Annotated in this window: 43 protein-coding genes and 2 pseudogenes (1 of these 45 running past the window's edge); 16 read left to right on the top strand and 29 right to left on the bottom strand. The window is 70.8% G+C overall.

Features of this window, described 5'->3' with window-relative positions:
* The 8 genes and pseudogenes from OO70_RS07230 to OO70_RS07195 all read right to left on the bottom strand — a co-directional run.
* Positions 1-880, bottom strand: the 5' portion of a protein-coding gene (locus tag OO70_RS07230) for a hypothetical protein (protein ID WP_043666752.1). Its footprint begins 143 nt before the window's first position; 880 of the gene's 1,023 nt are visible here — the first part of the coding sequence; its start codon is at positions 878-880; its stop codon lies off the left edge, out of view.
* A gap of 115 nt (positions 881-995) precedes the next feature.
* Entirely contained in the window at positions 996-2,639 is a 1,644-nt protein-coding gene (locus tag OO70_RS07225) for a serine/threonine protein kinase (RefSeq protein ID WP_043665764.1), read from the bottom strand.
* A 401-nt stretch (positions 2,640-3,040) separates the two neighbouring features.
* Complete coding sequence (locus OO70_RS07220; RefSeq protein ID WP_043665763.1) at positions 3,041-4,249, bottom strand: metallophosphoesterase; 1,209 nt, start codon at positions 4,247-4,249, stop codon at positions 3,041-3,043.
* A gap of 278 nt (positions 4,250-4,527) precedes the next feature.
* Positions 4,528-5,127: pseudogene (locus tag OO70_RS55845) on the bottom strand (carbohydrate binding domain-containing protein); the annotation flags it as partial.
* 596 nt (positions 5,128-5,723) lie between these two features.
* Positions 5,724-6,683: a pyridoxal-phosphate dependent enzyme gene (locus OO70_RS07210; protein ID WP_043665760.1), complete on the bottom strand. Its 960-nt coding sequence runs from the start codon at positions 6,681-6,683 to the stop codon at positions 5,724-5,726.
* Positions 6,684-6,790: 107 nt separating this feature from the next.
* A complete protein-coding gene (locus tag OO70_RS07205) occupies positions 6,791-7,468 on the bottom strand; it encodes an AIM24 family protein (protein ID WP_043665759.1) in 678 nt (225 codons plus the stop codon).
* Positions 7,469-7,534: 66 nt separating this feature from the next.
* Entirely contained in the window at positions 7,535-8,875 is a 1,341-nt protein-coding gene (locus OO70_RS07200; protein WP_043665757.1) for a CAP domain-containing protein, read from the bottom strand.
* 157 nt (positions 8,876-9,032) lie between these two features.
* Positions 9,033-10,298: a serine hydrolase domain-containing protein gene (locus OO70_RS07195; RefSeq protein ID WP_051740840.1), complete on the bottom strand. Its 1,266-nt coding sequence runs from the start codon at positions 10,296-10,298 to the stop codon at positions 9,033-9,035.
* A 302-nt stretch (positions 10,299-10,600) separates the two neighbouring features.
* Here OO70_RS07195 and OO70_RS07190 point away from each other — a divergent pair, with 302 nt between their 5' ends.
* On the top strand, positions 10,601-12,400 hold the full coding sequence (locus OO70_RS07190; RefSeq protein ID WP_043665756.1) for a M4 family metallopeptidase: 1,800 nt from the start codon (positions 10,601-10,603) through the stop codon (positions 12,398-12,400).
* Positions 12,401-12,448: 48 nt separating this feature from the next.
* Here OO70_RS07190 and OO70_RS07185 read toward each other — a convergent pair whose 3' ends face one another.
* Complete coding sequence (locus OO70_RS07185; protein WP_043665754.1) at positions 12,449-13,192, bottom strand: hypothetical protein; 744 nt, start codon at positions 13,190-13,192, stop codon at positions 12,449-12,451.
* A gap of 135 nt (positions 13,193-13,327) precedes the next feature.
* On the opposite strand from OO70_RS07185, the gene OO70_RS07180 reads away from it, so the two are divergent.
* From OO70_RS07180 to OO70_RS07165, 4 genes are all read left to right on the top strand, one after another.
* Positions 13,328-14,500 (top strand): ROK family transcriptional regulator, encoded by a 1,173-nt coding sequence (locus OO70_RS07180; RefSeq protein WP_043665752.1) that lies wholly within the window; start codon positions 13,328-13,330, stop codon positions 14,498-14,500.
* Positions 14,501-14,568: 68 nt separating this feature from the next.
* Positions 14,569-16,368: an alpha-galactosidase D gene (locus OO70_RS07175; protein ID WP_043665750.1), complete on the top strand. Its 1,800-nt coding sequence runs from the start codon at positions 14,569-14,571 to the stop codon at positions 16,366-16,368.
* A 22-nt stretch (positions 16,369-16,390) separates the two neighbouring features.
* Positions 16,391-18,748, top strand: a complete 2,358-nt coding sequence (locus OO70_RS07170) for a glycosyl hydrolase family 95 catalytic domain-containing protein (RefSeq protein ID WP_043665749.1) — start codon at positions 16,391-16,393, stop codon at positions 18,746-18,748.
* A complete protein-coding gene (locus OO70_RS07165) occupies positions 18,745-19,965 on the top strand; it encodes an SGNH/GDSL hydrolase family protein (RefSeq protein ID WP_043665747.1) in 1,221 nt (406 codons plus the stop codon). Before OO70_RS07170 ends, OO70_RS07165 begins: the two co-directional genes overlap by 4 nt.
* Before the next feature lie 18 nt (positions 19,966-19,983).
* On the opposite strand, the gene OO70_RS07160 is transcribed toward OO70_RS07165, so the two are convergent.
* The 5 genes from OO70_RS07160 to OO70_RS07140 all read right to left on the bottom strand — a co-directional run bounded on the left by OO70_RS07160 (position 19,984) and on the right by OO70_RS07140 (position 26,975).
* Entirely contained in the window at positions 19,984-22,947 is a 2,964-nt protein-coding gene (locus tag OO70_RS07160; RefSeq protein WP_043665745.1) for a helix-turn-helix transcriptional regulator, read from the bottom strand.
* A 76-nt stretch (positions 22,948-23,023) separates the two neighbouring features.
* Entirely contained in the window at positions 23,024-23,374 is a 351-nt protein-coding gene (locus tag OO70_RS07155) for a UBP-type zinc finger domain-containing protein (protein WP_043665743.1), read from the bottom strand.
* Positions 23,371-24,828 carry an ATP-binding protein gene (locus OO70_RS07150; RefSeq protein ID WP_043665740.1) on the bottom strand — a complete coding sequence of 486 codons (1,458 nt, stop codon included), beginning with the start codon at positions 24,826-24,828 and terminating at the stop codon, positions 23,371-23,373. The genes OO70_RS07155 and OO70_RS07150 overlap by 4 nt, the downstream gene beginning before the upstream one ends.
* Positions 24,825-26,501 (bottom strand): FAD-dependent oxidoreductase, encoded by a 1,677-nt coding sequence (locus OO70_RS07145; protein ID WP_043665738.1) that lies wholly within the window; start codon positions 26,499-26,501, stop codon positions 24,825-24,827. Before OO70_RS07145 ends, OO70_RS07150 begins: the two co-directional genes overlap by 4 nt.
* Before the next feature lie 120 nt (positions 26,502-26,621).
* Complete coding sequence (locus OO70_RS07140; RefSeq protein WP_043665736.1) at positions 26,622-26,975, bottom strand: VOC family protein; 354 nt, start codon at positions 26,973-26,975, stop codon at positions 26,622-26,624.
* Positions 26,976-27,036: 61 nt separating this feature from the next.
* Between OO70_RS07140 and OO70_RS07135 the strand changes: the two genes are divergently transcribed.
* Entirely contained in the window at positions 27,037-27,918 is an 882-nt protein-coding gene (locus OO70_RS07135; protein WP_043665733.1) for a universal stress protein, read from the top strand.
* Between the two features lies 1 nt (position 27,919).
* Here OO70_RS07135 and OO70_RS07130 read toward each other — a convergent pair whose 3' ends face one another.
* Together OO70_RS07130 and OO70_RS07125 are read right to left on the bottom strand one after the other, a co-directional pair.
* Positions 27,920-28,936, bottom strand: coding sequence for a Gfo/Idh/MocA family oxidoreductase (locus tag OO70_RS07130; RefSeq protein WP_043665729.1), 1,017 nt, complete (start codon positions 28,934-28,936; stop codon positions 27,920-27,922).
* Positions 28,937-28,992: 56 nt separating this feature from the next.
* Complete coding sequence (locus tag OO70_RS07125; protein WP_043665727.1) at positions 28,993-29,778, bottom strand: TIM barrel protein; 786 nt, start codon at positions 29,776-29,778, stop codon at positions 28,993-28,995.
* 182 nt (positions 29,779-29,960) lie between these two features.
* Here OO70_RS07125 and OO70_RS07120 point away from each other — a divergent pair, with 182 nt between their 5' ends.
* Positions 29,961-30,992: a LacI family DNA-binding transcriptional regulator gene (locus OO70_RS07120; RefSeq protein ID WP_043665724.1), complete on the top strand. Its 1,032-nt coding sequence runs from the start codon at positions 29,961-29,963 to the stop codon at positions 30,990-30,992.
* A gap of 39 nt (positions 30,993-31,031) precedes the next feature.
* Here the strand turns inward: OO70_RS07120 and OO70_RS07115 are convergent, their stop codons facing one another.
* The 3 genes from OO70_RS07115 to OO70_RS07105 form a co-directional block, all read right to left on the bottom strand.
* The gene (locus tag OO70_RS07115; protein ID WP_043665721.1) at positions 31,032-32,267 is read right to left on the bottom strand and encodes a DUF4032 domain-containing protein; all 1,236 of its coding nucleotides are present in this window, start codon (positions 32,265-32,267) and stop codon (positions 31,032-31,034) included.
* Positions 32,268-32,276: 9 nt separating this feature from the next.
* On the bottom strand, positions 32,277-33,023 hold the full coding sequence (locus OO70_RS07110) for an MBL fold metallo-hydrolase (RefSeq protein ID WP_043665717.1): 747 nt from the start codon (positions 33,021-33,023) through the stop codon (positions 32,277-32,279).
* Positions 33,024-33,163: 140 nt separating this feature from the next.
* A complete protein-coding gene (locus OO70_RS07105; protein WP_043665714.1) occupies positions 33,164-33,793 on the bottom strand; it encodes an alpha-ketoglutarate-dependent dioxygenase AlkB in 630 nt (209 codons plus the stop codon).
* Between the two features lie 104 nt (positions 33,794-33,897).
* Between OO70_RS07105 and OO70_RS07100 the strand changes: the two genes are divergently transcribed.
* Complete coding sequence (locus OO70_RS07100; RefSeq protein ID WP_043665711.1) at positions 33,898-34,536, top strand: TetR/AcrR family transcriptional regulator; 639 nt, start codon at positions 33,898-33,900, stop codon at positions 34,534-34,536.
* Positions 34,537-34,562: 26 nt separating this feature from the next.
* Complete coding sequence (locus OO70_RS07095) at positions 34,563-36,236, top strand: FAD-binding dehydrogenase (RefSeq protein ID WP_043665708.1); 1,674 nt, start codon at positions 34,563-34,565, stop codon at positions 36,234-36,236.
* A gap of 32 nt (positions 36,237-36,268) precedes the next feature.
* Here OO70_RS07095 and OO70_RS07090 read toward each other — a convergent pair whose 3' ends face one another.
* On the bottom strand, positions 36,269-36,619 hold the full coding sequence (locus tag OO70_RS07090) for a DUF488 domain-containing protein (RefSeq protein ID WP_043665706.1): 351 nt from the start codon (positions 36,617-36,619) through the stop codon (positions 36,269-36,271).
* Between the two features lie 210 nt (positions 36,620-36,829).
* On the opposite strand from OO70_RS07090, the gene OO70_RS07085 reads away from it, so the two are divergent.
* From OO70_RS07085 to OO70_RS07070, 4 genes are read left to right on the top strand one after another with little or no spacing between them, the layout of a single operon-like run.
* Positions 36,830-38,254 carry a M1 family metallopeptidase gene (locus OO70_RS07085; protein ID WP_043665703.1) on the top strand — a complete coding sequence of 475 codons (1,425 nt, stop codon included), beginning with the start codon at positions 36,830-36,832 and terminating at the stop codon, positions 38,252-38,254.
* Positions 38,255-38,295: 41 nt separating this feature from the next.
* Entirely contained in the window at positions 38,296-39,048 is a 753-nt protein-coding gene (locus OO70_RS07080) for a L,D-transpeptidase family protein (protein ID WP_043665700.1), read from the top strand.
* An 18-nt stretch (positions 39,049-39,066) separates the two neighbouring features.
* Complete coding sequence (locus OO70_RS07075; RefSeq protein WP_051740838.1) at positions 39,067-39,762, top strand: response regulator transcription factor; 696 nt, start codon at positions 39,067-39,069, stop codon at positions 39,760-39,762.
* Positions 39,759-41,588 (top strand): sensor histidine kinase, encoded by a 1,830-nt coding sequence (locus tag OO70_RS07070; RefSeq protein ID WP_043665695.1) that lies wholly within the window; start codon positions 39,759-39,761, stop codon positions 41,586-41,588. The genes OO70_RS07075 and OO70_RS07070 overlap by 4 nt, the downstream gene beginning before the upstream one ends.
* A 6-nt stretch (positions 41,589-41,594) precedes the next feature.
* Here OO70_RS07070 and OO70_RS07065 read toward each other — a convergent pair whose 3' ends face one another.
* Complete coding sequence (locus tag OO70_RS07065) at positions 41,595-42,815, bottom strand: saccharopine dehydrogenase family protein (protein ID WP_043665692.1); 1,221 nt, start codon at positions 42,813-42,815, stop codon at positions 41,595-41,597.
* Positions 42,816-42,930: 115 nt separating this feature from the next.
* Between OO70_RS07065 and OO70_RS07060 the strand changes: the two genes are divergently transcribed.
* Positions 42,931-43,638 carry a TetR/AcrR family transcriptional regulator gene (locus OO70_RS07060; RefSeq protein WP_043665691.1) on the top strand — a complete coding sequence of 236 codons (708 nt, stop codon included), beginning with the start codon at positions 42,931-42,933 and terminating at the stop codon, positions 43,636-43,638.
* A 138-nt stretch (positions 43,639-43,776) separates the two neighbouring features.
* A complete protein-coding gene (locus tag OO70_RS07055; protein WP_043665690.1) occupies positions 43,777-45,087 on the top strand; it encodes an MFS transporter in 1,311 nt (436 codons plus the stop codon).
* Between the two features lie 8 nt (positions 45,088-45,095).
* On the opposite strand, the gene OO70_RS07050 is transcribed toward OO70_RS07055, so the two are convergent.
* The 4 genes from OO70_RS07050 to OO70_RS07035 form a co-directional block, all read right to left on the bottom strand.
* The gene (locus OO70_RS07050; protein WP_043665689.1) at positions 45,096-45,545 is read right to left on the bottom strand and encodes a cyclic nucleotide-binding domain-containing protein; all 450 of its coding nucleotides are present in this window, start codon (positions 45,543-45,545) and stop codon (positions 45,096-45,098) included.
* 251 nt (positions 45,546-45,796) lie between these two features.
* A complete protein-coding gene (locus tag OO70_RS07045; RefSeq protein ID WP_043665688.1) occupies positions 45,797-45,976 on the bottom strand; it encodes a hypothetical protein in 180 nt (59 codons plus the stop codon).
* A 28-nt stretch (positions 45,977-46,004) separates the two neighbouring features.
* On the bottom strand, positions 46,005-48,254 hold the full coding sequence (locus tag OO70_RS07040) for an FUSC family protein (RefSeq protein ID WP_234336774.1): 2,250 nt from the start codon (positions 48,252-48,254) through the stop codon (positions 46,005-46,007).
* A gap of 47 nt (positions 48,255-48,301) precedes the next feature.
* Complete coding sequence (locus OO70_RS07035) at positions 48,302-49,678, bottom strand: NAD(P)/FAD-dependent oxidoreductase (RefSeq protein ID WP_043665686.1); 1,377 nt, start codon at positions 49,676-49,678, stop codon at positions 48,302-48,304.
* Between the two features lie 250 nt (positions 49,679-49,928).
* Between OO70_RS07035 and OO70_RS07030 the strand changes: the two genes are divergently transcribed.
* Entirely contained in the window at positions 49,929-50,753 is an 825-nt protein-coding gene (locus OO70_RS07030) for a methyltransferase domain-containing protein (RefSeq protein WP_043666746.1), read from the top strand.
* Positions 50,754-50,768: 15 nt separating this feature from the next.
* Here the strand turns inward: OO70_RS07030 and OO70_RS07025 are convergent, their stop codons facing one another.
* The 4 genes and pseudogenes from OO70_RS07025 to OO70_RS55840 all read right to left on the bottom strand — a co-directional run.
* Positions 50,769-52,676: an AMP-dependent synthetase/ligase gene (locus OO70_RS07025; RefSeq protein ID WP_043665685.1), complete on the bottom strand. Its 1,908-nt coding sequence runs from the start codon at positions 52,674-52,676 to the stop codon at positions 50,769-50,771.
* Positions 52,677-52,814: 138 nt separating this feature from the next.
* Complete coding sequence (glgB, locus tag OO70_RS07020; RefSeq protein ID WP_043665684.1) at positions 52,815-55,010, bottom strand: 1,4-alpha-glucan branching enzyme; 2,196 nt, start codon at positions 55,008-55,010, stop codon at positions 52,815-52,817.
* Between the two features lie 5 nt (positions 55,011-55,015).
* Entirely contained in the window at positions 55,016-56,377 is a 1,362-nt protein-coding gene (locus tag OO70_RS07015) for a maltokinase N-terminal cap-like domain-containing protein (protein WP_043665682.1), read from the bottom strand.
* A 28-nt stretch (positions 56,378-56,405) separates the two neighbouring features.
* Positions 56,406-57,671 (bottom strand): annotated as a pseudogene (locus OO70_RS55840) (alpha-amylase family glycosyl hydrolase); the annotation flags it as partial.

The following is a 57,671-nucleotide window of genomic DNA, read 5'->3' as shown; positions in this document are numbered from 1 at the left end:
CCTTCTGGAGACTGCTGTAGAACTTCGTCCGCCGTTCCTGGACGCGCAGTTCGGGGTCGGCCTCCACCGTCTCGACGACCAGGTTCTTCATGGTGTCGTAGGCCTCGGTGGCCCACCCGCCGGTGTCCTCGCCGTCCTCCAGCTCGTCGAGCAGCGACAGATGCCGCTCGGCCTCCTGGCGTACGTCGAGGGGCGCGTCGACGGTCTGTCCGGCGGGGGTCTTGATCTGGCCCGACTCGGCGATCTGTCGGACGTAGCCGATCCGGTCCGCCGAGCGGCTCTCCGTCGCGACGGCCTTCTTCAGGTCGTCGGTGCGGACGACGTCGCGGGCCAACTCGGCCTGCAGTTCGGGGTCTTCACGCACTCGGTCCAGCAGTGCCTGCCGGGCCGCCCGGGCGGTGGACGGGTCGGCGAGGATCGCGGCGCGCAGCGCGGTCGGGTTCTCCGCGACCTCAAGTGCCTTGGTGGGGCGGATGCCTTCCGCCTCGGCGGCCTCGGAGATGGCGGTGCCGCGTTCCGAGGTGGCGCTGGAACGGGAGACGTAGTAGTTCAACCACACGTCGGCGTCCGGGAGTTCGACCTCCTGGCCGGGGGCCAGCGCCTCGAAGTGCGGGACGAGACCGTCGTCCGCGGCCCGGTCCCACGCCTTGTAGTAGCGCATGACGCGCTCGGGGGAGCAGTCGGCGAGTTCGGCGAACTCCTTCGCGGAGACCTTCGGCGTCTCGTCCGCGCTCTGCCCGCCGGGCCGCACGCTGCGCGCCACCTTGAGGCCGAAGGCCCAGCCGCCGGTGCGGGCGTAGGCTCCGAACTCGTGCGCGTCCCGGGCGACGAGGCCGGCGTCGTCGAGGGCGGTGAAGGACGTCTCGGCCTGGTCGATCACTACGGTCAAGGCGGACTCTCCTGGGCTTGTGATGAGGCATGGTGCGAACAGGCAGCCTATATCCACCCATTGCCGCTGGTTTGAGTGCCCGGCCCTCGCGTCGCCGTCAGTGCCGTCAGTTCGATTCCCGCCGGAAGGTCTTCAGGAAGGTCTGCAGCGCCTGGCGGTTGGCCGCGTCGTTCCACTCGTCGGCGGGCGTCGTCCACCGTAGCGAGAAACTGCGTCCGCCGCCGATCAGGAAACCACGCCCGAAGGTGTGCTGCCGGTCGCTGCCGGTGCCGAAGAGCCACTCCAGGTCGGCGGCCTTGTCGCCCTGGTACGTCGTGGCCTTGATGTCGCCGATCTGCTGGAAGCCGTCGATCTGCTTCAGCCCCGGCAGCACGTCGTCGCGCCACACGGCGACCGGGTCCGGGCCCGCCTGAGTGCTGTACGTCACGGCCAGCGTGCGCGGGTCGCCCGAGGCGCCGAAGGTGACGCGGTACGCGTCATCGGACGCGTGCTGGGTCTCCAGCACCTTCCAGCCCTTGGGGAGCGCGACCGAGAAGCCCTCCGGTGCCTTGAACTCACGGAATCCGGCCGGCAGCACCGAGCCGGTGGCGGAGGGCGACGCGCTGACGGAGGGCGAGGTCGAGGGCGTGGTGGAGGTGGAGGTGGAGGGCGAAGGCGTGGCGGAGGGGCTGTAGGCGTGGCCGTCGACATTCTCGCCGGGTGTGGTGACCGACGCGGAGGCGGTCGGGAGGGGCGAGGGGGTGGCCGCCGCCGAGGACTGGGTGCCGGGGAGATGGTGAGTGGCGGCGAGGACGGCGACCGTGACGGTGCCGACGGCGAGGGCGGTCCCGGCGGCCATGCCACGGCCGCTCCAGGTGGTCCCCGCCCCGCGGAAGGCGTCGTAGGCCCGTCGTAGCCGGGGCACCGGATCCACCAGCCGGTCGGCGTACGGGTCGTCGTTGAGGATGCGGGTGAGGGACTCGCGGACCAGCGGGCGGGTCAGCCGTTCCCGGGAGTCCTTGCGCAGCAGCCCCAGCACGACCTGCGCCAGCGGTCCGGCGCGCGACGGGGCGCGCATCGGGAGCCGGTCCACGCCCTTCAGGGTCGCCTCGGGGCGGCCCCGGTCGCGGAACGGCGGGTGTCCCTCGACCAGTGTGTAGAGGATCGCGCCCAGCGCCCACAGGTCGGCGGCCGGCCCGATGCGCTCGTCGCGGGCCTGTTCGGGGGAGGCGTACGACGGCGCGGTGATCCGCGGGGCGAGGGTGGCGCCCGCGAGTCCGAAGCCGGTGAGGACGACGGTGCCCCGGTCCCGTACGAAGACCTGGCCGGGGCTGAGTTCGCCGTGGGTGATGCCCTCGCTGTGCGCCGCCTCCAGGATGTCGAGCAGCTCGAGTCCGATGCGGGCCGCCCGCACATAGTGGAACGTGCCCTGCTGGGCGAGGAGTTCGCCGAGCGGCGTGCCGTCGATCCAGTCGGTGACCGTCCACAGCGTGCCGCCCTCCTCGACGGCGTCGACGACCGGGGCGACCCGGGTGGGACTGAGCAGCACCATGATCTCGGACGTGCGCCGGATCGCGGCGGTCGTCCGGCGGGCGCTCTCCTCGTCCAGCGCGGCGGGAAGCGTCACCTGCGTGAGAAGGCAGGGGCGTTCGGCGGCCATGTCCTCGCCGTACCAGGACACACGGTTCGTCTCGCGATGCGCGACCTCCATGAGCCGGTATCTGCCGGCGACCAACTCCTGTGCGGAGACGTGCGTCTCGACCATGGCCATCCCTCGCTGAACCCCGGGCTCTCACCTTTCCCAGAAGTACGGCGACTGTGATGGGGTGGTTCAAAGGAAACCCAATTCCCCACTGGTTCTTGCCTTTTATTCAATCGCGGCGAGCGCGTGTGCGAGGAAATACGGTCGCGGGGAGGTACCAGGTCGCGGCTCGTGTCGAGGGGTCACGAATTCGCTCCGGGGACTCCGGTGGTGAAATATTGTTGCCCTACCTGGTGGTAACCAGCGGTAACGTGAAACTTTCCTGCCGTTGGTTCTCTGACCAGTTCCTCTTGCCTGGTCGGGGCCGGTCCCTGTGCGTGGCGACTTCCCGCGTCCACCTGGCGGTTCCCGGAAGTTCCCGCGGAAGTGCGCACCCTGACGTTGGATTCGTCGACGGTTTCCCCGCAGTGCTACGGAGAGGGAGAGCGGAGCACGAGCAGGGTGATCTCGCTGGGGGCGAAGACGCGGAACGGCGGGCCCCAGAAGCCGGTGCCGCGGCTGGTGTAGAGGAGGGTGCGGATGCCGTGCCGGCTGAGGCCGGCGAGGGCGGGCTGGTCGAGGCGGACCAGGTGGTGGAAGGGCCAGATCTGTCCGCCGTGGGTGTGGCCGGAGAGCTGGAGGTCGATGCCGGCGGCTGCCGCCCGGTCGATGAACTTGGGCTGGTGAGCCAGGAGCAGGACGGGCAGGTCGGGGTCGGCGCCGTTCAGGGCACCGGTGAGGTGGGCGCGGTGGCCCGGCAGGCCGGAGGACTCGGCGGTGACGTCGTCCACGCCGGCGACCACGAGGGTGTCGCCTCCGCGTTCGAGCAGCAGATGGCGGTTGCGCAGCGGCTCCCAGCCCAGCTCGCCCATCAGGTCGACCCAGCCCTGCGCTTCGCTGTAGTACTCGTGGTTGCCGGTGACGTAGACCCGGGCGTGGGTGGCTCGCACGGTGCCGAGGGGGAGGGCCTGGGCGCGGCGGCGTTGGGCCGTGCCGTCCGCGATGTCGCCGGTGTGGCAGACCAGGTCGGCCTCCAGCGTGTTCACCGTCTCGCACACCCGCTCCGACCAGCGGGCGCGGTCGAGCGGGCCGTAGTGGGTGTCGGTGATGAGGACGACTCGGGTGCCGTCCAACCCGGCGCCCAGACGCGGGAGTTGCACGTCGAGGCTGCGTACGCGGGGCACGCGGCGGGCTTCGGCGTATCCCCAGGCGAGCAGCACGGCGGTGGTGCCGAGGACGGCCCACGCGACGATGCGGGCCCGGTCCTGGCTCTCGCCGACGCCGGCCACGGTCAGGGCGAGCCGCAGCAGGACGCCGAGCAGGATCGACCAGGTGAACAGGACCCAGCTGGCGCCCAGCAGGGTGTCACCGACGATCGCCGCCCGGTCCTGCTGGCGCCGGCCGTGGCCGCGCCCCATCGCGAGCGGCATGCCGACGAGGCCGAGGACGAACAGGGCGGTGCCGGTCAGTGTGACGGGCAGCGGCCAGTGCTGGCCGGTGTACAGGAGCACCCCGCAGGGCACGGCCCACAGAAGGACGGGGGCGATCAGGGGGAGATAGCGCATCACGCGGTGCAGTCGGCTCCGCCGCGGAGCCTGTATTTCACCGTCGGCGGGTCGGGTGTCGCTGGTGTCGGTCACGCTTCCCCTCTCTGACCGGGCTGCCGTCTCGCGCACTGTATCCGGTCGGTCTCGGGGTGGCCGGACGGGCGTTCGTGGGGGCGGTCCCGTGGGGCGAGGGGTTCTCTGGGGGATGGCAGGACTCCGCCGTGGACACCTTTGGGTGGCTGGTGCCGGGCTGCTCTGGTTTCAGGATGTGGCGCCGGTCTGTCGGGCAGGGAGGGCGCCCTCGCCACGTGCGGCTGCACCGTACTGCCCGTGAACGGCCCTGCACCCGCCGCATCGTCTCAGGTACGACTGCCGCCACCGGGCCCGGTCAGGGTGATGTCGTCGGCGTAGTAGCTGCCCTGTGCGTACCAGCCGTGCACGTAGATGGTCGCGCTGGTTTGGGATGCGTCCGTGGTGAAGGAGATGGTCAGTCGGCTGTAGTGGGAGGGAGATGTGGTCCAGGTGGAGGTGCCGTCGTTCACGCCCAGGTAGACGTAGGAGCCGCGGACCCAACCGCTGAGTGAGTAGGTGGTGTCGGGCCGTACCGCGACGGTCTGGTCGCACTGCGCGGTGTCGCGCGAACTCACCGTCCCCTGGAGGGCTTTGGAGCCCGAGTGGACGGGGGAGGTGACGATCGAGCCCGAGGTGCCGGAGCAGTTCCACGGCGAGACGGTGCCCGATTCGAAGCCGGGGTTGGTCAGGGTGTCGGTGGCGCCGGGTGCGCTCGGGCCGGCTGAGGTGGGGGCGGCCGACGTCGGGGCGGCTGACGCGCTCGCCGAGGGTGCGGCCGGGGCGGCCTCGGTGGGGCCGGGGAGCAGGAGGGAACAGCCGAAGCCGGCGACGGCCGCCGCCGCGAGCCCGATCACCACGGCCGCCCGGCGCTGTCCGGGCCCCAGGTGTGGGCGGTCCACGGAGCGCGGCGGGCGGGCGTTGCCGTCGGGTACGGGGAGCTTCTCCGTCCTGCTGCCGGGGACGGGCGGGAGTTCCTCTGTCTCGCCGTCGGTCGGGGTGTGGGGGAGGGGTGCGGTCAGGGGTGTGTGGCTGCGGTAGTCCTTGTCCTGGCGTATGTCGTCGAGCAGTTGGGCCAGCGCGTCGGTGCGGCGCGGGCGCAGCACGCGGATGGGTTCCAGCGCGGTGCGGTCGTCCGGTGCGTCGGACTCGGGCGGTGTGGGCACGGTGCTCTCCTTCCGTCCCGTGGCTGAGACCGGAGCTGTCTCTGCGGAATTCATACGCGGGGACAGCTCCGGAGGTTCAGCCGGCGGCGCGCTCGGGGAAGCTCCGTTCGACGCCCGTGCGGTCACGGACAGCCGTACGTCGACCGGGTGTTGACGTCAGCCTTGTGGCGGTCACTCCCACGGGTGTGTTTTCTCGAGGTCCCGCCGCGTGAGGCGCCGGTGGGTCGCACAGGCCCGCACTTCGACCGCGGCTCGCGCCGGACGAGGCCCTGCCGGCAGCCACGCGGCCGACCCGTCCCAGGCTCTGCCGCTCCTCCTCGTACGACGGGAAGTCAGCGCAGCCCGAAGCGTTCCGACCAGTCCGCGATCTCCCCGACCGTCGCGTTGCCCCCGCACACCACGAGCCCGAGCCGGGCCCCGTCGCCGACCCGCTCCAGCACCTGCCGGGTGGCGGGCAACAGACAGCCCGCGGCGGGCTCGGTCCACACCTTGGCGTGCTCGGCGAGGTCGAGACACCCTCGCACGGCGTCCCGGTCGGAGACGGTCAGTACGTCGGTGACGAGGGCCGACACATGGTCGTAGGTCAGCTGCGACACGGCCGGCGCGCTGAGCGTGGTCACGATCGACGACGGCGTCACCGGCACCGGGCCGCCCGCCGCCAGCGCCGCGGACATGGCCTCGGCGCCCTCGGTCTCCACGCCCCAGACCCGGATGCCGGGCCGTCGGGCGTGCAGGGCGGCGGCGATCCCGGCGATCAGGCCACCGCCGCCGATGCTGACCAGTACGTCGGTGAGTTCACCGGCGTCGTCCGCGAACTCCAGCCCCACGGTGCCCTGTCCGGCGATCACCACCGGGTCGTCGAACGGGTGGACCAGGGTCAGCCCCTCGTCCCGCAAGCGGTTCACCAGCTCGAACGCGCTCGGCATGTCGTCCGTCAGCCGCAGCGACGCGCCCGCCGCCTCCACCAGCGCCACGGACCGTGCGGGTGCCGAACGCGGCATGACCACCGTCGCCTTCACATCGAGCGCCGCCGCCATGACCGCGAGCGCGATCCCGTGATTGCCGCCGCTGACCGCCACCACCCCGGCCGCCAACTCGCCCCCGCCGAGCGACAGCAGCTTCGCCGTCGCACCGCGCGCCTTGAAGGAACCCGTGCGCTGCAGCAGCTCCAGCTTCGTCGTGACCGGGACACCGAGCAGCTCCGAGAGCCCGAAACTCTCCACGGTCGGGGTGCGTACGACGTGTCCGGCGATCCGCTCGCCGGCGGCTTCGATGTCCGAGATGCCGATCAAGGCAGTCATCCTTCCGGCACGGGGCAAGGTGTTCCGTGCCGCCTCCGACCCTGACCCGGAAAGGACCCGCAGGTCAACATGTTTCAGGGTGGGTGGCGGACCGGAACTCAGTGCTGCTGCGCCTTCTGCGGAGTCACTTCGCTGGGCCGTACGACGACGAACCCCTCGCCCTGGAGCATGAGTTGGACGGCCTCGCCGGAGCCGCCGCGCAGCATCGACCCGATGGACTGTGAACGGTGCAGCGAGGTCCGGAGGTTGGCCGACCAGCCGACCACCGCGTCCGTGTCGACGAACACCGGGTACTGCGGTGAGACGGGTATGACCAGCGGGTTGCCCTCGCAGACCAGGCCGAGCTTGCCCTGTCCGGTGAAGACGCTGTTGAAGAGACCGCCGCCCGCGATGCCGGAGCCCTTCACCGTCTTGATCGCGTACGACAACGAGGCGTCGAAACACAGGACGTTGCGACCGTTGACGGTGAACTCGTCACCGGGATCGATCTCGACCACGAAACAGTTCTGCGCCTCGTGCGCGAACCACGCCTCGCCCTGCCCGCGCACCGCCATCAACGGCAGGCCCTCACCGGTGACCGCGCGCTTGAGCATGCCGCCCACGCCCTGGCCCTTGCGCTCGAACTGGAGGTTGCCGCGGTAGGCGATCATCGCCCCCTGGCGGGCGAGCATCTCGCCGTTGACCGCGTACCTGATGCACTTGGCATTCTCGACGGTCATGCCCGGCGCGGTGGCCGGCTGCACCATGTGCTCACTGGAAAACAGATCACCCTTCATGCGGGCATCCTGGCCCGGAAGATCTCATTCCGCCAAGATCGAGGAGGGGGTGACCGCGTCGGACGGTCAGGCGCCGAAGAGTTGCGTCCAGTACGTCCCCATCTGTCCTCCACCCGCGAAGCCGATGCCTATGTGGGTGAAGTCCGGCTTGAGGATGTTGGCGCGGTGGCCTGGGCTGTTCATCCAGCCCTCCACGACCTCGGCGGCGGAGCGCTGACCGCAGGCGATGTTCTCGCCGATCGTGCGCCTGCGCGAGCCCGCGGCGGCGGCCCGGTCCCAGGGCTGGGAGCCGTCGGGGGAGGTGTGCGAGTAGAAGGCGCGGGCCACCATGTCCGTGCTGTGTGCCTGCGCGGCGGCGGCCAGCAATGGGTCTACGGCCAGGGGAGGCAGCCCGGCCCTGGCACGCTCCGCATTGGTCAACTCGACGACTTTCGCCGCCGTTTGGGCCAGGTTGCCCGTGGTGATCGGCGTCGCCCACAACGCCGTCCAGTAGACGTCACCGGAGCGGGGATCGACGGCTTGGGCCAGTCCCACGTGCGTGAAGGCCCGCTCCAGCAGCGTGTGTCGGGCCTGTTCGGTGCGGAGGCAGTAGTCGACGAACTCCGCGGGGGTGCGCGGGCCGGAGACCAGGTGCTCGCCGACGGTGAGATAGGCGTACCCGGCGTGGCTCACCCGCTGGTACACCGAGGTGCCGTCGCGGCTCTCGGTGCTGAGGCGTCCGGCGGCTGCCATGTCGGCGGCGTGCCCTTGTGCGGCGGAGGCGAGGCGGGGGTCGAGGGAGACGGGCGGGGAACCGGCATTGGCGCGGGCCGAGTTGACCAGGGTGAGGAAGCCGGTGGGGTCGGGTGCCGGGGAGCCGGGGGAGGACGAGGCGGGGCGGCCGGTCGGGGATGCCGACCGGGGTGCGGGCACGGGGCCGGGACCCGCGTCCTCGACGACATCCACGCCGAAGTCCCGTGCGATGCCCGCGAGTCCGTCGGCGTACCCCTGCCCCAGTGCGCGCAGTTTCCAGCCCGGGCCGCGTCGGTAGAGCTCGGCGAGGAGGAGGACGGTCTCCCGTTGCGGGCGGGGCGGGGTGAAGCGGGCGAGCGGCCGGCCTCCGGCGTCGGTGGCGTGCAGGGTCGGTGCGGGCAGGCGGCCCAGCGGGGTGCCGGGTTCGGCGGGGCTGATGACGACCGTGACCCGCGCGGCGCCGGTGCGCAGACGGGCGGGGTCGACGGTCAGGGTGTCGCCCTGGAGGCGGGCTCCGGGCGCGGTCGGCTGGTTGTAGAACACGAAGTCCGCGTCACCGCCGACCTTGCCGCTCTCGTCCGTGATCAGCGCCGACACGTCGAAGGAACCGGGCACGCGCAAGGTGAGGGCGCCGCCCGGGAGGGGCAGATTGCCGCCCGGCACCAGCTCGTTCATGGCACCGACCTCGCTGTTCGTGCCCTGTGGAAGAACCCTCTGGGAGAGCCTTGTGGGGGAGTTCGTCCTCCACTCAACGTCCCGTCACGGCAGGAGGGTTCCCGCAGGACGACGTGGTGGGGGCCGGGGAGCCAAGGGCCCCCACCGTCACGCGCGCTCAGTCCCGGGCGATCCCCGGCGCGATGTCCTCGTAGGCCACGTTCCGTTCGGTGACGAAGGAGCCTCGGCCGGTGGGCGGTGATACCTGGATCGCCTTCGTGCGCTTGCCGCAGAACGCCGACTCCAGGGTGCCCGCCATCGTGTTCAGCACCGTGCCGTTGTTGGAGGTGTTGGCCAGCGCGGTGAGGCTGCGGCGGCCGTCCTTCGAGGTGAAGGAGTAGGTGTAGAAACCCTGGACCGCGCCCGTGTGGCCGTACACGGAGACACCGCAGGACAGATCGCGGCGGCGCAGTCCGAGCCCGTAGCGCGTCGTGCTGTTGACCGGAGTCCACCGTTCCATCTGGGCGAGCTGGGCGGCGGAGGTGAGCCTGCCGCCGAGCAGCGCGGAGAAGAAGGTGTTCAGGTCGTGCGTGGTGGAGATGACCGCGCCGGCGCTCTGCGCCCAGGAGACCGTCTGGTTCGTCGCGTCGACCAGCTGCGCGCCCGCCCGGTCCGGCGTCAGATAGCCGTGGGCGTACCGGCCCGGGATCTTCGTGTCGGGGTGGACGTAGAAGGTGTCGCGGAGCTTGAGCGGCTTGATGACGCGGTTGCGGTACTCGGTCCCCACGGAGTGGCCCGTCAGCTTCTCGATGAGCATCCCGGCGACCACGAAGTTGGTGTTCGAGTACGAGTAGGCGGCGCCCGGCGCGTTGGTGCGCGCGTGTCGGAGCGAGAGCTGTACCAGCTGGTGGTAGGTGAAGACCTTGTTGCGTACGGCCTCGAAGCCGGAGACCGAGCTGGCGAACATGGAGTTCGTGTAGTCGTAGAGTCCGCTGCGGTGGCTCAGCACATGGCGCACGGTGATCCGCTTGTCGGGCAGCAGGCCGGGGAGGTAGTGGTCGACCGAGGCGTCCAGGTTCAGCTTGTGCGCGTCGACCAGTTGGAGCAGGACGACCGCCGAGAACGACTTGGTGATGCTGCCGATGCGGAAGCGGTCGGCGTCGCCGATGGCCCGGCGTGTCGCGCGGTCGTCGATGCCCGCGGCCGCCGTGCGGACGGTTCCCTGGTCGTCGATCCGGGCGATCGCGCCGGGTGCGCCCTGTGTCGTGAGCGTGCGCAGCACGGTGCGGAGGCCCGCCATGTCGGGGGCCGGAAGCGCGGCCGCCGCGTTGCTCGTGGGGTCCGACTCGTGGGTGGCTGCGTGCGCCGGTACCGCCGTGAGCGTCAGCAGTGCCGCCGCCGACGCCGTGGCCCTGCGCACCGTTCTCAAGACCTTCCGGTCCATCCGGTTCTCTCCCGTCCTCTGTATGCGAGATCGGTCACAGTCGCGCGAGGCAACCTTCTCGCATCCCGTCACATCTCCACAGGCGACGCACAGTTGGTCACTCGCTGCTCACTGAGCGACGTGGATTCGCAAAGTATTGCCATGAAACGTGCGGAAACCGTTCATTTCCGCTTTACATGCGCATGACCGATCCATAAGGGTTTCGTCCCGGGGCCCGACCAGCCCCCTGGGCGTGTTCAACCACGCCCTGTCTCAAGGCGGTTGGCGATCCCTGCCGCCTTCGAACGGAGGAACCCTCAACCATGCGTAGACCCCACATACGCGGTCTGGCGGTCGCCGTCGCGGTGACGACGGCCGCCACGGGGCTGGCCGGAACGGCCTTCGCGGGACCGGCCACGGGGACGGATCGGGCGGTGGCGTCCACCGGCGCCACCACCGTCGCGTCGGTCGTCGAAGCCGCGCGTGCCGCCGCCTTCGCGCACGCGTCGGCGACCGGAGTCGTCCAGGGCGACGAACTCCGGGCCCAGGACGTGATGATCGACCCCGAGGGCGCGCGACACGTCCGGTTCATCCGCACGCACCAGGGCATGCCGGTCCTCGGCGGCGACCTCGTCGTCCATCTGTCCCACCGGCTGGCCTACACCGGCGTCACCCGGGCGGCCGACCACAGCGTGAAGCCCGCCACCACGCAGGCGAAGCTGACGGCCGACCAGGCCGAGGCGAAGGCCGCCGCCGTCGGCAAGGGCGACGCGGGCACCGCCGAACTCGTGGTGGACGCGCGCACCGGGCGAGCCGCCCTCGCCTACCAGGTGCCCGTCAGCGACAGCAGCACCGCCGAGGCCGCCGGCACCCGGACGGTCGTCATCGACGCCGTCACCGGCAAGGTCCGTAGCAACACCCCCGACAGCGACGAGTTCCTCTCGCACAAGCTGCTCGACACCCTGCACGAGCGCGGCCAGACCCTGGACCCCGCCACCGGAACCGTCGCACCTGCGACGGCGCTCACGGGAGCCGCCGCGACCCGCGCGGTGCACTACCCCGTCACCGCCTCGGGCACCGGCACCTCCCTCTTCGCCGGCAAGGTGCCCCTGACCACCACCCGTACGGCACGCACCAGTTACCTCCTCAAGGACCCGACCCGCTGGGGCACCGAGACCCGCGACGCCAAGGGGCAGGAACTGGAGAACTTCGCACAGGGCAAGAAGTTCACCAGCACCACCGACAAGTGGGGCAACGGCGCCGTCTCCCACCGTGACAGCGCCGCCGTCGACGCGCAGTACGGCATCACCAAGACCCTGGACTTCTACAAGAAGACCTTCGGTCGCAAGGGCATAGAGAACAACGGCAAGGCCGCCCGCGGCATGGTCCACTTCGGCAAGAAGGTGGGCAACGCGTTCTGGGACTCCACCTGCGACTGCATGCTGTACGGCGACGGCGACGGGGACATGCTCAAGAAGCCGCTGGTCGTCCTCGACGTCACGGGTCACGAGCTGACCCACGGCGTCGTGGACGCCACCGCGAAGCTGGAGCCGACCCGCGTCGACGCCGACGGCAACCAGTACGGCGAGGCGGGCTCCCTGAACGAGTCCCTCGCGGACATCTTCGGCTCCAACGTCGAGTTCAGCGCCAACAACGCGAAGAACCCGCCGAACTACCTGATCGGCGAGAAGCTCGGCCTCGCCCAGAAGTTCCTGCGCCGACTCGACCACCCCTCCCTCGACAAGCTCGAGGGCACGATCGACTACTGGTCGCCCCAGACGTACGACGCGGAGGTGCACGCCGGCTCCGGTGTCTCCTCGCACGCGTACTACCTCCTCGCGGAGGGCAGCGGACGCAAGACGATCGGCGGCTTCGCCTACGACTCGCCCACCTACGACGGGTCGACGGTCACCGGCATCGGCCGCGCCAAGGCCACGGCGATCTTCTACCGCGCGCTCACCCGCTACATGGTGTCCACCACCGACTTCCACGACGCGCGTCTCGCGACACTGCAGGCGGCGGCGGACCTCTACGGCGCGACCAGCACGGCGTACCAGACCGTCGACCAGGCCTGGGCCGCCGTGAACGTCACGGTCGCCAACACCCCTGCCACCAGGCGCTGATGACCCTCCGGGTGCCCTGCCGCGAGCAGGGCACCCGGACGCCCGGCCTCAGATCCACTGCTTCTCGACCTCCTCGGACACGGTGAACACGGCCTCGCAGGACGGGCAACTCGCCCTCCCGAACACATACGTCAACGCCGTCGCGACCTCCGTCTGCCCGAACTCGACCGCCTCGCCGTGGAGGCGCGCCCCGATGCCGTCGAGTTGGTCGGGCGTGGCCGGTATCAGCTCCGTCCGCCCCTCCGTGTCCTCCTCCTCGCCCGTCCCGGTCACGTAGTCGCCGGCCGAGGTGAAGACGCCGTACGAGCCGAACGCGACGAACAGGCCCTCCTCGCACTCGGGGCATTCGAGGTCGTACTCCTCGCTGTTCACCCCCTCAAGCGCCTCGGCCCACACCCCGCCGTCCTCGAAGGCGAGCACGGCCATCTGCAGGTAGACGAAGGTGTGGGAATCCTGCGACGGGTCGGCGCGCAGTCGGCGTGCCACAGCGAGCAGTTGGGCTATCTCGCGCGCGTACCGCTTGCGGCTGAGCTCGTCCGGGTCCGTGGTGATCAGCCCCGCCATGGTGACCGCCTGTATCGGCCCGCCCGGCGCGCGGTCCAGCGCGATGTCGACGAGCACGGGCATCGCCGCCCAGCTCGCGTCGTACACCGAACCCTGGTGGCACAGTGAACCCCACAGCTCCTGCCACACGTCGTCGTCCTCGGTGCCGCCGAGGCGTGCGAAGAGGCCCGGGATGTTCTCGGCGCTGCCGTAGGCGTGGGTCAGTTCCGCCCAATCGATCGTCGTCATACGGCGATTGTGCCGCCCGGCACTGACAACGAGGCCCCAGCCCGCACCAACTCTGCTCAGGCGACTCACAACTTCGCTTCGACAAATCCTGCTTCTTTTATTGACGACGGAAAAGAAGGGATCTAGGTTCCCGCCATGCGCTCGATCCCCCGTACCGAGTCGTTCCCGGCTCATACGCCCGCCGTCTCACAGGTGTTCACGATCGTCCTGTCCCACGGCCCCCTCACCCGTCTCGAGGTGGCCCGCCGGGCCGGGCTGTCGGCGGCGGCCGTGACCAAGGCGGTCCGGCCGTTGATGGAGGCCGGGTACCTGGCGGAGGGCGCCGACGAGGACGCGCCCCCGGCACTCGGACGGCCCGCGAACCTCGTCCGGGTCGACGGCGGGCGCGCGCTGTTCATCGGGGTCAAGGTGACCGGCGACGAGATCATCGGCGTCCTCACCGATCTGTGCTGCCGCATCCGCGTCGCCCGCCATGTGCCGCTGACCGACCACGACCCCAAGGCGGTACTGGCGTCGATCGCGGACCTGACCCAGGAACTCCGCACCGAGGCGGACGACTTCGGCGTACAGGTGCTCGGTCTCGGCCTCGCGGTCTCCGGCGACGTGGACCGCGGCGAAGGGGTCGTCCGCTACTCGCCGTTCCTGGAGTGGCGCGACGTACGCCTGGCCGAACTGGCCGCCATGACCACCGGGTTGCCGGTCACCGTCGACAACGACGTACGGGCGCTCACCGTCGCCGAGCAGTGGTTCGGCACCGGCGCGGGCCTCACGGACTTCGCCGTCGTGACCGTCGGCGCGGGCATCGGCTGCGGACTGGTCGTACACGGCCAGGTCGTCGCCGGCGCCCACGGAGTGGCCGGCGAGATCGGCCATGTCGTCGTCGATCCCGCCGGGCCCCGCTGCCACTGCGGCAACCGCGGCTGCGTCGAGGCGATCGCCGGGGACGCGGCGATCCTCGCCCGCGTCCGGGAGGTGATCGGGGTCCAAGTCGCCGACACGGCAGAGGCGTTGGCCCTCGCGCACCGGGGCGACGCCGGAGCCCGAGAGGTGTACGCGCGGGCCGGGGACGCGATCGGCCGGGGCATCGCGACCGTGGCCAACCTGCTCGGCCCCGAGCGCGTGATCATCTCCGGCGAGGGCCTGGCCGCCTACGACCTGTTCGCCGAGCAGATCCGCGACTCCTTCGCCGAGGCCGCGTTCGGCTCCGCCGCCCGGTGCGACGTACTGACCCGCCCCCTGCCCTTCGACGAGTGGGCGCGCGGAGCCGCGGCCACCGCGATCCAGTCCTTCATCCGATCGGACACCTAGACCTCACTCACACTCCCACCCCGCACACCTCCACCCCGCACACTCCTACCCGCACGAGGAGCCCGACGATGTACTCCCTCACGCCCGTTCGCGCCCTGAGAGCCATGGTGGTCCTGGCCCTCACCGCCAGCTTCGCCACCCACCTCCCGGCCGCGCACGCGGCCACCCCCACGGCGGACACTTCGCTGACCGTCGCGGCCAAGCCCTATATGGGCTGGTCGAGTTGGAGCATGCAGTCGTCCAAGTACCCCGGCCTCAACCCGGACGGCGACTACAGCTACCTCACCGAGGCGAACGTCACCAAGCAGACCGACGCGCTCGCGAGCAAGCTGAAGAAGTTCGGCTACAACTACGTCAACATCGACGCCGGCTGGTGGATGGACAAGACCTGGAAGTCCGGATACGACCAGTACGGACGCCAGAAGGCCGACCCGGTCCGCTTCCCCAGCGGCATGAAGGCCGTCGCCGACCGCATCCACTCCAAGGGCCTCAAGGCCGGCATCTACCTGCCCGCCGGCCTGGAGAAGGGCGCCTACGGCGACGGCAAGACGCCCATCTGGAACGCCGACGGCTGTACCACCGCCGACATCGTCTACAGCGACCTGCGCACCACCAACGGCTGGGACAGCGCGTACAAGATCGACTTCTCTAAGCCCTGTGCCCAGAAGTACATCGACTCCCAGGCCCAGTTGATCTCCGGCTGGGGCTACGACTTCCTCAAGCTCGACGGTGTCGGCCCCGGCTCCGGAAAGAGCGGCGACCAATACGACAACGTTGCCGATGTGGCCGCCTGGAACAAGGCCATCACCGCCACCGGACGCCCCATCCACCTGGAAGTCTCCTGGTCCCTGGACTACGGACACGCCGCCGACTGGAAGAAGTACTCCAACGGCTGGCGCATCGACACGGACGTCGAGTGCTACTGCAACACCCTTGTCACCTGGGGGAATTCGGTCGACGACCGCTGGGACGACACCCCCGCCTGGACCGACAAGGCGGGCCCCGGCGGCTGGAACGACCTCGACTCCCTGGACGTCGGCAACGGCGCGATGGACGGCCTGACCAAGGCGGAGCGCCAGAGCTACGCGACTCTCTGGGCCGTGGCCAAGTCCCCGCTCTTCACCGGTGACGACCTCACCAAGCTCGACGACTACGGCGTCTCCCTGCTGACCAACCGCGAGGTCATCGCCGTCGACCAGAGCGACGCGCCGCCCGCCCGCCCCGTCACCCCGTCCGACTCCCAGCAGGTCTGGGCCGCCAAGAACCCCAACGGCACCTACACCGTTGCCCTGTTCAACCTCGGCGACGCCCCCGCCGCCGTCTCCGCGAACTGGGCGACCCTCGGCTTCACCGGCAAGGCCGCTGTCCGTGACCTCTGGAACCACGAGGACCTCGGCACCTACACCAACAAGGTGACCCAGGCCCTGCCCGCCCACGGCTCCCGCCTGTTCACCGTCACCCCGCACGGCAGCGCCGTCACCCTGACCGGCTACGAGGCCGAGGCCACCACCAACACCCTCTCCGGCAACGCCAACATCGCCGACTGCTCTGTCTGCTCCGGCGCCCACAAGGTCGGCAACCTCTACCTCGGCGGCAAGCTCACCATCAACAACGTCGTCGCCGCCAAGGCCGGCACCTACCAGGTGAAGATCGCCTACGTCAGCGGTGACTCCCGCTCGGTGAGCATCTCCTCGAACGGCAACGGCGCCACCAGCCACAAGTTCCCGTCCACCGGCGACTGGGGGACCGTCGGGACGGTCAGCGTGCCGGTGACCCTGAAGGCGGGCGCCAACACGATCACCTTCGACAGCGGTTCGGGCTACGCGCCGGACATCGACCGGATCGACGTGCCCAACTCCTCCTCCTGAGCCGACCTTTTCGGAGACCGCCATGTCCAGTGCACTGCCCGACCTGCCCAGACGCAACCTGCTCGCCCTCGCCGCGGCCACGGGCGCCCTCGCCGGCCTGCCCGCCTTCACCGCCTCGGCCGCACCGCAGCGGCCGACCAACAGCTCGTACAGCAGCGGTACTTCACTCAACACCCTGTGGTGGCAGGCCCCCGCCGGCGACACCTCGATGATCGAACAGGGTCTCCCCGTCGGCAACGGCCGGCTCGGCGCCCTCGCCAGCAACGACCCGGGCCACGAGGTCCTCCTCGTCACCGACGCCACGATCTGGACGGGCGGCCTCAACGGCACCCTCGACTCCGACGGTCAATTCCCGTACGGCCGCGCGGACTTCGGGTCCCTGACCCTGCTCGCCCGGCTCACCGTCGACATCCCCGACCACGACCTGGGCTCCGTAAACGGCTACCGCCGCACCCTCGACCTCGACCGGGGCGTGGTGGGCGCGTCGTACGTCCGCTCGGGGGTGACGTACCAGCGGGAGGTCTTCGCCAGCGGCCCCGACGACGCGATCGTCCTCCACTTCTCCCAGAGCGGCGGCGGACGCTACACCGGCACCGTCACGCTGGAGGGAACGCACGGTGAGGCCGCCGCGGTCTCCTTCGGCGGCCAGTTCGCCAACGGCCTGAAGTACGGGGCAGCCGTCACCGCGTACGGCAGCGGCGGCAAGGTCACCGTGAACGGCGCGCACATCGAGTTCTCCGGGTGCAAGGACCTCACCGTCGTCGTGAGCGGCGGCAGCAACTACGCGCCGGACGCCTCCCACGGCTTCCGCGACCCCAAGCTCGACCCGCAGAAGCTCGCCCGCACCAAGGTCCGCGCCGCCGCCCAGCACTCGGCCGCGACCCTGCTGAACACCCATGTCGCCGACTATCAGGCCGCGTTCGGCACGTTCGAGCTCTCGCTCGGTAAGTCGTCCGACGACCAGCGCGCGCTGGACACCTGGGAGCGGATCCAGGCCCGCCACACGAGCGGCGACCCCGACCCCGAACTCGAAGCCGCCTACGTCCAGTTCGGCCGCTACCTCATGGTCTCCGGCTCGCGCGGCAGTCTGCCGATGGGCCTCCAGGGCCTGTGGCTGGACGGCAACGACCCGGACTGGATGGGCGATTACCACACCGACATCAACATCCAGATGAACTACTGGATGGCGGACCGGGTGGGTCTGTCCGCGTCCTTCGACGCCTTCACCGACTACTGCGTCGACCAACTGTCGTCCTGGACCGACCTCACCCACCGGCTGTTCCAGGACTCCCGCAACCGCTTCCGCAACACCAGCGGGAAGGTCGCCGGCTGGACCGTCGCCTTCTCCACCAACCCCTATGGGGGACTGGGCTGGTGGTGGCACCCGGCGGGCAACGCCTGGCTGAGCAACAGCCTCTGGGAGCACTACGAGTTCACGCACTCCCGCACCCACCTGGAGAAGATCTACCCCCTCCTCAAAGGCGCCTGCGAGTTCTGGGAGGCGCGGCTGATCACCACCACCCTCGACAACGGGAAGGAGGTGTTGGTCGCGGACCACGACTGGTCGCCGGAGCAGGGTCCGCAGGACGGCAGGGGCAACACCTACGCCCAGGAAGTGGTGTGGGCCCTGTTCGGCAACTACGCCGCAGCTTCTGCGGAGTTGAAGCGGGACAGCGGGTTCGCGAACACGATCTCGGGTCTGCGCAGGCGCCTGTACCTGCCCGAGGTGAGCCCGAAGTCCGGCTGGCTGGAGGAGTGGATGTCGCCCGACAACCTGGGCGAGACCACCCACCGCCACCTGTCCCCGCTGATCAACCTGTTCCCCGGCGACCGCATCCGCCCCGACGGCTCCACCCCGAAGGACATCGTCGACGGCGCCACCGCCCTGCTCACCGCGCGCGGCATGAACAGCTTCGGCTGGGCCAACGCCTGGCGCAGCCTGTGCTGGGCCCGCCTCAAGAACGCCGACAACGCCTACCAGTTGGTCGTCAACAATCTCCGCCCGTCCGAGAACGGCACCAACGGCACCGCCTTCAACCTCTTCGACATCTACGAGGTGGAACAGGGCCGTGGCATCTTCCAGATCGAGGCCAACTTCGGCACCCCGGCGGCCGTGACCGAGATGCTCCTGTACTCCCGCCCGGGCCATCTGGAGCTTCTGCCGGCCCTCCCGGACGCCTGGGCCGAGTCCGGCTCGATCATCGGAGCCGGCGCCCGCGGCGGCTTCGTCGTCGACCTGCGCTGGAAGGACGGCAAGCCCACCGAGGCGAAGATCCGCAGCGTCGGCGGTCGCACCACGACCGTCGCCTACGGCGGCAAGACCCGCACCGTGACCGTCAAGCCGGGCGGATCCGTCACCTTGAAGGACTTCGCCCGGTGACGGCGAGACGGGCACGACTGCGCCGTACGGCCGCACTCCTCCTGCTCGCCGCCGCCTTCCAGGCCGGACCCGCACACGCACAACCGCAGGCACAGGTGAAGGCCCTGAACGACCCGCAAGACGTCATCACCTGGGGAGCGAGCGCCGACCACCTCGGTGACGGTGTCGCCGACCGCAGTTACCGCCTGATCGTGCACACCAGTGTCGCGGGCGGCGATCTGCGGATCCGGCTCTCCAACGCCTTCGGCGACCGGCCGGTGACCTTCGACAACGTCTACGCGGGCCGGCAGCAGACGGGCGCCGCGCTGGTGCCCGGCTCCAACCGGCGACTGACCTTCGGCGGCGAACGGTCGGTCACCATCCCCGCGGGCGCGGTCGCCTACAGCGACCCGCTGTCCGGCAGGCTGCCCGCCGCGACCAACCTCGTGGTCAGCATCCACACCCCGGACGCGGCGGGCCCGGCGACCGGCCACGGCATGGCCATGCAGACGTCGTACGCGACCCAGGGCGACCACACCGGCGAGGAGGGCGCCACCTCCTGGACGGACACCACCGGGTCCTGGTACTACCTCGACGCCGTGTCCGTCAGGCCGAGCGCGGGCATCGGAGCCGTGGTCACGCTCGGCGACTCCATCACGGACGGCTGGGCGTCCACCACGGACCAGAACCGGCGCTGGCCGGACTACCTGGCCCGACGACTCCAGACCGCCGGCACGTCGGTCAAGGGCGTGGCCAACGAAGGGATCTCCGGCAACAAGGTCCTCGCCGACGGCGCCGGGCAGAGCGCCCTCAACCGGCTGCAGCGCGATGTGCTGTCCCAGCCCGGCGTCCGCACCGTGTTCCTCTTCGAGGGCGTCAACGACCTCAAGGCCCATTCCGGCGTCACCGCTCAGGATCTGATCGCCGGCTACCGCGAGATCATCGACCGGGCGCACGCGGCCGGGAAGTGTGTCGTCGGGTCCACGGTCGGCCCGTTCAAGGGCTGGCCCGAATGGGACCCGGCGGCCGAGGCCGTACGCCAGGAGGTCAACCAATTCATCAGGAGCAGCGGGGAGTTGGACGCTGTCACCGACTTCGACCACATTCTCCGCAGCCCCTACGACCAGGAGAGGATGCTCCCCTTCTTCGACGGCGGAGACCACATCCACCCCAACGACAAGGGGATGGCGGCCATGGCCGACGCCGTCGACCTGAAGAGCCTCGACTGCGCGAAGTGAGGTTCAGTGACGTGAGGTTCAGCCGGACGCCGTGGCCTCCGGGGTGATCAGGCCCTGGCGGTAGGCGATCGCCACCGCCTCCGTACGACTCGCGGCGCTCAGCTTCGCGAGGATGTTGGAGACGTGGACGCTCGCCGTCTTGCCGGTGATGAACAGCTCCTCGCCGATCTGGCGGTTGCTGCGGCCGAGGGCGAGCAGCCGCAGCACGTCCCGCTCGCGGGCCGTCAGCGGCGAGGGGCGGTCCCCGGTGTCCGGCGCCGGGTCGCCCAGGCGGCCTCGGCGGATCAACGTGTCCAACCGCGCGAGCAGGGGAGCGGCACCGAGCCGGGCGGCCGTCTCCCGTGCCGTACGGGCCTGGGCGGCCGCCTCCTCACGGCGGTCGGCCGTCAACAGGGCCTCGGCGAAACGGAATTGGCAGCGGGCCCGTTCGTAGGCGTCGCCGTAGTCGAAGGCTGCCACCGCCTTCTCCCAGGCCGCCGCGTCCGGTCCCATGGCCGCCCGCGCCCACTCCGCCTCGGCGCGGGCCAGCCAGGCCAGGCCCTCCGGCCCTTGCGGACGGCCGCTGCGGCCCTCCTTCGTGACGGTCCGTGCCAGTTCGACGAGTTCCGTCGCGGTGTCCGTCCAGCGCCGTACCCCCGCCTCGTCTCCGGTCTGCCGCAGGGCGACAGTCCGGTCGGCGACCGCGGACAGGGCGAGCGCGGCGAGCCGGACCGTGACGTCGGGACGCCGGCCGGAGTCGTCGGTCAACGCCGTGACCGCGGCCCGCATCCGCTCCACGGCCGCCTCCGGATCGCCCTGGAAGGCCGCGGCGTCCGTCAGCACGATGCCCGACACCAGCGCGGCCATCCAGTCGAACGGCCCGTCCAGCAGGGCACGAGCCCGCTCCGCGGCCTTCAAGTCGCCCCGCGCCAGCCCCACATACAGCGCGGGTCCCATGGTGAAGCCGCCCGCGTGCGGCAGCACTTCCGCGTCGCTCGCGGCGGCCTTCGCGCACTCGTCCCAGCGACCCAGCGTGTAGAGCACGAGGAGTTGGAGATAGCGCATCTCCAGCGGATAGGGCGACGACAGCAGCCCGGCGCGACGGGCCCGGTCCAGCCCCTCGGTGAGCCAGGGCAGGGACTCCTCCAAGTCCCCGGACTCGAAACTGCCGATGGCGAGGTTGAACAGCGCGCGCATCTCCACGGGCGCGTGTCCCGCCCGCCGGGCCAACTCGCGTGCTTCCGCGAGCCGTTCGCGGCCCTCCCGGGTGCGCCGGCCACCCCCTTCGAGCCCGGCCAGCGAGATCAGCAGATCGGCCCGGGCGTCGGCCAGTTGGAGTTCCTCGGCGGTGCGCAGGGCCTGGCGGGCGACCCGCAGCGCGATCCCGTCCTCGCCGACCTGACGGGCCGCCATCACATGCGTGGCCGCCGCCCACACCCAGGTCCGAGAGGGTGGCTCGGAGGGGATCATCGCCAAGGCCTCGCTGCTGTAGGCGAACGCGGCGGTCAGGCTGTCGACGCCGATGAGATTGCCGGCCAGGGTGTAGCGGACCCGGGCGGCCAGCTCGGAGTCCGCGTCCTGGCCGATCCCGGCGAGCGCGGACCGGGTGAGGGAGACCGCGCGGTGCGAGTCCCCGGCATGGGCGGCCGCCGCCGAGGCACGCAGGGTGAGGGCCACAATGTCGATGCCCTCGCCCGACGGCCGGGCAGCCGGGTCGACCGAGGTCCACAGATCAAGAGCGGTCTCGAGATGCCGTAGCTCCTCGGCGGGAGCGCCCACGCGCTGGGCGTGGTCGGCGGCCTCCAGCGAGGCGGCCAGCGCCTCGGCCAGGTCGTGGCTCTCGCGGTAGTGGTGGGCGCGCTCCGCCGCGCTCTCGGCGGGGTGGCCGCGCCCGGCGAGGAGACGGGCGAACGAACCGTGCAGCCGGGACCGCTCGCCGGGGAGCAGATCGGCGTACACCGCCTCACGGGCGAGGGCGTGCCGGAAGGAGTACGTGTCGCCCTGCCCGGGGACCAGGAGCTGCCGCTCGACCGCTTCCCGCAGCGCCGACTCCAGCTCGTCCTCAGGGAGTTGGATCGCGTCCCGCAGCAGGTCGTACTCGACCCGGCGTCCGGCGACGGCGGCGGTGCGCAGCACCTGCTGTGCGGTGTCGGAGAGTTGCTCGAACCGGATCAGCAGGACGTCGGCCAGCCCGCTCGGCACCCCGCCCGCCTCCATGTCGCTCGCCGCGAGCAACTCCTCGGCGTAGAAGGCGTTTCCCTCGGCGCGCTCGACGATCCGGCGGACCGTGCCGTCCGGCACCGGACCCGTGCGCAGGGCGCGCACCAGCCGGGCGACCTCCGCGTCCCCCATGGGCCGTAGCTCCAGGCGCTCCACGGCGGGCAGCCGCACCAGCTCGGCCAGCAGGGGCCGTAGGGGATGGCGGCGGTGGAGGTCGTCCGCGCGGTACGACGCGAACACCGCGAGGCGGTGGGTGGGGGCGCCGCCCGCCGGGCGTTGCAGGATGCCCCGGCTGAGGAGGAAGCGGAGCAGGTCGCGGGAGGACTGGTCGGCCCAGTGCAGGTCTTCCAGGACGAGGAGCAGGGGAGCGATGTCGGAGAGGTCGGCGAGGAGTCCGGCGATGCCCTCGAAGAGCCGCAGCCGGCTGCCCGCGTCCCGTGCCGCGTCCGTACCGGCGCCGAGCAGCCGGTCGACCGCCGGATGCGCGGCCAGGGCGGCGGCGAAGCGCTCGTCGTCGGCGAGGACCCCGAGGATCTCCGTGAACGGCAGATACGGCAGACCGACGTCACCGAGGTCGACACAGTGCCCGGTCAGGACGGTCATGCCGACGTGCGTCGCCCGCGCTGCCACCTCGTCGAGGACCCGGGTCTTGCCGACGCCCGCGTCCCCGGCGATCAGTACGGCCCCGGCCGTGCCCGCGCGGGCACGCTCCAGCACACCGGCGAGGCGGGCGAGTTCCTCGTCCCGGCCGATGAGCGGCGCTGCTGCTACGGATTGCGACACGCCCCCATCCTGGCACGCGTCGCTGACAACGCACCTGGCCACCGGGCGGGAGACGCCTCCCGCCCGGCGGGCCGGTTCAGCGCAGGGTCTCGGCCCAGTTCGCCGGAACGCGTCCGGCGGGACCCGGCACCGGCTGATCCTTCGGGTGGCTCACCGGGGCGGCCAGCTCGGGACCGGAGTCGTACAGCTCGGACGTGGTGAAGTTCCAGAACCAGCCCTCCCCGGGCTCGTAGCTCTGGATGAACGGATGCCCCGTCGACTGGTAGTGGGCGGTGGCGTGCTTGGCGGGGGAGTCGTCGCAACACCCGATGTGACCGCACTGCGCGCACCGCCGGAGGTGGAACCACCAGCCGTCGGCCGCGTCGCACTCCACGCAGCCGGCGCCGCTCGGCGGGACGCCGGTGTCGATTCCGGTGATGTCGTTCATGCGGACTCCTGGGGCGTCTCGTCGTCTGTGGCGGTGAGGGGGAGCAGGACCTGGAAGCGGGTGTCGCCCGGCACCGACTCCACCTGGAGCGTGCCGTGGTGCTTGTTGACGACGATCCGCCAGGAGATGTCCAGACCGAGCCCCGTGCCCTCGCCCACCGGCTTGGTGGTGAAGAACGGGTCGAAGATACGGCTGCGGATCTCCTGCGGCACACCGGGCCCCGTGTCGCGGAACTCCACCATGAGCTGATCGCGCACCAGCGCCGTCCGCACCGTCAACGTGCCTTCCCCGCCCGTGCTGTTCATGGCGGAGACCGCGTTGTCGATCAGGTTCGTCCACACCTGGTTGAGCTCCGCCGGGTAGGCCGGGATCTTCGGGAGCGTACGGTCGTACTCCTTGACGACCTTGATCCGGTCGCCGACCTTCCCGCCGAGCATCAGCAGTGTGCTGTCGAGGAGTTCGTGCACATCGGCCACCTGGTACGGGGCACGGTCCAGCTGCGAGTACTGCTTCGCGGCGCCGACGAGGTTGGAGATCCTGGTCGTGGAGTCCTCGATCTCCGTCATCAACAGCTCTGTCTCGACCGTGTAGTTGAGCCAGCCGATCGCTCCCGGCAGGATCTCCTCGTCCACGGCCGCCGCGACCTGGTCGAGCCACTCGACGTCGAGACCGGCCTGCACGAACGTCGGCGCGATCTGCCAGGACTCCGTGACACCGTGGTCGTCGAGCCAGTCCGTGAGCTGGTCCTCGCGGTCCGAGGCCTCCAGCGGGCTCAACGTCTGTGCCTTGGCGACCCGTTCGGCCGTGCGCTCCTGGATGTCGATGAGGTTGGCGAGATCCTCCCGCGAGTACGGGCCGGAGGAAATGACGCGCAGCTTGTGCCGCATCTTCGCCACCCGCTCCCGCAGCGTCGAGGTGGCCCGGACGGCAGCCGCGGCGGGGTTGTTGAGTTCGTGGGTCAGTCCGGCCGACAACGAGCCCAGCGCCAGCAGCCGTTCACGCTGGCTGATCGCCAACTGGCTGCTCTTCTGGCCGAAGAAGAGGCCCTCCAGCAGATGGACCGCCATCGGGAACCACTCGCTCATGATGGCCGCGAACGTCTCGGCGGGCAGCACGAAGAACCGCGTGGTCTCCGTCACCCGCATCGAGTTGAGGTACACCTGCTGCACCCGGTCCCCGATGTAGGCCTGCATCGCGCCCGTGTACACCCCGCGTTGCGAGGTCCGCGCGACCTCCACGTCGTCCTCGCCGACGCGGCGCGACAGCACGACGGTGCCCTCGATCATGACGTAGAAGCAGGTGGCGGGATCACCTTCGGTGTAGACGGGCCCGGCCTCGAACTGCTCCACCTGCCCGTCGCAGCACAGCCTGCCGAGCTGCTCCGGCGTCAGCTTCTCGAACAGGAACAGCGTGCCGATCTCCTGCGGGCTGCACGGCAGCACTTTCCCGCTCATGACTGCTCCAGGTAGCGGTGGACGAGCATCACGGCCATGGCTCCCTCTCCGACGGCGGACGCGACGCGTTTCGCGGACTCGGCGCGCGCGTCGCCCGCCACGAACACGCCGGGAATGTTGGTCTCCAGGTGGTACGGCGCCCGGTCCAACTCCCAGCTCGCGGGCGGCTTTCCGTCCGCGGTGAGGTCGGGCCCGGCCAGGATGAACCCGCGTTCGTCGCGCAGCACCGAGCCGTCCAGCCAGTCGGTCAGCGGGGCAGCGCCGATGAACACGAACATCCACTGCGCGTCGACGAGTTCGGTCTTCCCGCTCTCCGTGTCGCGCAGGGTGAGCTGCTCCAGATGGTCGGAGCCGTGCGCGGCCTCGACGACGGTGCCGGTGCGGACCGAGATGTTCTCCGCCTCGTTGATCTGCTGGATCAGGTAGTACGACATCGACGCGGTCAGCGAGGGCCCTCGCACCAGCAGGGTCACCGACTTGGCGCCCCGGGCCAGGTACATGGCCGCCTGCCCCGCCGAGTTGGCGCCGCCGACGATGTACACGTCGTGCCCCTGGCAGGAGGCGGCCTCAGTCAGCGCCGAGCCGTAGTAGACCCCGCAGCCCGTCAGATCGGGCGTGCCGGGCGCCTCCAACTGCCGGTACGACACACCGGTCGCCAGGATCACGGCGTGCGCGGCGACCGCCGAACCGTCCGCGAACCGTACGACCCGCGCCGACCCGTTGGCCTCAAGACCCGTGACCTCGCGCGCGGTGAGGATCTCGGCGCCGAACTTGCTGGCCTGCCGCCGCGCCCGGTCCGTGAGTTGGGCCCCGGACACGCCGTCCGGGAAGCCGAGGTAGTTCTCGATCCGCGAACTCTGCCCGGCCTGCCCACCGGTCGCGGACCGCTCCACGAGAACGGTCCGCAGTCCCTCGGAGGCCCCGTAGACGGCCGCGCCGAGCCCGGCAGGGCCACCGCCGATGACGACGAGGTCGTAGAAGTCGGCCGTGGGTGTGGTCGCGAGCCCCACCTGCGCGGCCAGCTCGGGCGCCTCCGGCTCGACGAGCACCGACCCGTCGGCGGTGATGACGAGCGGCAGCCGCTGCCCGTCCTGCCCGGCGGCGGACAGCAGCCGCAGCCCCTCCGGGGTGTCCGCCGAGTACCAGCGGTACGGCACCTGGTTGCGGGCCAGGAACTCCCGCACGTCCGAGGAACGCGCCGACCAGCGGTGCCCGACCACCTTCGTGGCGGGCACCGGCCGGTAGTCGCTGTTCCGCCACGCTTCCAGGAGGTCGTCCAGGACCGGGTAGAGCTTCTCCTCGGGCGGGTCCCAGGGCTTGAGGAGATAGTGGTCGAGGTCCACAACGTTGATCGCGTCGATCGCCGCGTCCGTGTCCGCGTAAGCGGTCAGCAGCACCCGACGCGCGCCGGGATAGACATCGAGGGCCTGCTCCAGGAACTCGATGCCGTTCATCTGCGGCATGCGGTAGTCGGCCAGGATCACGGCCACGAGATCGCCCCGCAGCTTCAGCTCGCGCAGCGCGTCCAGCGCGGACTCACCGGACTCCGCGCGCACGATCCGGTACGACTCGCCGTAGCGCCGCCGCAGGTCACGGGCGACGGCACGGGAAACTCCCGGATCGTCGTCCACGGTCATGATGACGGTCCGCGCGGCTTCGGCGGCCTGTGCCATACGTCTCCCACCCCGAGTGGTCGGATTCACGGCACGGCGGCGCCGTTGCCACCGCGCCGGCTCCGACCATCGTATGTTCGATCGCCGCGCCGCGCTCCGCTACACCCGAGACGGCGGGCCTCAGGGGCGCCGGGAGCGCAACACGCAGAACTCGTTCCCCTCAGGGTCCACCAGCACCACCCACGGCTGCTCGCCCTGCCCGACGTCCGCCGTCCGCGCCCCCAGCGCCAGCAGCCGGATCACCTCGGCCTCCTGGTCGTCGGGCCGGAAGTCCAGATGCAGCCGATTTTTGATCGTCTTCTGCTCGGGCACCGGCACGAACAACAGCCCGGGAAGGCGGTCCGGCTCCGGCCGGATCTCGAACTCGTCCGGCGTCTCGCCGACCACCACCCACCCGAGCGCCTCGGCCCACCAGCGTCCCAGCGCGACGGGGTCGGCCGCGTCCACGACCACCTGCTCCCACTCCAAGGTCATGCGGGCAGGGTAGTGAAGACTGGGCCCGACACTGGTGACCGCAACACAGGGAGGCCACGGGATGACACGCCCGATCACGGCAGGGGTCGACGGATCGGCGGAGAGTCTCGCCGCACTCGCCTGGGCGGGCCGGGAGGCCGTACGGCGGGGGCTGGCACTGCGGGTGGTGCACGTCTGGCGGTACGAGCCGCACCAGGCCCTCGACGCCGGGGACCGGGACACCCAGGGCCGCTGGGTGCGGGACGCGGCGGCCGAGGCCGCCCGGACGCTCACCGAACGCCACCCGGGCCTGGACGTGACCACCGACGTCCTGGAGGGCGACCCCGTCGACGCGCTGACCGCCGCCGCTGCCGACGCCGAACTGCTGGTCCTCGGCTCACGCGGACACGGGCCCGTCGTCGGCTTCCTGCTCGGTTCCGTCGGACAGCAGGTGATCGCCGATGCCGTACGGCCCGTCGTGCTCGTGCGCGCCGGGGACGAGGCGTCCGGGGAGGCCGCCGGACGGGAGATCGTCGTGGGTCAGCAGGGCGACCCCGAGGACAGCGCCGCCGCGCTGGGCTTCGCCTTCGAGACGGCGGCGGCGCGTGGCGCGACCGTACGGGCCGTGCGGGCGTGGACGCTGCCGCCGGTGTTCGCCTACAGCCCCGGCTCCATGAAGCTCCTCGACGACGCCGGCGGCCTGGAGCCGTACGAGAAGAAGGCCCTGGCCGAGGCGTTGGAGCCGTGGCGGGAGCGCTTCCCCTATGTGCCCGTCGTCGAGCACATAGAGATGGGCAGCGCGGGGCAGGTGCTGCTGTCGGTGGCGGGGCGGGCGCAGTTGATGGTCGTCGGGCGGCGCGCTCACCGTACGGCGGTGGGCGCGCGGATCGGCTCGGTCGCGCACGGGGTGCTGCACCACGCGGAGTGCCCGGTGGCCGTGGTGCCGTCGCCGGAGGCCTCCTGACTCAGGTGGCCTCGACGCGTACCGGGACCCCCCTCTCCACCGACCGGATCGCCGCCAGTGCGATCCTCAACGCGGCGCGGGCGTCCTCGCCGGTGGCCGACGGGGTACGGGCGGCGCGGACGGTGTCGGCGAAGTCGGCGAGCTCGGCGACGTACGCGTCGTGGAACAGGTCCTGGTCGTAGGTGACGGTCTCGGCAGTGATGCCGTCCGCGCTGTAGGACGTCAGATGGGTGCGCCGGATGTCGCCCATCGTCAGCATGCCCGCCGAGCCGAAGACCTCGCCGCGTACGTCATAGCCGTACACCGCCTGGAAGTTGGCCTCCGCCGTGGCGAGGGCGCCGTTGTCGAAGCGGATCGTGACGACGGCCGTGTCGAGCAGTCCGCGGTCCTTGAAGTCGGGGCGGACCAGGGCGTCGGCCATGGCGAAGACCTCGACCGGTTCGGAACCGGGGTTGAGATAGCGCAGGGTGTCGAAGTCGTGGATGAGGGTTTCGAGGAAGATCGTCCACGGCGGGACGGGGGCCGGGTCGGCCAGCTTCGGGTCGCGGGTGAGCGAGCGGAGCAGCTGCGGGGTGCCGATCGCGCCGGCGGCCACCTTGTCGTGCGCGGCCCGGAACCCGGCGTCGTAGCGGCGGTTGAAGCCGACCTGGAGCGGTACGCCCGCCTCGGCGGCGGCCGTGATGGCGCGGTCGGCGTCCGCGAGAGTCGTCGCCATCGGCTTCTCGCAGTAGACGGCCTTGCCCGCCCGCGCCGCCGCCACGACCAGGTCCGCGTGGGTGCGGGCCGGTGTCGCGATGACCACCGCGTCGACGTCGGGATCGGTGAACAGGTCACCGATCTCGGTGTACGCCGTGGGGCAGTCGAGCCGGTCGGCCAGGCCCCGTGCCGCGCCCGGCGCCGGGTCGGCCACGGCGGCGAGGCGGACGCCGGGCAGGCGGCGGGCGAGGGTCTCGGCATGGAAGGAACCCATGCGGCCCGCGCCCACCAGACCGATGGCGAGGGGCAGTTGGGTGGTCATGGGGTTCTCCCTGATGCCGTGTGATGCCGTGTGAAGCCGAATGGACCTCGTGGCGATCAGACCGTGAACGCCGTGCGGAAGCGGTCCAGGGCGCGCTCGCTCTCGCTCTCCGAGGCCCACGCCTCCATCGCGACCGTGCCGTCGTAGCCGATGTCGGCGAGGGCGCGGGCGATCGCCGGGTAGTTGATCTCGCCGGTGCCGGGCTCCTGTCGGCCGGGGACGTCCGCCACCTGGATCTCGCCGATCAGGTCCAACTGGTGGGCCTTGCGGACGAGTTCGATGAGGTTTCCCTCGCCGATCTGCGCGTGGTAGAGGTCCAGGTTCATCCGCAGGCCGGGCCGGTCCACGGCCTTGACCAGGGCCAGGGTCTCGGCGGCCGTCGCGAACGGTACGCCCGGGTGGTCGACCGCGGAGTTGAGGTTCTCCAGCGTGAAGGTGACCCCGTGGCGCTCGCCCAGTTCGGCGAGGCGGGTCAGGGTGCGGTGGGCGGCGATCCACATCGGGCCCGTGGGCTCGCCGGTCACCGGAACCACCGGCAGGCCCTCGGAGTCCAGCCCGGTGCCGTGCAAGTTGAGCCGGGGGCAGCCCAGTTGGTCGGCGGCCTTGACCGACTCCTCGGCGGTGCGCAGGAGTTCGGCGGCGCCCGCCTCGTCGGTGAGACTGCCCCGGATGTAGCCCGTCATCGACGAGAACTCCGCCGGGGTCCGCGTGAGCGCGTCCAGGTCGTGCCGGGTCCAGTCCCAGATCTCGACCTGGAAGCCGGCTTCGTGGATGCGCCGTGCCCGCTCGTGGATCGGCAGGTCCCGGAAGACCATCTCGGCACAGACCGCCAACGTGTACATGACTGCTCGCCCTCTTCTAGAACGTTCTAGATGGCAGTAGTACGCCACTACGGGATTCCCGTGTCAAGCCCTCGCCGGGCAGGTTTCTAGAACGTTGCAGTACCTTCGGAGCGGCGACGTTGCATGCTTTCGGAGCGGCTACGATCCCGGAACGCAACGACACCTCGACCGGAAGGACAGCAGTGCCGACCACCCCCGCGGTCCCCGACGGCAAGCGGCCCACCCTGGCCCATGTCGCGGCCCGGGCGGGCGTGTCCGTCGCGCTGGTCTCCATCGTGATGCGCGGGGCCTACGGCGCCAGCGCCACCACCCGTGAGCGGGTGCTCAAGGCCGCCGAGGAGATCGGCTACCGGCCCGACACCCGGGCCAGGGTGCTGCGCAGCAACCGCTCACGCCTGCTCGGCGTGCAGTTCGGGCTGCGCCATCCCTTCCACACCGACCTGGTGGAGGGCATCTACGCCGCCGCCGAACCCGCCGGCTACCAGGTCGCCCTCAGCGCGGTCGCGCCCACGCGCGGTGAGCGGCAGGCCGTGGAGGCACTGCTCGCGGACCGGTGCGAGGCCCTCGTCCTGCTCGGCCCCGAGGTACCGGCCGCCCGCCTCGCGCATCTCGCCACCCAGGTACCAGTGGTCTCGGTGGCCCGGCGGCTGCGGCCCGCCCCGCCTGCCGTGGACGTCGTCCGCACCGCCGACGACGAGGGCGCCCGCCAGGCCGTGGACCACCTGGTGGCGCTCGGCCACCGCGCCATCGCCCACATCGACGGCGGCCGCGCACCCGGCGCCGCCGACCGCCGCCGGGGCTACCGCACCGCGATGCACCGCCACGGCCTCGCCGACCACGTCCACGTCCTGCCCGGCGGACTCACCGAGGACGACGGCGCCCGGGCCGCCAGAAGCCTCGTTGCGGAGAACCCTCGGCCGAGCGCCGTCCTCGCCTTCAACGACCGCTGCGCCACGGGCGTCCTCGACACGTTCCTGCGGGCCGGTGTCACCGTCCCTGGCGAGATCTCCGTGGTCGGCTTCGACGACACCAGTCTGTCCCGGCTCGCCCACATCGACCTCACCACCGTCGCCCAGGACATCCCGCGCCTCGCGGAACTCGCCGTCGGCCGCGCCATCGCCCGCCTGGACGGGGAGGCCGTACCGGAGGGCGAGCAGGTCGTCCCGCCCCACCTCGTCGTCCGCGGCACCACGGCCCCGCCCGCCACGGACTGAGCGGGGGCAGTCCGGTGTGGCCGCCACTGCCTGCCCGGATCACTCCGGTGCGGTCGGCTCCAGCGTCTCGCGTACCTTCGGCAGGATGTTCTTGAGGTAGTCCTCGACCGCCGTGTCCAGGCCGATGTCGTGCTGGGCGTGCTCGGACATGTACCAGCGGTGTTCCAGCAGCTCGTGGTAGATCTCGGCCGGGTCCATCGAGCCGCGCAGTTCGAGCGGTACGGCCCGCACGGTGGGCCGGAACACGTCCCGCACCCACCGGTGCGCGAGCACCTCGGGCCGGGCGGCGAGCGGGTCGCCCGGGGCGTAGTCGTCCTGGGTGGCCATCCAGGACTCCAGGTCGTTCAGGAGCCGCCGCGCCTGGTTCTCCTCGGCGTCGAGACCGGTCAGGCGCAGCAGTTGGCGCTGGTGGTGGCCGGCGTCGACGACCTTGGGCACGAAGGTGACCGTGTCGCCGTTCGAGGAGTGCTCGATCTGCATCTCGGCGACGTCGAAGCCGAGCTCGTTGAGGTGCCGGATCCGGCGTTCGATGAAGTAGTACTTGCCCGCCGGGTACACGGAGACGCGGGTCAGCTCCTCCCACAGCCCCTGGTAGCGGGCGCAGATCTCGGTGCCGAACTCGATCGGGTCGACGGACGGGTGCAGCGCCCCGGACGCCTCCAGGTCGAGCAGTTCCCCGCTGATGTTCACGCGGGCGAGGTCGAGGTCGTACTCACGCTGTCCGTCGCTGAGTTGGGGGTGCAGATCGCCGGTCTCCGCGTCCACCAGATACGCGGCGTACGCGCCCGCGTCCCGCCGGAACAGCGTGTTGGACAGCGAGCAGTCGCCCCACGCGAACCCGGCCAGATGCAGCCGCACCAGCAGCACGGCCAGCGCGTCCATGAGCCGGTGCATGGTGGCCGGGCGCAGTGTCGTCTCGAACATCGAGCGGTACGGCATCGAGCCGCCCAGGTGCCGGGTGATCAGCACCGGCTCCAGGGGCTCGCCGTCGGCGTCCGCGCGCCCGGTGACCACTGCTAGGGGGTCCACCGCCGGGATGCCGAGCCGGTCCAGGTCGCGCAGCAGCTCGTACTCGCGCAGCGCGGGCCGTTCCGCCAGTTCCTTGACGGCTATGACCTCGCTGCCGGCGCGGGCGTAGCGCACGACGTGGCGGGAGATGCCGCGCGGCAGCGGCACCAGGTACTCCTCGGGCCATTCCTCCAGGGGAACGTCCCACGGCAGTTCCAGCAGGAGGACCGGATGCTCCGGGTTGGTCGCGTTGATCTGCAGTGCCATGGGGTGACCTTAGATCGCGTGTTCGCGGGCGCGCTGTGCCGCCTCACGGACCGGACCGGTGTGCAGCGGGCCGTGGCCGGGCAGCAGGGTGTCGGCGTCCAGTCCTTCGAGGATGTCCAGCGAGGCGACGGCACGGTCGCGCTCGTGGTGGAACATGTCGGGCAGCAGCTGCGGTCCCTTGATCCGTGAGGTGGGGTGGCCGCTGACCAGGGCGTCTCCGGAGATCACGATCCCGCTGTCCGGGAGATGGAAGACGCAGTGCCCGCTGGTGTGGCCGGGGGTGTGTACGGGGACGGGCCTGCCGGGCAGGTCCAGCGGGCCCGCACCTGCGAATGCCTGGGGAGCGGCGACGGGATGCTGCTCGGTGCCTCCCACACGAATCGTGTGCACCATCCACGGCAGGACTCCCGGACGCCAGATGTTCTTCAGGACGTCCCCGACGGTCACCTGTTGGAGGAACTCCCGCCGCGCGTGCGGCACTTCGGCCTCGTGCAGGTATACCGGGGTGCCGTAGGTGTCGCGCAGATACTCCGCCGAACCGAGATGGTCGTTGTGGGCGTGGGTGATCAGCACCGCCGTGACCGCCTTGGGTGAACTCCCCACCTGCTCAAGGGAGTCGAGCACCAGCGCGCGGTCCCCGGGATAACCGGTGTCCACCAACGTGACCGCGTCACCATCAGCGAGGATCACCCAGTTGGTGTTGCTGCCGTGCACCAGATAGGTGCCGTCCGCGACTTGGCGTACTTCTGCCCGCATGATCGTCCCTTGAGTGGTGGTGCTGTTCGAGGAACAGCCAACCAGACGCGTACGGTCCTGGCGCGCGCGGGGGAAGCCGCCTCCGGCACCGTCCGCCGGAGGCGGCCCCCGCGTGCGTCCGAAGCGGCCGCCTCTCCGCCTCAGTGCACGCCGTGCGGGCGGAACTGCACGCTGATGCGCGGTCCCGCGGCGCGGGTGGTCTTGGGGACGCAGTGCTCCCACGTCCGCTGACAGGAGCCGCCCATCACGATCAGGTCGCCGTGCCCCAGCGGGCGCCGCACCGACTCGCCGCCGCGCAGCGGACGCAGCAGCAGGTCACGGGGTGCGCCCACGGAGAGGATCGCCACCATCGTGTCCACGTTGGCGCCCCGCCCGATCCGATCGCCGTGCCAGGCCACACTGTCCCGGCCGTCCCGGTAATAGCACAGCCCGGACGTGGTGAACGGCTCCCCCAACTCCCGTGCGTAGTACGCCGAGAGCGTGTCCCGGGCCTCGGTCAGCACCGGGTGCGGCAGCGCGTCGTCGGCGCCGTAGTAGGCGAGCAGTCGCGGTACGTCCACGACCTGGTCGTACATCTGACGGCGCTCCGCGCGCCACGGCACCTCGGTGACCAGTTCCTCGAACAGGGCGTCGGCGCCGCCGAGCCACCCGGGCAGCACGTCGATCCAGGCGCCGAGACCCAGCGCGGTACGGCGTATCCCGTCGAGGGGGCCGAGGCGGAGCTGGTCGGTCTGGTCGAAGAGGGAGCCCTGGAGGTGGTGCGCGGTCATGGCACCAGCGTACCCCTTATTCGAATATCTGTTCCAATGCGAGCACTACTCTTTCGATACATCGGTGTATCGGATACATTCGCGTATCGACTGGAGGTCCGGGCATGGTGACTGAGGTGACGCCCAAGCGGGTGACCAGGCGCCGTGTCCGCACACGGGCCAATCTGCTGGCCGCCGCGTTCGCGGTGTTCGCCGCCAAGGGATACGGCCGGGTCTCCATCGAGGAGGTCTGTGAAGCCGCCGGCTACAGCAGGGGCGCCTTCTACTCGAACTTCGACAGCCTGGACGAGCTGTTCTTCGCGCTTTATCAGGACCGGGCCGAGCTGATCGCCGAGCAGGTGGCCGGCGCGCTCGCCCTCGACGGTCCCGACCTCGACGTGCCTGCCGCTGTGGACCGCGTCACCGAGGTGCTGCTCCTCGACCTCGACTGGCTCCTGGTGAAGACCGACTTCCTGGTGCACGCGGCCCGGGACCCCGCCGTCGCGCAGACCCTGCTGGGCCATCGGGCGCGGCTGCGCGGGGCGATCGCCCACCGGCTCACCCGGGCCCACGGCCTCGCCGAACTGCCCGCCGTACTCCCCGACGTCGACGCGGCGGCCCACGCCGTGGTCGCCGCGTACGACGGAGTCACCACCCAACTGCTGCTGGACAAGGACGTGGAGCACGCCCGCGTCTGGCTCAAGCAACTGCTCACCGCCCTGCTGACCGACGGCAGCGGCACCTCCGAACGAATTCCCCACTGAACCCAACGAGAAGGGCAACGGTCGCCATGGATGCGGACGTCATCGTCGTCGGAGCGGGTCTCGCGGGCCTGGTCGCGGCCCACGAACTGACCAGCCGGGGACGCAGGGTCGCCCTCGTCGACCAGGAGAACGCCAACAACCTCGGCGGGCAGGCGTTCTGGTCCTTCGGCGGGCTGTTCCTCGTCGACTCGCCGGAACAGCGCCGCCTCGGCATCAAGGACTCCTTCGACCTGGCCTGGAACGACTGGCAGGGCAGCGCCGGCTTCGACCGCGTCGACGACGAGGACTCGTGGGCGGTGCGCTGGGCGCGCGCCTACGTCGAGTTCGCGGCCGGCGAGAAGCGGCCCTGGCTGGAGAGCCACGGCATCAAGCTGCTGCCCACGGTCGGCTGGGCGGAGCGCGGCGATCTGCGCGCCCACGGACACGGCAACTCCGTCCCGCGCTTCCACGTCACCTGGGGCACCGGCACCGGAGTCGTGGAACCCTTCGTGAACTACGCCAAGCAGGCCGCCCGCGACGGACTGCTCACCTTCTACTACCGCCACCAGGTCGACGAGTTGGTCGTGGAGGAAGGCGAGACGCGCGGCGTCCGCGGCACGGTCCTCGCCGAGGACACCTCGGCGCGCGGTGTCTCCTCCAACCGCGACGCGATCGGCGAGTTCGAACTCACCGCCCACGCCGTGATCGTCACCACCGGCGGCATCGGCGCCAACCACGACATCGTCCGCCAGTACTGGCCCGAGCGCCTCGGCACACCGCCCGCCGAGATGATCACCGGCGTCCCGGCCTACGTCGACGGACGGATGCTCGACATCAGCGCCGAAGCGGGCGTACGGCTCGTCAACCGCGACCGCATGTGGCACTACACCGAGGGCCTGCAGAACTGGAACCCGGTCTGGCCCGGCCACGGCATCCGCATCCTGCCCGGCCCGTCCTCCCTCTGGTTCGACGCCCTCGGCCGCCGCCTGCCCGATCCGTGCCTGCCGGGCTACGACACCCTCAACACCCTCAAGTACCTGCGCACGACAGCGGACTTGGCGGACCACGACCACTCCTGGTTCATCCTCACCCAGAAGATCATCGAGAAGGAGTTCGCGCTGTCGGGCTCCGAGCAGAATCCCGACATCACCGCCAAGGACAAGAAGGCCGTCCTGCGCGACCGACTGCTCGGCAAGGGTGCCCCCGGTCCGGTGGACGCGTTCCTGCGCAAGGGCGCGGACTTCGTGACCGCCGGCAACCTGGAACAACTGGTCGAGAAAATGAACCAGTTGACCGACAAACCGCTCCTGGACGCGGCCGTGGTACGACGCCAGATCGAGGCCCGCGACCTCCAGATGGCCAACCCGTACAGCAAGGACTCCCAGATCCAGGGCATCCGCAACGCCCGCCGCTACATCGGCGACCGCCTCGGCCGCGTCGCCACCCCGCACCGCATCCTCGACCCCGCCGCCGGCCCCCTGATCGGCGTCAAGCTGCACGTCCTGACCCGCAAGACCCTCGGCGGCATCCAGACCGACCTCGACTCCCGCGCGCTCGGCGCGGACGGGGCGCCGATCGGCGGACTGTACGCGGCGGGCGAGGTCGCCGGCTTCGGCGGCGGCGGCGTGCACGGCTACAACGCCCTCGAAGGCACCTTCCTCGGCGGCTGCCTCTTCTCCGGGCGCGCGGCGGGACGGGCGGCGGCCAAGCAGACGGCCTGACCGAGCCTTCCACGGACCGACGGCCCGTCTCCTCACCCCTCCAGGAGGCGGGCCAGCACCGAGGCGTGACTCTCCTGCGGCGACCTGACCGCCGTCACCAGGGTCACCGGCCCCATCCGGACCAAGTTCCGCAAGGTGTGCAGAAGTTGAGCCGCCTCGGGCTCGGCGAGCTCCGCCTCGTAGCGGCTGCTGAACTCGTCGAAAGCCCCCTCGCCCGCGTGGTACCAGCGGCGCAGTTCGGTCGACGGGGTGAGGGCCTTGGGCCACTCGTCGACGCGGGCCGCGTCCTTGGACAGGCCGCGCGGCCACAGCCGGTCGACCAGGACGCGCACCCCGTCCTCCGGCTCGGGCGGATCGTAGATACGGCGCACGCGGACGGTCACGGGCGGGGCTCCCTCGGGTGGCGGTGGTGCCGTGAGCCTACGTCGGGGATCGCGTGCGGGTGGGGAGCCGACGTGCCGTTGCGATCATTGCTCGCTGCCCGGCGAACCCAGCAGTGCGTGTCCTTTTGCTTTACCAAGAGGGATTCCGAGGCGGCGGGCGGCCTAGTCTCTGAGGCGAATGATCACCCCCCTCATCCTGTAGGAGCGCATGTGACGCAACTCCGGCAGCAGTCCACAAGACGCACCGCTGTCCTCCGCCGCAGCGCCGTCGTCGCCACCGTCCCCGTCGCCGTCGCGGCCCTGCTCGCGGCCGCCGCGCCCGCGGGCGCCACGACGATCGGCTCGTCCGGCGCGGGCGACCCGTACTTCCCGCTCTCCGGCAACGGCGGCTACCACGTCGCCCACTACGACCTGACGCTCCGTTACGACCCGACGAGCCGCCGGCTCGACGGCAAGGCGGTCCTCACCGCGCGCGCCACCGAGAAGCTCACCCGCTTCGACCTCGACTTCAAGGGCCTCAAGGTCACCGGACTGACGGTGGATCACGCCGAGGCGGACTTCCGCCGCGACGGCCAGGAACTCGTCGTCACCCCGCGCCGGGCCGTGCGCAAGGGACAGAAGTTCCAGGTCACCGTCACCTACAGCGGCATCCCGAAGCAGGTCACCGACCCGGACGGCTCGGCGGACGGCTGGATCGCCACGGACGACGGCGCCTTCGTGGCCGGTGAGCCGCAGGGCGCGATGACGTGGTTCCCGGCGAACAGCCACCCGAAGGACAAGTCGTCGTACGACTTCACGATCACCGTCCCGCAGGGGCGCACGGCGGTCGCCAACGGTGTGCTCGTCGGGCAGAAGACCGCGCACGGGAAGACCACGTTCCGTTGGCACGCGCCGGAGCCGATGGCGGCCTATCTCGCCACGGCGACGGTCGGGAAGTTCAAGGTGGAGCAGTACACCACCAAGGACGGGGTCAAGGTGTACAACGCCGTCGACCCGCGCGAAGCCACCGCCGCCGCGCCCGTGTTGAAGAAGCTGCCCTCCGTCCTGGAGTGGGAGAGCAAGCTGTTCGGCCCGTACCCGTTCCGCTCGGCCGGGTCGATCGTCGACCACGCCCCGGACGTCGGGTACGCCCTGGAGACGCAGGGGCGGCCGCTCTACGACTCGGCGCCGGACCTCAGCACCCTCGTGCACGAGAACGCCCACCAGTGGTTCGGCGACTCCGTGTCGCTGACCGCCTGGAAGGACATCTGGCTCAACGAGGGCTTCGCGACCTACGCGGAGTGGCTCTACAGCGAGCAGCACGGCGGCAAGACCGCCCAGCAGACCTTCGACGCGCTGTACGCCCGCAAGGCGACCGACGACCTGTGGGCGTTCCCGCCCGGCGACCCGGGCAGCGGCGCCAACATCTTCGGCACGCCCGTGTACGCGCGCGGGGCCATGGCCCTGCACGAACTGCGCCTGGCCGTCGGTGACAAGACATTCTTCTCGATCCTGCGGGCCTGGGCGGGCGCGCACCGTTACGGGCACGGCACCACCGCACAGTTCGTCAGCCTGGCGGAGCAGAAATCGGGCAGACGTCTCGATGCCCTCTTCCACACCTGGCTCTACACGAAAGGCAAGCCGGCCCAGCCGTAGGAGCTGACGAGTTCCTCACATGTGTCGGTCATCGTCGACTCATGATCACTCGTATGTCCCCGGTCGCACTCGTCGCCGCGTCCCTTCTTCTGACGGGATGCGGCGGCGGTGCGGTGGCGGCGACGGGCCACGCTTCCGGCTCCGTTCCTGCTCCCGCCGTCCCGTCTTCGCCCTCGCCCTCGTCGGAGATATCCGCCGAGGCGGCTCCCCGCCAACTGCCGGGCGTGGGGCCCAGGATGCTGGCCCGAATACCGGCCGCCACCGAGCAGGTCGTCCTGGTGACCGGCCGGGGCGCGAACTCCCCGCTCGCCACCCTCGCCCTGTACGAGCGCACCGACGACGGCTGGCAGCAGACCGCGAGCTGGGCCGCGCACAACGCGCTCAAGGGCTGGTCGAACCACCACATGGCCGGTGACCTGCGCTCGCCGATAGGCGTCTACTCGCTCACGGACGCGGGCGGGCTGCTCAAGGACCCCGGCACCAAGCTGTCGTACGACCAGGGGTCGGGCTTCGTCTCGCCCGGCACCGGCTTCGAGGGCGAGCCGCTCGCCGGGTCCTTCGACTACGTGATCGCCATCAACTACAACCGGCAGCCCGGCACTTCACCCCTCGACTGGACCCGCCCCCTCGGCTCCTCGCGCGGCGGCGGCATCTGGATCCATGTCGACCACGGGGGCCCCACCCACGGCTGCGTCAGCATCGCCGAGGACCACATGAAGGAACTGCTGCGCACCCTGGACCCGGCCCGGCATCCCGTCGTCGTCATGGGCGACGCCGCCGCCCTCAGCCGCTGACCGCCTAGGATCCGCCAGGTGTGCGCACATGTGCTGGTCGCCGAGGACGACGAGATGCAGGCCGAGCTGATACGACGCTCCCTGCTGACGGAAGGCCACACCGCGACCGTGGTCCACGACGGGGCCGCCGCCATCGCGGCCGCCCGCGAACTGAGACCCGACCTCGTGGTGCTCGACCTCATGCTGCCCGTGATCGACGGCTTCGGGGTGTGCCGGGTGCTCCGCGAGGACGACATCCCCATCCTGATGCTCACCGCCCGCTCCACCGAGGACGACGTCCTGCTCGGCCTGGAACTCGGCGCCGACGACTACATGACCAAGCCCTACAGCCCGCGCGAGCTGATGGCCCGCATCCGCACGGTCCTGCGCCGCAGCGGCCGGACCACCGAGGACCGCCAGGAGGACACCGTCGTACGGGCCGCGGGCCTGTCCGTCGACGCCGTACGCCACGAGGTGCGCTGCGACGGCGTGCCGGTGGACTGCACTCCGGCCGAGTTCGAGATCCTGCTCGCGATGACCGCCGAGCCCGAACGGGTCTTCTCCCGGCGGCAGTTGCTCCAGTACACCCGGGGCCTCGACCGGGCCTCCACGGAACGGGCGGTCGACGTCCACATCATGAACCTGCGCCGGAAGATAGAGGCCGACCCGCGCCGTCCGGTCCGGCTGCTGACCGTGTTCGGCGTCGGCTACAAGCTGCGCGGCGGTCGCGCGTGAGGCCCCGGATACCGCTGCGCAAGCGGTTGTTGGTCCGACTGCTCGTCGCCACCGTGCTGATCGCGCTCTGCTCGGTCGGGGCGACGGCCTGGCTGGCGGTGCAGACCACCACCCGGGCCATCCGGGAGGAACAGGGCCAGGACCTCGCGGACGACATGCGCATCCTCGCCCAGCTCAGCGGATACGCCGCGACACATCCCGAGTGGAAGGGCGTCGCGCCCACCGTCCGCGCCCTGTCGAAGAAGATGGGCCGCCGCATCGCCCTCACCACCTCCGACCGCACCCTCATCGCCGACTCCGCGCCGCACGGCACCTCCCTGCCGCCCCGCGCCGCCGCGAGCGTCGACCCGCTGCACACCGACACGTACACGGAACCGGGCGCACAGCTCAGCGGCCTCGACCCCCGGGTCGTCGGACCGTACCGGGTGACCGCGAAGGAGCGGGTCCGGCTGATGAGGCTGGCCAAGGACCGCCAGGCATGCTTCGCCCAGGCGGCCGGAATCGACACGAGCATCACGATGACGCCGAGCGGCCGTCCCGTCCTGACCGACGCGGACGGCAACGACGCCAACGGCTATGTGCCCGAGCAGTGCGCCGACGGGAAGCTCAACACCCCGACCGCCACCGAGAGCAAGGCGCTGAAGAACCTGATCGTGCGCGCCCAACCCTGCCTGAAGGAGGGAGGCGTGAGCTTCAAGGTCCCGTACTTCGGCGTCGACGTCTTCGACAAGAACCTCGGCTCCCGCTACGTCACGGGCGCGTACAACAAGTTGGGCGACGCGGCCGACATCCGAAAGGCGGAGGCCTGCACCGACGACGCTCGCCGCGCCCAACTCGACCCCTACGTCGCGCCGGTGGCCGAACTGTTCCTCGGCGGCGGCGACACCACCGCGCCCCGCTTCGACGTCTCCCCGGCGAACAAGGCCAAGGTCGTCGGCGCGGCGGCGGCCGTACTGGCGCTCACCGTCCTGGTGACGGCGGTCGTGGCCACGAGACTCGTACGCCCCCTGCGCGCGCTGACCGAAGCGGCCCAGCAGCCACCGGAGTTGCACGTCCGGGTGCCGGTGCGGACCAGGGACGAGACCGGCATCCTCGCCGAGGCGTTCAACGACCTGACCGAACGCCGAGAACGCATGGAGGCCCAGCGCAAGGCCATGGTCAGCGACATCGCCCATGAACTGCGCAGCCCCCTCACCAACATCCGCGGCTGGCTGGAGGTCACCCGGGACGGCTTCGTCGAACCCGACCCGGCACTCCTCGGCTCCCTCCACGAGGAGGCGATGGTCCTCCAGCGGGTCATCGACGACCTCCAGGACCTCGCCGCCGCCGACGCCGGCACCCTGCGCCTGCACCGCGAACCCGTGCGCGTCCAGGACCTCGTCGACCAGATCGTCGCCGCGTACCGTGTCACCGCCGACACGGCAGGCGTCGCCCTGACCGGCAAGACGGACAACTCCCTCTGGCTGGAGGCGGATCCGGTACGCATGCGCCAGGTCCTCGGCAACCTCGTGTCCAACGCGCTACGGCACACACTGGCCGACGGCACCGTCACCCTGACCGCGTGGCGCGACGGCGACCACATCGTCCTGACCGTCGCCGACACCGGCATCGGCATCGCGCCCGAGGACCTCCCGCACGTCTTCGAACGCTTCTGGCGCGCCGACCAGTCCCGCAGCCGCCGCACCGGGGGCAGCGGCCTGGGCCTGTCGATCGTCCGGGACCTGGTCGCCGCCCACGACGGCACGGTCGAGGCGACGAGCGAACCCGGAGCCGGTTCCGTCTTCACCCTGCGGCTGCCCAACTCCCCGGCACCGGAAGGCGATTGACGCTGGTCACTGCTCGCGCAGGCCCCAGGGCGAGCCGTACGCCGTCAGCAGATCCAGGAACGGCCCGGCCGGAAACGCCTCCGGACCCAGCACACCCGAGCCGGTCCACGCGCCCGTGGCCAGCAACTCCAGGGCGATCACCGGGTTGATGGCGGTCTGCCACACCACCGCCTGGGAGCCGTACTCCGCCATCGACCACTGATTGTCGACCACGTGGTAGAGGTACACCTCGCGCGGCGCCCCGTCCTTCGTGCCGCGCACCCAGGTGCCCGCGCAGGTCTTGCCGTGCATACGGTCGCCGAGCGTGGCGGGATCGGGCAGGCAGGCGGCGACAACATCCCTCGGCGACACGGCAGTTGGCCCGGCGGCACTCGGTACGGTGACCGGCTCGGTGCGGTCCAGGCCCAGGAGGTGCAGGGTCTTCAGCGTGTCGATGAACTGATTGCCGAGCCCGTACTTGAAGGTGACCCGGCGTGCGTCGACCCAGCGCGGGACGAGCAGCACCTCCTCGTGCTCCACGTTCACGCACTCGACCGGGCCGATGCCCTCGGGGAAGTCGAACACCTCGGGCTCGCTGAAGGGCTCGGTGGTGAACCAGCCGCGGTCGGCCTCGTAGACGACCGGCGGGTTCAGGCACTCCTCGATCGTGGTCCAGATGCTGAAGGAGGGTGCGAAGTCGTATCCGTCGACGGTGAGGTTCGCCCCGTCGCGGATACCGATCTCCTCGATCTCGTCGAAGAGTTCGTCGGCCGCGTACCGCGCGAACACGTCCGAGAGCCCCGGCTCCACCCCCATCCCGACGAGGGCCAGCGCCCCCGCCTTCTCCCAGTCGTCCGCCTCGGCGAACTGCGCGTCCCCGAGCTTGACCCCGCACTCCTCGTAAGGCCGCTCGGGATGCGGACGGGACAACGACATCGCCATGTCGAGGTAGTTGGCCCCGGCCGCACGTGCCGCACGGAACAGCGGCAGGACGAAGCGCGGGTCGGTCGCGTTCAGCAGCACGTCGCACTCGTGCGCACGCAGCGCCGCCACGACGGCCTCCTCGTCGCTCGCGTCCAGCCGCGCGGCACGGAACCGGGCGCCGGCGTCCCAGAGCGCGGCGACCGCGGCCTCCGCCCGGGACAGGTCGTAGTCGGCGACCACCATCGCGTCGAAGAACGGACGCCGGGCCGCGATCCGCGTGATCGCGGTACCCACACCACCGGCTCCCACGAGCAGTACACGCATGGCAAGAACTCCTTCACTGCCGAACCAGGAAAGTCAGCGGGCCCTGCCGGAGATACAACGCCGGTGGCGCGGATAAGGTCAATGGCGTTGGCATAAGGCGCAAAGGGAGGCCGCGATGCCGAAACCGGTGGTGCCCGAGGAGAAACGGCGACGGCGCCGGCCCACCAAGAGCGGCACGGTCCTGTCCGAGCAGCTGATCGTCGACACGGCGCTGCGTATGCTGCGCGAACACGGCAGCGCGGGCCTCACCGCCCGCCGCCTGGGCCTCGCCCTGGACGCCGACCCCAGCACGCTCTACCGCTACTTCCGCGGCATGGACGAGCTGACCCTGGCCATCGGCGACGCCCTCGTCGGCCAGGCGCTGCGGGGCTGGGAGCCGACGGGGGAGTGGCGGGCGGACCTGCGCGCGATCGGCCTGCGCATCCACGCCGCGTACGTCGCCCACCCGCAGGCCGCCCAGCTCACGGCGAGCCGGGTCACCGGCCGCCCCAACGAACTGGCCGCCGACGAGGCCGTACTGGACGTCCTGCGCACGGCCGGGTTCCCGCTGCCCGACACCGTGCGGATCTACCACGCGTTCATCGACCAGACCCTGGCCTTCGCCGCCCTCGACGCCGCGTCCCTGGCCCTGCCGAGCGCGGCCCTCCGCGCCGACGAGGCGATGTGGCGCTCGACCTACGCCCGCCTGCCCCGCACCACCCACCCCCGCATCGCCGAGGCGGCCCCGCTCCTGGCGACCCGCATGGTCGACAGCGCGTATCCGACGGCCCTGGAGATGCTCCTGGACAGCGCCGCCGCACGGTTGGCGGAGCCGGGGACCTGAACAGGAGAGGCCGTCGCACCGCATTCGCTGCGGCGCAAAGCCCGCCGCCGGGGCGTGAGACGGCGGATTCCGCGGCCACAGCCGGTGCTGCGATAGTGAACCCCGGTCTATTAGATGTAGCGAGCAACCAGGAAGCCAGTGGACACCAGCGAGAGCACCGACAGCGGCACGGCACCCGAGGCCGAGAAGGACGCGGAACCGGCGACAGGACCCCGGCACGGCTGGCGCCGCTGGGCGATGGACACCCGCCCGCTGCGCATCCCCGCCTACCGCCGCCTGTGGTCCTCGACCATCGTCACGGCCGTCGGCAGCCAGCTCACCGCCGTCGCCGTACCCAAGCAGATCTACGACATCACCGGCTCCTCCGCGTGGGTCGGCGCCGCCAGCATGGCCGGCCTGGTGCCGCTCATCGTGTTCGCGCTGTGGGGCGGCTCGCTCGCCGACAGCATGGACCGCCGCAAACTGCTGCTGATCACCAACAGCGGCATCGCCGTGACCTCGGTGCTGTTCTGGGTCCAGGCCGTCACCGGGCTCGAGTCGGTGGCCGCGCTGATGGTGCTGCTCGCGATGCAGCAGGCCTTCTGGGGCCTCAACGCGCCCGCCCGCAACGCCTCCATCGCCCGCCTGGTCCCCGCCGGGCAACTGCCCGCCGCGAACGCCCTCGGCTCGACCGTCATGCAGACCGGCCAGGTCGTCGGACCGCTCCTCGCGGGCGCCCTCATCCCGGTCATCGGCCTGCCCGAGCTGTATCTCATCGACGCGCTGGCCCTGTGCGTCACGCTCTGGGCGGTCGTCCGGCTGCCCTCGCTGCCTCCCCAGGAATCCGCCACACCCCGCCGCGCGGGCTGGCGCGAGGTCGCCGCCGGGTTCCGCTACATCTCGCTGCACAAGGTGCTGCTGCTGTCCTTCCTCGCCGACATCATCGCGATGGTCTTCGGCATGCCCCGCGCCCTGTTCCCGCAACTCGCCGCCCAGACCTACGCGTCCTACGACGAGGGCGTCGCGCTCGGCATGTTGTTCGCGGCGATCCCGATCGGTGCGGTGGTCGGCGGACTGTTCTCCGGCGTGTTCTCGCGGGCGCGGCGGCACGGATGGATGGTGATCGGCGCGGTCGTCGCGTGGGGCGTGGCCATCACCGGGTTCGGGCTGAGCAGCAATCTGTGGATCGGCGTGGTCTTCCTGGCCGCCGCCGGTGTCGCCGACATGGTGTCCATGGTGTTCCGCGGGGCGATCCTGCTGTCCGCCGCCACCGACGAGATGCGCGGCCGTATGCAGGGCGTCTTCACCGTCGTGGTGGCGGGCGGCCCGCGCCTGGCCGACGTCCTGCACGGCACGGCCGGTTCCGCCCTCGGCCCGCGCACGGCGGTCGCGGGCGGCGGCATCCTGGTCGTCGTCATCATGCTGACCCTGGCCTTCGCGGTCCCGGCGCTGCGCCGCTACCGCATCTGAGGGCGCGCTCAGACATGCCGATGGAGCGCGTAGTGCTCCATCAGCTTGCCCCGGGTCAGCTCCAGCCGGTGCGCGAGGATCTCCGCGACGATCCGGACCAGGGAGAGCCCCAGCAGCGGGTCCTCCACGCACAGGGCGAGGACGGCCGACGCGTCGAACTCGTAGGCCCGCACGGCACTGAACGCCTCCGCGCCGAAATCCCACCTGTACGGAGGGAACAGCCACGACCAGCCGAGCAGGTCGCCCGCCCCGAGCGTGCCCACGGCGACCCGTTGCTCAGGCGTCACCCGCTGGTCCAGCGAGACCGCGCCGGAGCGGATCACCCAGAAACGGTCGGCCGTACCGCCCGCCTCGAAGATCCTGGAGTCCTCGGCGAACGAGACCTCCTGCGCGAGCTCCATCAGCCGCTCGCGCTGGGTCTGGGGCAGGGCGGTCAGCAGTTTTATCGCTTTGGTCATGGCACAGGGCTCCTCGCCGGCAGCGGATCCGGAATTCTCCCTACGCCCATTTCAGCCTCTGCCGACGTCCCGGGCACCTCGGGGGACGGAATCAGGGCATGAAAAAGCCCTGGCTGGACGGGGGAGACCAGCCAGGGCCGTTAAGCGGTGGCGCCGGAGGACCGTACAGTCGACTCCGTGACCACGTATGAATGAACCGTAAACCATCCGTGGGGATTTCGTACCCACTTGAACCGGTCGCGTGACCGGTTTCACTTCGCGGCATGCCGTCCGGGGGCCACGATCTCGTCCAGCACCCGCAGGACGGCCTCGTAGGCCACCTCCCGCACGGGGTCACCCTGCTCCGCCCACGTGTGCGCCTCCTGGGCGGCGAAGGCGCGGGCCCGCTGGATGCGCCGCAACAGTTCGTCCGAGTCCACGACATCACTCATGTACTCCGCCTACCCCCGTGCGCGGAATTCACTGCGCCGGCGCCGCGATCGGCACGTCCAGCGGGCGGGCCAGACCCACCACGGCCTCGTCGAGGCGCTGCAGATGCCGCAGCACGCGGTCGGTGACGCGGCCGTAGCGCGGGGTGCCGGGCGTACCAGGCCGCAGCAGGGACGCGATGCTCGGCCCGGTCTCGATCTCGCCGACGGCCTCCTCGCCGGCGACATGGGCGCCGATCACCCCGATGTTGTGCACGATCCGGCGCCCCGCCTCACGCAGCCGGGGATCGGCCGCTATCGACGGATGCGTGGGCAGCAGCTCGGCCGTCGCCGCCAGATACCGCGCGTGATAGGCGCAGGTCTCCAGCAGCGCGACGACATACCGAGCCGTGTCCCGGCGGGCCCGCAACGGCGTGATCGGGTGGGTCAGCGGCTGCGTCGAGGCGCTCAGGTCGGCGAGTGCCTGGTCCAAGTCCCTTGCCCTGTCGAGGAGTTCGGCCGCAGGCCCGCCGCTGAGCTGGTCGACGGCGGCCTCGGTGACATCGGTGAGCCGTTCCAGCACGGTGCCGAGCAGTTCGTTCGTACGGCGGTCCGTGTGCACCGGCAGCACCAGCGCCGCCGCGACCACCCCGCAGGCCGCGCCGAGCGCCGTCTCCTCGATCCGCAGCACCAGCACGGACGCGCTGTAGGTGTGCAGCAGGGTGTAGAGCAGGCCCAGCATCGCGGTGACGAAGAAGGACATCAGGGTGTACGAGAGCGGTGCCGTGTAGAACATCGCGAAGATGAACAGCAGCACCAGGGCGAATGCCGTCCACGTGTGGTGTCCGACGAGGCCCGCGAGACCGATACCGGCCACGACACCCAGGACCGTGCCCAGCAGTCGCCGGTAGCCCTTGACGAGGATCTCGCCGGTGGACGAGGTGTTGAGGAACACGATCCAGCAGGTCAGCACCGCCCAGTACCAGCGCTGGCTGGACAGGAACTCGCCGCCGATGATGGCCAGCGAGGAACCGACGGCGACCTGCACGGCCGCCCGCGTGGTCGGCCGCCGCAGGCCCGTGCGCTCCGCGTCCTCCCGCTCGGCCTCCTCGCTGCCCGCGATGGCGACGTCCTCCGCGTCCAGCTCCTCGCGGGAGCGGGTCGTCGCGGGCGTGTCCTCGGACTCGTCCTGCGGCCCGTCGACGGCGATCCGCAGGCCCAGCACCGCGCGCCCGGCCTCGCCGATGCCCCGGAAGACGTCCTGCACGGCGTCCGAGGCGGGCGGCAGGTTCTCCTCCTCGCGATAGCCCAGCAGCCGGTTGCGCACATGGGCCAGCGCGGTGCCCGAGTCGGAGCCCGACGGCCGTAGGACCAGCAGGCGCAGTGCCTCCAGGTCGCGGCGCAGGGTGTCGGTCGTCTCGTCCCTCCGGGGCAGCCGCTCGCCGGCGGGGACGGGTGCGCCCGGCAGATGCAGGGTGAGCGTGTGGCCGCGTTCGGCGCTGCGCGCGGTCAGCAGCAGGAGCCCCAGCCGCTCGGCGGCGACCTCGGCGTCGGCGATACGCCGCTGCACGAGCCGTGCCACCGTCTCGTCCGAGGTCCCGTCCTCGAGCCGGCCCTGGATCAGCAGCGCCGTCTCGTGCAGCCGCGCGGTGCCCTCCCGTACGTCGTCGAGGGCCTTCTCCATGTCGTCGGCACCGGCGTCGAGCAACGCGAGTTGCGCGGTGACCAGTTGGGCGAACCGCGCCCGGAACGCCCGCCGCAGCCGGTCCAGTGTCCCCGTGGGCGTCTCCGGCACCAGCGCGAACCGCACCAGCGCGCTGCACGCGAAGGCGACGCCGAGCACGCCGTAGAGCCGAGGCAGCGCGGAGACGGTCACGCCGACGAACAGGGACAGGAAGTAGATCTGGAAGCCGATCAGGCCGAGCGCCGTGCCGCGTTCGCCGAAGCGGCGGCTGTAGACGGCGCCGAAGATCAGCAGGACGAAGAAGACGTCACCGGCGACGACTCGTGAGTTCAGCAGCGCGCTGAGCGACACGGAGGCCAGCGCCACCGGCAGGCCCAGCGCGAGCGTCACGGCCTGCTGTGTGCGCTGCTTCTCGCGGATGGCGAACGTGGAGACCATCGCCGCCATCGCCCCGGCCACCAGATGCGGCACCGAGGCACGCAGCAGGGAGAGCACGGCCAGCGTGAGGGCGATCGCGGCCACCGTCCGCAGTCCGGCCGTCAGCCGCAGCAGTCCGGGATCGGACGCCGCGACGCGATACCGCACCCGTGCCCACGCCGCCCGTCCCGCTGCCCTCACGCCGCCGTACTCTCCCCAGGTTCACACCAAGATCCGTGAGACCGATGCTACGGCTCCTGGGTCCCGTCCCCTTCGATGCGGTCCCGCACCTGCTCCGGCGAGAGGTACGAGTCGGTGTACTCGAAGTCCTTGAGCGTGGCGGGTTTGCGGGCCTGGAAGCCGGTGCGCACGAAGTCGTCGCCGGCCAGCGCGTTCAGCGTCCAGTTCGTCGCGACGCGGACCTTGGCGACGCCGGTGCGCAGCGCCGACCAGTGGTAGCCGCGGGCGACGACCTGGGCGGGCAGGCCGCGCAGTTCGATGCCCAGCGGCTTGGACACCGCGTCCTTGCCGCCGAGGTCCACGACCAGCCCGAGGTCCTTGTGGACGTACGGCTTCATCGGCTGGTTGCGCAGGGTCGCGATCACGTTGTCGGCGACGACCTTGCCCTGCCGCATGGCGTGCTGCGCGGTCGGCGGGCAGATCGCGCCGTCCCCGCCCTTGGCCTCGTCCGGCACCGCGCCGGAGTCGCCGAGCGCGAACACCCCGTCGTGTCCGGGGAGGTTCATGTCGGCGGTGACCGCGAGCCGCCCCCGAATCGTTTCCGCACCGAGCGTGGCGATGAGCGGGCTGGCGACCACACCGGCCGTCCAGATCAGCGTCCGGGTCGGCACCACCCGCCCGTCGGTGAAGGTGACCTCCTCAGGCCCCGCCTTGGCGATGGAGACACCCAGGGAGATGTCGATACCGCGCTTGGTCAGGATCTCCTGCGCGCTCTTGCCGAGCTTGTCGCCCAGTTCGGGCATGAGCTTCGGCGCGATGTCGATGAGGTGCCACTTGATCAGACCCGGGTCGATACGCGGGTAGCGCTTGACCGCGGCGTGCGTCAGCTTCTGCAGACAGGCGGCCGTCTCCGTACCGGCGTACCCGCCGCCGACCACCACGAACTGCAGCCGCGACGCCTTCTCCGCGGGGTCGTCGCTCGCGTCCGCGAGGTCCAGCTGCGTGATGACGTGGTCGCGGATGTACGCGGCCTCGGCGAGGGTCTTCATGCCGAAGGCGTGATCGGTCAGCCCGGGGATGTCGAAGGTGCGGGTGATGCTGCCGGGGGAGAGCACGATGTAGTCGTAGGGCTCGTTCACGATCTCGTCGTTGATCGTGCGGATCACACAGACCTTGGCCTTGATGTCCACACCGATGGCGCCGCCCGGGATGATCCGGGTGCGGTACTTCTTGCTGCGGCGCAGCGAGACGGCGATCGACTGCGGGGTCAGGACGCCGGAGGCGACCTGGGGCAGCAGGGGCAGATAGAGCTGGTAGGAGAACGGCGTCACCAGGGTGACGTCCGCCTCGTCGGTGTTCAGTTTCCGTTCCAGGCGGCGAACGCACTCCACTCCTGCGAAGCCTGCGCCAACCACCAGGATCCTCGGTCGTGTCACGGTGTTCATCCCTTCTGCGGCTCCAGGCGGTCTGCCTCGACGCCGTACGCCTGCCCCTGGATCGCTGCTTCGCACCCACATCGATCCCACCGTGCCGGAAGCCGTTCCGCCAGCTGAGCGCGGCAGGCAGACGTACGCGTGGAGCACCAGCATGCCCCGCCGACGCCCGCCGTACGCCGCGGACGCGTGAACAAATGGCGTACCTGAATGACCTTTGACCACCCCGTCGGCGATCGATACGGACCGTAGAGTGCACGCCATGTCGCACACTCAGCCCGAGCCGGGGTCAGGCTTCCGCACCCAGAACATCGACGCCGGCAACGTGACGCGGCTGGTGGCCGCGCTCGACATACAGGAGGCCAATCCCGGCGTACGACGGCTGCGGGCGTGGGCGCACGAGGCGCTCGCCCCGGGTAGCGGTGAACGCGCCCTCGACATCGGGGCCGGGACCGGCTCCACGACCCGTGAACTGGCCGCGGCGGTCGGCGCCAACGGGTCGGCGCTCGGCGTCGAACCCAACCCCGGGCTGCGGGCGGTCGCCGAGGAACGGGCCGCGAAGGCAGGCAGTCCGGCCCGCTTCACGGACGGCGACGCGCTGTCCCTGCCCGTGCCCGACGCCTCCGTGGACGTCGTCTGGTGCGAACGGGTGCTCCAGCACCTCGCGGAACCGGACAAGGCGGTCGCCGAGATGGCCCGCGTGCTGAGCCCCGGCGGGCGCGTGGCCCTGCTCGACACCGACTGGGCGACCACGATCCTGCACCCCGGGGACCCGGAGATCATGGCGGCGTTCACCTCGGGCGCCCTCACCGGAGCGGCGAACCCGTACTCGGGACGCAGGCTCGTCGGCCAGCTCAGCGCGGCCGGCCTCGTGGTCGACGACCGGGGTTCGCAGGCGCTGCTCCAGGACCACCGGTCGGTCGTCTGGCCGCTGATCCGCATGCTGGGCGAGTCCGCGGTGCGCCGGGGCGCGCTCACCGAGGCACAGCGCGACCGTGCCTACGCCGACCTCACCGAGGCCGCCGAGCAGGGCGCGCTGCACATGTCCGTGACGATGTTCGCGGTCGTCGCCCACCGCCCGGAGTGACCCCCGGCCGGGACCTCAGCGGAACACGTTGTCCGCGTCGTCCCAGCCCGTGAGCTGCTCCTCCGACGTCGGCAGTCGCGGGGTACGCGCGCGTGCCTGGTACATCGCGTCGATCTCGAACGCGTAGTGCCGCACGATCGCGTCCCTGCGCAGCTTCATCGACGGCGTCAGCAGCCCGCCCGCGACGTCGAACGGCTGCGGGAGCACCCGGAACACCCGGATCGACTCGGCGCGCGCCACAGGGCTGTTGGCGGCCGCTACGGCCCGCGTGATCTCCTCCCGCAGCGCGTTCTCCTCCCGCGCCTCCCGGCCCCGCGCGTCGCTCTGCATCGCTAGACCGGCCCGCCAGTGCGCCACGAACTCCGGGTCCAGGGTGAGCAGCGCCCCCACACAGGGACGGTCGTCGCCGACGACCACCGCCTGATGGATGAGGGGATGCATCCGCAGCCGGTTCTCCAGCGCGGCCGGCGCCACACTCTTGCCGCTGCTGGTGATGATGATGTCCTTCTTGCGGCCGGTGATCGTCAGATACCCCTCGGTGTCCAGCCGCCCGATGTCCCCGGTCGCCAGCCAACCCCCGTACAGCGCGGCCCGGGTGGCCCGCTCGTCGTTGATGTAGCCCTGGAACACCGAGGGCCCGTTCACTAGGATCTCCCCGTCCTCCGCGACCCGGATCTCCGTGCCCGGCAGCGCCTGCCCCACGGTGCCGATCTTCTCCCGGCCCAGCGGCTGCATCGTGACCCCGCCCGCGGTCTCCGTGAGGCCGTAGCCGTCGTGCACGAAAATGCCGATGCCCGCGTAGAACAAGGACAGTTCACGGCTCAGGGAAGAACCGCCCGACGTGGCGCGGACCACCCGGCCGCCCAGCGCGGAGCGCAGCTTGCGGTACACCGTCCGCTCGAACACGGCATGTTGGAGCCGCAGATCGAAACCGGGACCCGAGCCCCGGCCCAGTCTCTGCCTCTCCTCGGCCGCGGCGAAGTCCCGCGCGGTCGCCGCCGCGCGCTCGAACAGGGCGCCCCGGCCGGTCTGTTGGGCCGTACGGAGAAAGTTCTTGTAGATCTTCTCGAAGATGGACGGCACGGCATACAGATAGGTGGGCCGGAAGGTGCGCAGCGCCGACACCAGCGCCGCCTCCGTCATCTCCGGCTCGTGGGCCATCACCCAGCCGCCGCGCATGCACAGGGCCTGGATCATCAGGCCGTACACGTGCGAGAAGGGCAGGAAGGCCAGGACGGCCGGCTGTTCCCCCGGGGGCGCCGCCGTGTGCGACCAGCCCGCGAGCAGCGTGTCGCAGGGGCTGGCCAGACTGCGGTGGCTCAGCGCGCAGCCCATGGGGCGGCCCGAGGTGCCCGAGGTGTAGGCGATGACCGCGGTCGAGTCCGGCATCACGATCCGGCGCAGCGAGTCCACCGTGGTCTGCGGGATGTACGTGCCCCGCTCCACGATCTGGGCCAGGGCCCCGGAGTCCAGCTGCCAGACGTGCCGCAGCAACGGCAGCGCGGCACACACCGTGCCGACCGTCATGATGCCCTGCTCGTCCTCCACGACCACGGCCACACAGCCGGCGTCCCGCAGCATCCACTCGACCTGCTCCCGCGAGGACGTCGGATGCACCGGCACGACCTCGGCGCCCACCGCCCACAGGGCGTGGCTGAGCACCGTCCACTCGTAACGGGTGCGGGCCATGATCGCGACCCGGCTGCCCGGCGAGATCCCGGAGGCGATCAACCCCTTTGCCAGATCGACGACTTCGTCCCGCAGCTCTACGGCGGTCACCTCCTCCCACACCGTGGAGGAGGGGTCGGTTCGGCGTGCGACCAGCGGAAGGGTGGGATTGACGACCGCGGTCTCGAAGATGCTGTCGGCGAGGCCGCCGTTGAGGGTGGAGGTGGGGGGTGGAGCGACGGCGAAGTCGCGCATGCGCTGCTCCTGGGTTGTACGGGGCGTGACTCTGCCGATCATTACTGTTATCGACGGTGCTCGAATGTAGCCCAGGTGTGAGCGATTGGTGAGGGGAACTGGGAAGTGCCCTCACCGAGTTTGATGGCGGGCGGAATGTCACCCCGGTGTCAGCCACACCGTCGCGAGGGGCGGGAGCGTGAGCCGGATATGGCCGTCCTCCGGTTTGACCGGGTCTGGGGTGATGACATCGCTGCCGCCGTAGCGGGCGCTGTCGGTGTTGAGGGTTTCGCGCCAGGCGGGGATGTCGTCCGGGACGCCCAGCCGGTAGCCGTGACGCACGACCGGAGAGAAGTTGCTGACGGCGAGCAGAGGCGAGCCCTCGGCGTCGAACCTCAGGAACGCGAAGACGTTGTCCTCGGCAGCGTCGCCCCTCACCCAGCGGAAGCCGGCCGGGTCGGTGTCGAGTTGCCAGAGGGCGGGGGTCCGGCGGTAGACGGTGTTGAGGTCGCGGACCAGGTCCCTGACTCCCTCGTGATCGGCCGCCGCGTCGTACTCCGGGTCGAGGAGCCACCAGTCGGGGCCGTGGGCCTCGGACCATTCGGCGCCCTGGGCGAACTCCTGTCCCATGAAGAGGAGTTGCTTGCCGGGGTGGGCCCACATGAATCCCAGATACGCCCGGTGGTCGGCCCGCTGCTGCCACCAGTCGCCGGGCATCTTCGACACCAACGCCCGCTTCCCGTGGACTACTTCGTCGTGGGAGATCGGGAGCACGTAGTTCTCGCTGTACGCGTACACCATGGAGAACGTCATCTCGTGGTGGTGGAACTTACGGTGGACGGGCTCGTGCGACATGTAGCCGAGCGAGTCGTGCATCCAGCCCATGTTCCACTTCAGCCCGAAACCCAGCCCGCCGGTGTCGGTGGGCCGGGTCACCCCGTCCCAGGCGGTCGACTCCTCGGCGATCGTCACGACACCGGGCACCCGCCGATAGACGGTCGCGTTCATCTCCTGGAGGAAGGCCACCGCGTCCAGGTCCTCGCGTCCGCCGTGGACGTTCGGGGTCCACTGGCCCGAGTCGCGTGAGTAGTCGAGGTAGAGCATCGAGGCGACCGCGTCCACGCGCAGGCCGTCGATGTGGAACTCCTGGCACCAGTAGACGGCGTTCGCCACAAGGAAGTTGCGCACCTCGGTCCGCCCGAGGTCGAACTCGTACGTCCCCCAGTCCGGATGCTCGGCCCGCCGCTCGTCCCCGGGCTCGTACAGCGGCTCCCCGTCGAACCGGGCCAATGCCCAGTCGTCCTTGGGGAAATGCGCCGGGACCCAGTCCATGATCACACCGACCCCGGCCCGGTGGAGCGCGTCGACCAGGAACTTGAAGTCGTCAGGGGTGCCGAGGCGGGAGGTCGGGGCGTAGAAGCCGGTGACCTGGTAGCCCCAGGAACCACCGAAGGGATGCTCGGCGACCGGCATGAACTCGACGTGGGTGAAGCCCAGGTCTTTCACATATGCGGGGAGTTCCACGGCCAGCTGACGGTATGTCAAGCCGGGCTGCCAGGAGGCGAGATGGACTTCGTAGATCGAGAACGGCGCCTCGTGGACCGGGATCTGCGTCCGCCGCGCGAGCCAGTCCTCGTCGCCCCACTCGTAGTGCGAGGCCGTCACGATGGACGCCGTGGCGGGCGGCACCTCCGTACGGCGGGCCATCGGGTCGGCCTTCAGGAAGCGCTCGCCGTGCCGTGAGGTGATCTCGAACTTGTAGCGGGCATCCTCGCCGACACCCGGCAGGAACAGCTCCCACACACCCGACGAACCGAGCGACCGCATCGGGAACGCCGTCCCGTCCCAGGAGCTGAAGTCCCCGGCGACACGCACCCCTTGGGCGTTCGGCGCCCACACCGTGAAGCGGGTGCCGGCCACCCCGGCGTGCGACATCGGCTCCGCGCCGAGCGCCGTCCACAACTCCTCGTGCCGCCCCTCCCTGATGAGGTGCAGGTCGAGATCGCCGAGGGCGGGCAGGAAGTGGTACGGGTCGTGCACCTCGTGCTCGTCGCCCTCCGCGTACGACACCAGCAGCGTGTACGCCGGGAGCGCGTCGAGCGGCAGTACGCCGGAGAAGAGACCGCCCCCTTCCGAGGTGAGCGGGCTGAGCATGCCGTCGATCACGACGCTCACGGCACGGGCGTACGGACGCAGGGCCCGGAAGGCGAACCCACCCGGCACCGGATGTGCGCCGAGCAGCGCGTGCGGGTCGTGGTGGGCACCCGCGAGCAGGCGGTCGCGGTCGGCCGGGTCGAGCGGAGCGGTCGTGGGCGAACCACCCGCCTCCTGAGGTGAAGTGTCGTGCAGGGCCACGGAGTTCAGCCTCCTCGGACGGCGAGACGCTCGATCGCCGCCATGGGTACGGGAAGCCAGTCCGGACGGTGTCTGGCCTCGTACAGCACTTCATACACAGCGCGGTCCGTCTCGTAGGCGCGCAGCAGCGCGTGCTTGGTGCGGGGGTCCCAGCCGGCCCGGGCCGCGTAGCCCGCGCAGTACGCCTCCCGGCAACGGCGCGCCCACTCCGGACGCCAGGGGCGGCGCTGCCGGGCCGCGTAGTCGAAGGAGCGCAGCATGCCCGCGATGTCCCGCACCGGGGACTGCGCGCTGCGCCGCTCGGCCAGCGGCTTGGACGGCTCGCCCTCGAAGTCGATGACGAACCAGTCGCGCCCGGCCCGCAGCACCTGCCCGAGATGCAGGTCCCCGTGGATGCGTTGAGCGGGCGGCCCGGCAGCACGGCCGACGAGCGCGCCGAACGCGGTTCGCAGTCCCGGCACGAACGGCCGCAGCGCGGGCACGGAGTGCGCGGCGGCCTCCAGCCGTTCGGTCATCGCGGTCGCCGTGTGGTCGTTTCCCGTGGCGCTCTCGGACGGAAAAGCCGCGGCCAGCGCGAGATGGACATCGGCGGTGGCCTGCCCCAACTCGTGGGCCTCCGTGGTGAATTCATCACCGTCGGCGAGTGCGCGCAGTGCGAGTGCCCAGCCGTCGGAGGCGTCGGGAAGGAACGGCTGGAGCACACCGAGCGTCGCGGCCCGCGGCTCCGCCGTCCGGAACCACGCCACCGGTGCCGGGACCCGCGTGCAGCCCTGCGCGGCCAACGCTCCCGGCAGTTCGAGGTCCGGATTGACGCCGGGCTGGATGCGGCGGAACACCTTCAGGATGTACCGGTCGCCGTACACCAGCGACGAGTTGGACTGTTCGGCGTCCAGCGGTCGGGGCGTGAGCCCGGCGGGCACCGAGACCGACGGGTCCGCCTCGAAGCGCAGGGGACCCGCCGTACCGGGATGCCGCAACCGCTCCAGCAACAGCTCCGCCGACCGCGGATCCTGCAAGGCGTCGTACACCACGAGACCGGCCAACGGCCCCTCGTGCACCCGGCCGATGAAGGCCCGGGCGAGGCGCGGAGAGACGTGTTCCCGTACGCCCAGCAGGAGTTGATAGCAGTCGCCGGGCGGGGGAGTGCCGCCCGGCGCGGGAACCCCGGTGGGGGAGGCGTGGACCAGCAGATGAAGGCAGCCCGGGAACAGTTCCGTCGTGGACAGCACGTCGAGGTCGGCCACCGGCCGGTCCTTGCCGGCGAACCAGCGCTGCCCGGGCAGCCATTCACGCAGCAGCCCGGCGAGCGTGGCCGGGGGCCGGTCGACGCCGGGGCTGCTCAGTCGGAGGGGTGCGGTCTTCGGCATGGTGACGCGTCCTTTCTCCGGCACATCCTCAAAGTCGTCGGCCGATACGGGAAGCGACGCGCGAGAGCCGGAACCAGTAGAACCCGTGTCCCGCGAGCGTCAGCAGATACGGCAGTTCACCGATGGCGGGAAAACGCACCCCGCCGATCAACTCCACGGGATGCAGGCCGTCGAACTCCCGCAGATCGAGGAGGGCGACGACATCGACGCCTCGACGTTGGTGACCTGGTAGCCGTAGACGGGGTCCATGATGGTCGGCAGCGACAGCCGGCCGGGGTCACAGGAGGAGAAACCCGCGTTCCGGTCGGGTGTCCACTGCATGGGCGTGCGGACGGCGTCGCGGTCGCCGAGCCAGATGTTGTCGCCCATGCCGATCTCGTCGCCGTAGTAGAGGATCGGCGAGCCGGGGAGGGACAGGAGCAGGGCCGTGAAGAGTTCGATCTGGTTGCGGTCGTTGTCGAGCAGGGGGGCGGGGAAGTGGAATGCCATGTGGCATTCGTCGCCGCCGCTCTGGTAGTCGCCGAAGTAGTCGACGACGTCCTCGGGCCACTGGTTCGCCTCGGCCAGCAGCACGGTGTCCGGATACATCGAGTCGATCTCTCGGCGTACGCGCTTCAGGAAGTCGTGACTGGCGGGCAGGTTCTCGCAGTTGGTGCCCTCGGCCGCGTAGAGATAGGGGACGGCGTCGAGGCGGAAGCCGTCGATTCCGAGGTCCAGCCAGAAGCGGAGGGCGGCCAGGATCTCTTCCTGGACGGCCGGGTTCTCGTAGTTGAGGTCCGGTTGGTGGGAGAAGAAGCGGTGCCAGTAGTACTGCTTGCGGACGGGGTCGAAGGTCCAGTTGGAGGCCTCGGTGTCGACGAAGATGATGCGGGCGTCGGGGTACTGCTTGTCGTCGTCGGCCCACATGTAGTAGTCGCCGTAGGGGCCGTCGGGGTCTTTTCTGGACTCCTGGAACCACGGGTGCTGGTCGCTGGTGTGGTTCATGACGAAGTCGATGATGACGCGCATGCCGCGCTGGTGGGCGGAGTCGACGAACTCGACGAAGTCCGCGAGGTCGCCGAATTCGGGGAGGACGGCGGTGTAGTCGGAGACGTCGTATCCGCCGTCGCGGAGGGGGGATTTGAAGAAGGGTGGGAGCCAGAGGCAGTCGACGCCGAGCCACTGGAGGTAGTCGAGTTTGGCGGTGATGCCCTTGAGGTCACCGATGCCGTCGCCGTTGCTGTCCTGGAAGGAGCGGACCAGGACCTCGTAGAAGACGGCGCGTTTGAACCACTCGGGGTCCCGGTCCTTGGCG

Source organism: Streptomyces xylophagus, assembly GCF_000716435.1.
Classification (GTDB): domain Bacteria; phylum Actinomycetota; class Actinomycetes; order Streptomycetales; family Streptomycetaceae; genus Streptomyces; species Streptomyces xylophagus.
This window is presented reverse-complemented; position numbering and strand designations above follow the sequence as displayed.

Bases quoted from the DNA above. Each gene is read 5' to 3' on its own strand.
- OO70_RS07225 (WP_043665764.1), bottom strand. From the start codon at position 2,639: ATGGCCATGGTCGAGACGCACGTCTCCGCACAGGAGTTGGTCGCCGGC.
- OO70_RS07205 (WP_043665759.1), bottom strand. From the start codon at position 7,468: ATGAAGGGTGATCTGTTTTCCAGTGAGCACATGGTGCAGCCGGCCACC.
- OO70_RS07200 (WP_043665757.1), bottom strand. From the start codon at position 8,875: ATGAACGAGCTGGTGCCGGGCGGCAATCTGCCCCTCCCGGGCGGCGCC.
- OO70_RS07195 (WP_051740840.1), bottom strand. From the start codon at position 10,298: ATGGACCGGAAGGTCTTGAGAACGGTGCGCAGGGCCACGGCGTCGGCG.
- OO70_RS07190 (WP_043665756.1), top strand. From the start codon at position 10,601: ATGCGTAGACCCCACATACGCGGTCTGGCGGTCGCCGTCGCGGTGACG.
- OO70_RS07185 (WP_043665754.1), bottom strand. From the start codon at position 13,192: ATGACGACGATCGATTGGGCGGAACTGACCCACGCCTACGGCAGCGCC.
- OO70_RS07180 (WP_043665752.1), top strand. From the start codon at position 13,328: ATGCGCTCGATCCCCCGTACCGAGTCGTTCCCGGCTCATACGCCCGCC.
- OO70_RS07175 (WP_043665750.1), top strand. From the start codon at position 14,569: ATGTACTCCCTCACGCCCGTTCGCGCCCTGAGAGCCATGGTGGTCCTG.
- OO70_RS07170 (WP_043665749.1), top strand. From the start codon at position 16,391: ATGTCCAGTGCACTGCCCGACCTGCCCAGACGCAACCTGCTCGCCCTC.
- OO70_RS07155 (WP_043665743.1), bottom strand. From the start codon at position 23,374: ATGAACGACATCACCGGAATCGACACCGGCGTCCCGCCGAGCGGCGCC.
- OO70_RS07150 (WP_043665740.1), bottom strand. From the start codon at position 24,828: ATGAGCGGGAAAGTGCTGCCGTGCAGCCCGCAGGAGATCGGCACGCTG.
- OO70_RS07145 (WP_043665738.1), bottom strand. From the start codon at position 26,501: ATGGCACAGGCCGCCGAAGCCGCGCGGACCGTCATCATGACCGTGGAC.
- OO70_RS07140 (WP_043665736.1), bottom strand. From the start codon at position 26,975: ATGACCTTGGAGTGGGAGCAGGTGGTCGTGGACGCGGCCGACCCCGTC.
- OO70_RS07135 (WP_043665733.1), top strand. From the start codon at position 27,037: ATGACACGCCCGATCACGGCAGGGGTCGACGGATCGGCGGAGAGTCTC.
- OO70_RS07130 (WP_043665729.1), bottom strand. From the start codon at position 28,936: ATGACCACCCAACTGCCCCTCGCCATCGGTCTGGTGGGCGCGGGCCGC.
- OO70_RS07125 (WP_043665727.1), bottom strand. From the start codon at position 29,778: ATGTACACGTTGGCGGTCTGTGCCGAGATGGTCTTCCGGGACCTGCCG.
- OO70_RS07115 (WP_043665721.1), bottom strand. From the start codon at position 32,267: ATGGCACTGCAGATCAACGCGACCAACCCGGAGCATCCGGTCCTCCTG.
- OO70_RS07110 (WP_043665717.1), bottom strand. From the start codon at position 33,023: ATGCGGGCAGAAGTACGCCAAGTCGCGGACGGCACCTATCTGGTGCAC.
- OO70_RS07105 (WP_043665714.1), bottom strand. From the start codon at position 33,793: ATGACCGCGCACCACCTCCAGGGCTCCCTCTTCGACCAGACCGACCAG.
- OO70_RS07100 (WP_043665711.1), top strand. From the start codon at position 33,898: ATGGTGACTGAGGTGACGCCCAAGCGGGTGACCAGGCGCCGTGTCCGC.
- OO70_RS07095 (WP_043665708.1), top strand. From the start codon at position 34,563: ATGGATGCGGACGTCATCGTCGTCGGAGCGGGTCTCGCGGGCCTGGTC.
- OO70_RS07080 (WP_043665700.1), top strand. From the start codon at position 38,296: ATGATCACTCGTATGTCCCCGGTCGCACTCGTCGCCGCGTCCCTTCTT.
- OO70_RS07065 (WP_043665692.1), bottom strand. From the start codon at position 42,815: ATGCGTGTACTGCTCGTGGGAGCCGGTGGTGTGGGTACCGCGATCACG.
- OO70_RS07060 (WP_043665691.1), top strand. From the start codon at position 42,931: ATGCCGAAACCGGTGGTGCCCGAGGAGAAACGGCGACGGCGCCGGCCC.
- OO70_RS07050 (WP_043665689.1), bottom strand. From the start codon at position 45,545: ATGACCAAAGCGATAAAACTGCTGACCGCCCTGCCCCAGACCCAGCGC.
- OO70_RS07045 (WP_043665688.1), bottom strand. From the start codon at position 45,976: ATGAGTGATGTCGTGGACTCGGACGAACTGTTGCGGCGCATCCAGCGG.
- OO70_RS07035 (WP_043665686.1), bottom strand. From the start codon at position 49,678: ATGAACACCGTGACACGACCGAGGATCCTGGTGGTTGGCGCAGGCTTC.
- OO70_RS07030 (WP_043666746.1), top strand. From the start codon at position 49,929: ATGTCGCACACTCAGCCCGAGCCGGGGTCAGGCTTCCGCACCCAGAAC.
- OO70_RS07025 (WP_043665685.1), bottom strand. From the start codon at position 52,676: ATGCGCGACTTCGCCGTCGCTCCACCCCCCACCTCCACCCTCAACGGC.
- OO70_RS07015 (WP_043665682.1), bottom strand. From the start codon at position 56,377: ATGCCGAAGACCGCACCCCTCCGACTGAGCAGCCCCGGCGTCGACCGG.